The sequence below is a fragment of the Streptomyces sp. NPDC027962 genome (assembly GCF_055566095.1).
Window position 1 is genome coordinate 1 of the sequence record NZ_JBVHTA010000029.1, and the last position, 54266, is coordinate 54266.

The following is a 54266-nucleotide window of genomic DNA, read 5'->3' on the forward strand; positions in this document are numbered from 1 at the left end:
TACGAGGATGATCCTCCGCCTTGCGATTGCACGCACCAGACGCCGCGGGCCCCGCCCTGCGGGCGGACGACGCTACTTTCGAAACACGCCCTAGGACGTCGTCACTCGCTCCACTGGCGCAGCTCGTCCGCGATCCGTATGACGTCCGCTTTGCCTTCTTTGACCAGCCGGGCCAGGTCGCGCACCTGCTCGGGCGAGGTGACGACCTTGATGCCGCAGGCGACGAGATAGCCGTATGCGACGGCCGAGGCGTACATGGCGTTGGAGCGTTCGAGTGCGGGCACGTGCAGCAGCAGTTGGAGCAGGGCGGCGGCGCGGGCGTGCGGGTCGCTGTAGACGGGCACACCGAATATCTCCGCCTCGTGACGGCTGACGGCGGCGACGAGTGCGCCCCAGTCGGTGACCTGAGGGTCGCCGGGGGTCTTGTACTCGGCGACCATGAGCAGCCAGGCGAGGTCGATCCGCAGGTTCATGTGGCCATGTGACGGTGTCTCGGAGGGCTCGTCGTTGTCCATGTGGGAAGCGTCTCAAGGGTAGGGGGCGCTCATCGGTGGTGGTGCCCGGTGTTCGGCGCGCCGGCCGCGACGGGGATGAGCAGCGCGGTGATGTTGTCGTGTCCGCCGGCGTCCAGGGCATGCCCGACGAGTGATCTTGCCTCGTCCGCAAGGCTGTTGTCGACCGGCGTCGTGTGTCGCCGTCGGCCGAGGACGGCACGCAGCCCGTGGACGTCCGGGAAATGGCTCCACAGTCCGTCGGTGCACAGAAGGAGCCGGCCCGGGACCGGCGGCCGGTAGCTCCGGATGCGCGGCGCCGGTTCGTCCGCGTCGGCTCCGAGCCATGCGGAGAGGGCTTCGTGCTCGCCGGTGTCGTCCTCGGTGAGCAGCATGCCCGGTCCCTCGTCCGGCAGCCAGTAGGCACGGCTGTCGCCGATCCAGGCGCTCCAGATGCCCTCGTGGCCGGTGATGCCGGCGACGTATGTGCAGGCCGGTGCGGCGTCGGCCGATGTGGCGAGGGCGGTGACGGCGCGGCCCGCGCGGACCGCGGCGTCGCCGAGGGCGACTTCCGGCAGGACGCCCTCCGTGAGCCGGGTCACCAGGGTCGTCAGCCCGACCTCGGACGCGACCTGTGCGGCTCGCTCCCCTCGGGGCGACATGGACACGCCGTCGCAGACGACTCCGATCGTCCACGGGCCGGTCCGGGTCAGCGCCATGGCGTCCGCGTTGACGCCGCGGTGCTTGCCGCGGTCGGTGACTCCGGCCGAACCGTCGCGGGCCGTGATCTCGAGGTGGGAGCGGAAGGCGGGCTGGGCGGCGCCGCAGTGCCAGCAGTGGCCGTCGGGGGCGACGATCCCGCCGCACCGGACGCAGTTCGTGATGGTGGTCATCGGCCGTGCATCCTGCCGGCTGGTCGGATCCGGCGGGTCAGCGGTGCTTGTCGCCGAACTCCTCGGCGAAGACCGACTCGTACTGCTTCATGAAGTCGGCCGCCGCGTCCACGAAGGTGCGTCCCGCTTCGCCGGCGTCCTGTTTGACGAGCTCCTCGATGTAGCGGTTCACGCTCACGCCACGCTGCAGAGCCCGCCGGCGGGCGGTCTCCGCGGTGGTCTCGTCCACGCGTACGTTCAGCTGCGTCTTCGCCACATCATCAAGCTAGCGCGGGACTGCTAGCACCCGCAAGGGCGGCTGCCGCCCGTCTCGCACCGCGAAAGCCGGTGGCGGATCGAGCGGCGTGCGTGCTTGGCTCGCCGCCATGACCGACCTGCAACTGCGCACCGCCGTGCCCCAAGACGCCGAGGCGGTTCTCGCCTTCTGGAAGGAGGCGGCCGAGGGCACCGGCATCACGGACGACGTGGACGGCGTCACCCGGCTGGTCACCCGCGATCCCGAGGCGCTCATCCTGGCCGAGTCGGACGGCGTACTCGTGGGGTCGGTGATCGCCGGCTACGACGGCTGGCGCTGCTCCCTCTACCGGCTGGCCGTACTCCCTTCCCACCGACGGCGCGGCATCTCCACGGCGCTGCTGGACGCGGCGGAGAAGCGGTTCGCCGCGATCGGCGGCCGGCGCGGTGACGCGATGGTGCTCGAGGCCAACGAGCGGGCCCACCGGGCGTGGGCCTCCGCCGGCTACCGGCGCGAGGACCACTGGCGCCGCTGGGTCAAGCCCTTGACCTGAGCGCCACCGCCGCGCGTACTGCTTTGCCGCTCCTTTACCATGGAGGGACTGTCCACTTCCCGTACGAAAGGTGTGAGCGTCCGTCCATGGGCGAGCCTCCCAGTAGCCGACATCGCGCAATCCTCCTCCCCCTGCCCGATCCTGGGACGGAGGTGAACCGATGACCGAAGTGCTTCTGCTCCTCGTGGCGGTGCTGCTCTCCGTCGCCTGCGGAGCCTTCGTCGCGGCGGAGTTCTCCCTCACGACGGTCGAACGCAGCGAACTCGAACGGGCCGCCGAACGCGGCGAACGAGGCGCCGCCGGCGCGCTCAAGGCCGTACGCAGCCTCACCTTCCAGCTCTCCGGCGCACAGCTCGGCATCACCGTCACCAACCTGATCGTCGGCATGCTCGCCGAGCCCTCGATCGCCAAGCTGATCCGCGGACCGATCGAGGCCCTCGGCCTCTCCGCCACCGTGGCGTCGTCCGCCGCGCTGGTCATCGGCACAGCCCTGTCGACCGTCGTGCTGATGGTCGTCGGCGAACTGGTGCCGAAGAACTGGGCCATCTCCTCGCCCCTGACCGTCGCCAAGGTCGTGGCCACCCCCCAGCGGTTCTTCACCGCCGCGTTCCGCCCCCTGATCGCCCACCTCAACAACACGGCGAACCGCATCGTGACCCGCCTGGGCATGGAACCGACCGAGGAGCTCGCCTCCGCGCGCAGCCCCAAGGAACTCATCGCGCTGGCCCGCCACTCCGCCAAGGAAGGCGCGCTGGAGGCCGACACGGCCGAACTGTTCGTCCGCACGCTGGGCCTGGGCGAGCTCACCGCGGAGAACGTGATGACCCCGCGCGTGCAGGTCACGGCTCTCGAGGTGCAGGCCACCGCGGAGGACGTGGCGAACGCGACCCGCGCCACCGGCCTGTCCCGCTTCCCGGTCTACCGGGGCAGCCTGGACACCGTCGTCGGCGTCGCCCACATCAAGGACGTGCTGGCCGTGCCCGCCGGGCACCGCCCCCGCCTCCGTGTCAGCGAACTGCTGCGCGAGCCTGTGCTGGTCCCGGAGTCGCTGACCGTGGACCGGCTGCTCGACCGGCTGCAGGGCCGGTCCACGATGGCCGTCGTCATCGACGAGTACGGCGGCACCGCCGGGGTCGTGACGATGGAGGACATCGTCGAGGAGGTCGTCGGCGAGGTAAGGGACGAGCACGACCCGCACGAGACACCGGACCTGGCGCCCGCGGGCGAGGACGCCGACGGGCGGGCCCTGTGGTCCGCCGACGGCGCGGCGCGCACCGACCAGCTCGCGGCCATCGGCCTGCTGGTGCCCGACGGGCCCTACGAGACCCTCGCCGGTGTGGTCGCCACCGAACTCGGGCGCATTCCGGCCGAGGGTGACCGCATCGACATGGCCGGATGGCAGCTCGACGTACTCGACGCCTCCGGACGGCGCGCCGCGCGGGTCCTGATGCACGCACCAGCCACGGTCGCCGACCCGGCCGAAGACATCGAGGAGGCGGGACGATGATCGCGATCCAGTTGTTCATCGGCCTGCTGACGCTCGTCGTCAACGCCTTCTTCGTCGGCGCGGAATTCGCGCTGATCTCCGTGCGCCGCAGCCAGATCGAGCCGGAGGCGCAGGCCGGGAACCGCCGGGCACGCAGCGTCCTGTGGGGCCTCAAGCACGTCTCGGCACTGATGGCCGCCGCGCAGCTGGGCATCACACTGTGCACCCTGGTCCTCGGCATCGTCGCGGAACCGGCCATCGCTCATCTGCTGGAACCGGTCTTCGACGCGGTGGGCGTGCCACACGGGGCGGTCCACCCGATCTCGTTCGTCATCGCCCTGTCGCTCGCGACGTATCTGCACATGCTGCTCGGCGAGATGGTGCCGAAGAACATCGCGCTCGCGGAACCGCTCCGCAGCGCGCTACTCCTCGGCCCGCCGCTGGTGGCGATCGCGAAGGCGCTGAAGCCGGTGATCTTCATGATCAACGCCTTTGCCAACGGACTGCTGAAGCTGCTCCGGGTCGAGACGAAGGACGAGGTGTCCGCGACCTTCTCCGACGACGAACTGGCCGCCCTCGTCCAGGACTCCGGCGACGCCGGACTCCTCGACGACCGCTCCGCGGAGCGACTGCGGGACGCCCTCGAACTCGGCCGCCGGCCCGTGCGGGACGTGGTGATGCCCATCGAGCGCGTGGTGTACGCGCAGGCCGGGACGACGCCGGAGCAGCTGGAGAGGCTCTCCGCGGAGTCCGGTTTCTCCCGCTTCCCGGTCGTCGACCAGGGCCGGCGCATCCTGGGCTACCTCCATGTGAAGGACGCACTGGACGCTGCGCCCCGGGACATGGCGTTCCCCGTCTCGGCCATGCGCCCGATCGCACGCGTGCGGGCGACGACACCGCTCGACGACGTGCTGACAGCCATGCGCCGCAGCCGCACCCACCTGGCAGCGGTCCTCGACGAGAACGGCAACCCGGAGGGCCTGGTCACGATGGAGGACATCCTCCGGGAACTGGTGGGCAAGCCGGGGTAACGCGTGGACGGGAGGGGCTGTGCCCGGGGCGCTGTGCCCCGGGCCCTTTCGCCGGGCTGACAAGCCCTGCGATCCCGGGCGCGGCGGGGCCGCGTTCCGGCGTCGCCCGCGGTCGCGGCGGGAGCGCGGCGGGACCCGGCTCCAAGGGGCAGCCCTCGGGCCGTGCTGATACCGCCACAGGCGCGGGTGTGACAGGCCCTGTCCCGGGGGACATCCGAAGGCGCGGCGCGGTCGTGGCCTGGTGGCGCTGCCCCGGACTTCAAAGCCGGGCCAACAACGCGGCGGGCGCGGGCGCAGCCGGGCCGATGCCCGGCGGCGCTGCCCCCGGCCCCCGCGGGCTGGGGCAGCGCAGCCGGGCACCCGCGTCTCGGGCGCCGGTGGCTGGACCGGGCCAGCTTGCCGGGGCTCCGACCCCGGCCCCGCGCCTCAAGCGCCGGCGTGACAGGAGATGCCTGGCAACTTCGGCCCCGCCCTGCGATGGAGGCACCGCAAGCCACCGGGCCCCGGCAGAACTCGAACGGGTGCCCGAACGAAGCCCGTCAGGAAGGATCCGGGAGGAGCCCGAAAGGGTCCGGGCGAGGTCCGCAAGGAAGGCCCGGGCGCCCAAAGCCCGCCAGGAAGTCCGGGCGGAGCCCGGTAGGAAGTCCGGGCGGAGCCCGGTAGGAAGTCCGGGCGGAGCCCGGTACGAGGGGGGAACGACCCCGGCTACATGGCCATCGCGGTCAGCCAGCCTTCCAGCACCGCGCCCCTCCCCCTCACCGTGAAGCAGTCCGCGTCCGCCCGTCGGCGGCCGTAGACGAGCAGCAGCAGGTTCGCCGCATCAGCCGAGACCGTCACGTCGGCGTCGCCTTCCGCCCCACCCCGTTTCGTCCACGAGAACCCGGCGTCACCGAAGGTCACCGACCAGGCGGCGCCCGTGTCCCGTGCGAGCAGGCGGATCGAACCGTGCCCGAGGGGTGTGAACCGTTCGGTGATCCACGTGTAGTGCGGCACGTTCTCGAGCAACTCCTCGATGCCGTCCGCCGCCGTCCCCGGCGCGATGCGCGGCTCGCGCCCGAGGGCCAGCAGCGCGTCCGCGTAATGGATGACCGCCTCGAAGAGCAGCCGCCTTGGATAGAAGGCGACCCGCTGGTCCGCGCCGTGAGCCCACATCGGCAGATCGGGGTCGACCTTGCGCAGTGTGCGCAGGGAGGCCTCGGCGCTGCGGGCCATCCACTGCGGGTAAGCCGACGGGGCGACAGGCAGGTCGAGGGTGACGTCCCGCGCCCAGACCCGCTCGGTGGCCCGTGTCCGCACGACGTGCTCCGTCCAGCGGTGGGTCGTGCCGTGGTGCTTGATCAGGTCGCCCATGGTCCAGCCGGGGCAGGTCGGTACCGGCGTGGCCGGGTCCACCTTTCGTACGGCCACGGTGAACTCCGCGACGACATGCTCGATGGCGTCGCAGTACAGCTCGTGCTGGTCGTCGTCGAGCCCGAACCCGTCGGGCACCCGCAGCAGGTCGTCGCGCCAAGGGCCCTCGGGGTGGCGGGCTGCCGCCCTGCGGACCATTCTCGCGAGTTCGTGCCGGTCGGCCGGCGGCAGTCTGTCCAGCAGGAAGCCGGTGGACTCCAGCCACTTCACACCGGTGTCCGGGTCGAGCACGTCGTCGTCGCAGGTGTCGACCAGGGTCACCACTTCGGCCAGCGCTTCGGCCAGCGCGTTCAGCAGCGCGTCACTCACGAAAGCTCCCCTCCGGGTAAGGAACCGACGGACTTTACCGCGCGGTAGGATCGCTGCGCCATGGAGATGAATGCCAGTTACACCAGTTTTGTCGCGGTTGGCGACTCCTTCACCGAGGGCATGTCCGATCTGCTGCCCGACGGCTCCTACCGAGGCTGGGCGGATGTACTCGCCGGCCGGCTGGCGGCCCGTACGCCCGGCTTCCGCTACGCCAACCTCGCGGTGCGCGGCAAGCTGATCGGCCAGATCGTCGACGAGCAGGTCGGCCTCGCCTCCGCGATGCAGGCCGATCTCATCACCCTCGTCGGCGGACTGAACGACACGCTGCGGCCCAAGTGCGACATGGCTCGGGTGTGCGGGCTCCTCGAGGAGGCGGTGGAGAAGCTCGCACCGTCGTGCAGGCAACTGGTGCTGATGCGCAGCCCCGGCCGTCAGGGCCCTGTGCTGAAACGCTTCCGTCCGCGCATGGAGGAGCTGTTCGCCCACATCGACTCGCTCGCCTCCCGGCACGGCGCACTCGTGGTCGACCTGTACGGCTCCCAGGCTCTGGGGGACCGGCGCATGTGGGACGTGGACCGGCTGCATCTGACCGCCGAAGGGCACCGCAGGGTCGCGGAGGCGGTCTGGCAGGAGCTCGGCATGGACGCGGAGGACGACTGGCAGGCGCTGCTGCCGCCCGCCCTGCGCACGGGCTGGGCGGCGCGGCGGGTTGCCGACGTGCAGTTCGCCCGCCGGCATCTGGGACCGTGGATCGGGCGGCGGGTGACGGGCCGGTCCTCCGGCGACGGCCGTCCGGCGAAGCGTCCCGATCTGCTGCCCTTCGAGCCGCCGTCCGCCGAGGCCTAGGCAGCCGAGACGCAGCCGCCGCGGCGCTTCGTAACAAGGTACAACCGAGGGCGCGGCGCCGACCTGCAGAAACCGCCAGTAGAATCAGGACACGTGACTGCCGTGTCTGCGAAGCCTCGCATCCCCAATGTCCTTGCCGGCCGCTACGCCTCCGTGGAGCTCGCCGTCCTCTGGTCCCCCGAGCACAAGGTGAAGCTGGAGCGCCGGCTCTGGCTCGCGGTGCTGCGCGCGCAGAAGGACCTCGGGATCGAGGTGCCCGATGCGGCGCTCGCCGACTACGAGCGCGTGCTCGACCAGGTCGATCTGGCCTCGATCGCCGAGCGTGAGAAGGTCACGCGCCACGATGTGAAGGCCCGGATCGAGGAGTTCAACGCTCTCGCCGGTCACGAGCACGTCCACAAGGGCATGACCTCCCGGGACCTGACGGAGAACGTCGAGCAGCTGCAGATCCGGCTGTCGCTGGAGCTGGTGCGCAACCGTACGGTGGCCGTGCTGGCACGCCTCGGCAAGCTGTCGGGCGAGTACGCGGAGCTGGTCATGGCCGGCCGCTCCCACAATGTCGCCGCCCAGGCCACCACGCTCGGCAAGCGGTTCGCGACCGCCGCCGACGAGCTGCTGGTCGCCTACGGCCGCCTCGAGGACCTGCTGGGCCGCTACCCGCTGCGCGGCATCAAGGGCCCGGTCGGCACCGCGCAGGACATGCTCGACCTGCTCGGCGGTGACGCCTCGAAGCTCGCGGACCTGGAGCAGCGCATCGCCGCGCACCTGGGCTTCGGCACCGCGTTCACGTCGGTCGGACAGGTGTATCCCCGTTCGCTCGACTACGACGTCGTCTCCGCGCTGGTGCAGCTCGCCGCCGCCCCGTCGTCGGTGGCGAAGACCATCCGCCTGATGGCCGGGCACGAGCTGGTCACCGAGGGCTTCAAGCCGGGCCAGGTCGGCTCGTCCGCAATGCCGCACAAGATGAACACCCGCTCCTGCGAGCGCGTCAACGGCCTGATGGTCATCCTGCGCGGGTACGCGTCGATGACCGGCGAGCTGGCCGGCGACCAGTGGAACGAGGGCGACGTGTCCTGCTCCGTGGTCCGCCGGGTGGCGCTGCCGGACGCGTTCTTCGCGCTCGACGGTCTGCTGGAGACGTTCCTGACGGTGCTCGACGAGTTCGGCGCGTTCCCCGCCGTCGTCGCCCGTGAACTCGACCGCTACCTGCCGTTCCTCGCCACCACCAAGGTCCTCATGGGCGCGGTCCGCGCCGGTGTCGGCCGCGAGGTGGCGCACGAGGCGATCAAGGAGAACGCGGTCGCCTCCGCCCTCGCCATGCGGGAGCAGGGCGCGGAGCGCAACGAGCTGCTGGACAAGCTGGCCGCCGACGAGCGGATCCCGCTGGACCGGGCCCAGCTGGACGAACTGATGGCGGACAAGCTGTCGTTCACCGGCGCCGCCGGCGACCAGGTGGCCGCGGTCGTCTCCCGTATCGAGGAGATCACCAAGCAGCACCCGGAGGCCGCCGGCTACATCCCGGGCGCGATCCTCTGACCCGCCCCACGCCCGCCGAGCTGGAGGCCGCCCGCGACCGCGTCATCGAGGATGTGGTCGCGGACGGTCTCTCCGTGCTGTTCTGCGGCATCAACCCTGGCCTGATGTCGGGCGCCACGGGACACCACTTCGCCCGGCCGGGCAACAGGTTCTGGCCGGTCCTGCACCTGTCGGGCTTCACCCCGCGCCGGCTCCTGCCGTCCGAGCAGCGCGAACTGCTCCCGTACGGACTCGGTATCACCAACGTCGTGGCACGGACGACCGCCCGGGCCGACGAGCTGAGCGACGAGGAACTCCGCGAGGGCGGGCGGCTGTTGGCGGCGAAGGTCGAGCGGCTGAGGCCGCGCCGGCTGGCCGTGGTCGGTGTGACCGCGTACCGCACGGCATTCGGGGAGCGCACCGCTCGGATCGGACCGCAGGAGCGGACGATCGGCGACACCCGCGTGTGGGTGCTGCCCAACCCGAGTGGCCTCAACGCCCATTGGACGCTGCAGACCATGGCCGAGGAGTACGGCAGACTGCGCGAAGCGTCGCTGTGAGCGTGCGCTTCAGGGCGGGTCGACGTCGGTGACGACGGCGATCAGCCGGTAGGCGCCCTCACCCTCCGCGCGCGCGACGGCGACTGCAATCCAGTGGCCTTCAGCACGCCAGATCTGCACGTCGTCGACGCACTGGCTCAGCTGGTCCCACGGCTGCGGAATCCCCTCCCCCTCGATGCTTCTCACGGACGCCGACCACAGGCTGAACCGCTGTCCCTCCCCCCAGCGAGTGCTCAACGCGAACGCGAGCGCCTCGCACTCGGCCTCGTACGACTCGACCGCCGCGTCGGCAGGGAGGCAGGCCGCGTGCGTCCCGTCCGCCTCCGTGCGCAGCTCCGCGAGGTGGTAGCCGGGCCCACTGTCGCCGAGCTCCGACCTGTCGCGCTGTGCCGGGAAGGCCCGGCCGCGCAGCAGGTCGATCGCAGCGAGATGCTGTGCCGTGGTCATACCTCCATTGAAGCGGCTGCCACTGACACTTGGCACACCGTCACCCACCCAGTGGCACCACGGCTCCGGGCCCGTCGCGCGGCACGGGACCGGCAGCGAGTACGATCCGGCCAACACGGGCACGAGCGGGGAGGACACACGTGGGGCGGCTGACCGGCGGAGATCCGTCGCTGCTGCGGCGGATCAACTCCGCGGTGGTACTCCATTCCTTGCGCGGCACGGCTTCCTCCACGCTGACCGGCCTCACGCGGATCACGGGCCTGTCGCGGCCGACGGTCGAGGGTGTCGTCGAGGGTCTGATCGAGGCGGGGCTCGTCGTCGAGAGCCTTCCCGAGGAGGGCGAGGCGCGCCGGCAGGGGCGGCCGGCACGACGGTTCAGGTTCCGTGCGGAGGCCGGTCATCTGCTGGGCGTCGAGATCGGGGCGCACCGGGTGGCGGCACTGCTGTCGGGGCTCGACGGGCGGATCATCGGCGCCGGATCGCGGGAAGTGTCGGAGACGGCGGGTGCCGACGACCGGCTCGAGCGGGTACGGGCGGTCGTCGCCGATGTGCTGCGGCGGGCCGGTGTGCCGCGGAGCAGTCTGCGCGCGGTGGGCGTCGGCTCGCCGGGGATCGTGGAGGCCGACGGGACGGTCCGGCTGTCCACGGCGCTGCCCGGCTGGACGGGGCTGGCGCTCGGCGAGCGCCTGCGCAGGTCGTTCCGGTGCCCGGTGCTCGTGGAGAACGACGCCAACGCCGCGGCCGTCGCCGAGCACTGGAAGGGCGCGGCGACGGACTCCGACGACATCGTGTTCGTGCTGGCGGGCCTGAGCCCGGGTGCGGGATCGCTGATCGGCGGCCGGCTGCACCGCGGTTACGGCGGGGCCGCCGGGGAGATCGGGGCGCTGCATCTGCTGGGCCGTGACGAGACGCCGGAGAAGCTGCTGTCGACGACGGGTGAGCCGCTGCATCCCCTCGACGAACAGGCGGTCGCGGATGTGTTCGCGCTCGCCAAGAGCGGCGACGAGGGAGCTCTCGCGGCGGTCGAACGGTTCAACAAACGGCTGGTGCACGATGTTGCGGCGCTCGTACTCGCTCTCGATCCGGAGCTGGTGGTGATCGGCGGCTGGGCGGCCGGGCTGGACGGGGTACTGCCGCCGCTGCGCGACGAGTTGTCCCGGTACTGCCTGCGGCCGCCGCGGGTGACGCTGTCCCTGCTGGGTGAGGCGGCCGTCGCGACCGGCGCGCTGCGGCTCGCGCTGGACCATGTGGAGGAGCAGCTCTTCGCCGTCGAGGGAACGGTGACGGCCCGCCGCTGAGTACGCGACGGGCCGACGGGATCGCCCGGTGCACCCGGGCCGCACGGGTCAGGACGCGCGGCGCTCCTGGCCGTGGTGGCTTATCTCGAGGTCGCCGGTGTCGTCGAAGGTGAGACGGCAGGTGTCGGCGCGATACGTCGCGACGGAGACGGCGGCGGTGCGCCCTTCGGCGAAGAACCGGGTCGTGACCACCAGGACCGGCGCGCCGGGCAGGCGGTCCAGTTCCTTCGCGTCGACGGCGCCGGCCGAGCCGAGTTCGACCGCGCGGTCCTGGCCCTCGAGGTCGAGGCGCTGCAGTTCGCGCAGGACGCTGCGGGCGAGCGCGGGGCCGGACGGTGCCTCGATGGCGGGCAGGTCGGGCACGGAGGAGGACGGCACGTACAGCAGCTCGGCCGCGACGGGCTGACGGTGGCTGACGCGGAGCCGACGCACCGTGTGCACCTCTTCGTCGGCCTCGGTGTCGAGCACACGGGCCACGGCTGCCGGGGGCACGGACACGGAGCACTCCGCGGCCTGCCAGGCGTCGTGGCCGGTGCCCGGCCAGTCGTGGCGGGAGGTGGTCACGTCGACGCCGACGCGCGGCGGGGCGACGGTCGTGCCGACGCCCCGGCGGCGCTGGAGGCGCCCTTCGAGCTCGAGCTGCTCGAGCGCCTGGCGCAGGGTGGCGCGGGCGACGCCGAAGCGCGCGGCGAGGTCGCGCTCGTTCGGCAGGATCTCGCCGACCGAGAAATCGGTGTCGAGTGCTTCGGCGAGCACGGTCTTGAGGTGCCAGTACTTGGGCTCCGGCACAGAATCCAGCTGCGTGGTCCCCACCCTGATCCTCCGCAATCGCCGTGTCGGCGGCGGCTTTTCCGCGCCCTTGTTTATTAAAGGTTCCTGCACTATCTCTGCGACCATAGGACGGGCCACCCCCTTGGTCAAGACCAATACTCTCGCGGTAACGCAGCGGAGCTGAACGGATTCGCTGAGCGTTCACGCGACCTTCGTACAGAGGCGCGCGGCTGCCGTACTGGGGCCGGGCAGCGCGCGGCAGACGCACCGGGGGCACGCGTGGGCAGCACAGGACCCCGCGGGCCGTGAAGCACCCACGGGGTCCGAGGTTGCGGAGGACGGGGAGGAATCAGGCCGCACCGAGGGAGGCGACGGCGAGCAGCTTGTCGGGGTTCCTGATGACGTAGACGCACTGGATGCGGCCGTCCAGCACCTCCATCTGCAGAACGCTGTCCGGCTTGCCGCCGGAGAGGACCAGCAGAGCCGGTGCGCCGTTGAGTTCGACGAAGCGGAAGTCCGCGTCCGGGATCGGCTCCTGCGAGACGGCGAAGAGGAAGCGGCCGACCTTGTCCGCGCTCTCGATGACCCGCAGTGGGGCCTTGGTCTTGCCGCCTCCGTCGCCGACGAGGCGCACATCCGGGGCGAGCAGGGACAGCAGCCCTTCCAGGTCGCCGCCCGACGCGGCGGCCAGGAACCGTTCGGTGAGATTGCGGCATTCGGCCGGGTCCACGTCGTAGCGGTGCTTGCGTTCGTCGACGTGCTTGCGTGCGCGTCCGGCGAGTTGACGCACGGCCGCCTCCGACTTCTCGAGCGTGGCGGCGATCTCCGCGTACGGGAAGCCGAATGCCTCGCGCAGCACGAACACGGCGCGTTCCAGGGGCGAGAGGGACTCGAGCACGACGAGGACGGCGAGCGAGACGGACTCGGCGAGCACGGCGCGTTCGGCGGTGTCGGGTGCCACGGGGCCGAACTCGGTGGCGATGGGCTCGGGCAGCCAGGGGCCGACGTACGACTCGCGCCGGGACTGGACGTGCCGCAGCCGGTCGATGGCGAGGCGCGTGGTGATCCGTACGAGGTAGCCGCGCGGCTCCCGCACGTCGGCACGCCCGTCGGCCGACCAGCGCAGCCACGCCTCCTGCACCACGTCCTCGGCGTCGGCGATCCGGCCGAGCATCCGGTAGGCCACTCCGGTCAGGACGGGCCGGTGTTCTTCGAAGAGATCGGTCACGGTGTCGGTTGCCACCCCTCAATCCCAACCGACGCGGCGTCGGCTGTCCAGCAGGCGCCGGTGCGGCGCGGCACAGTGACGGGTCCTGAGGCCCGGCCTCTTGAACTGGAAGCTACCGAAAGGTAATTGTTACTGACAGTGTGTCTATCTCAATCAAAGGGAGCGCGCAGCCATGGCCGCAGAGATCTCGTTCTCCATCGAGACCGCCCGGGGCAGCGGCACGCTGTCCGTCACCTACGAGCGCAGGGGCGCGGGCGAGCCATTGCTGTTGCTCCACGGCATCGGCCACCACTGGCAGGCTTGGGAGCCGGTGATGGACGTACTCGCCTCGGAACGGGATGTGGTCGCCGTCGATCTGCCCGGTTTCGGCACGTCCGCCGCGCTGCCCGACGGCGTCCCGTACGACCTGGCGACGGTGACGACGGCGCTCGGCGCGCTCTGCGGCGCGCTCGGCATCGAGCGCCCCCATGTCGCCGGCAACTCCCTCGGCGGGCTGCTCGCCCTCGAGTTGGGACGGGAGAGACTGGTCCGGTCGGTGACCGCGCTGTCCCCGGCCGGCTTCTGGACGGAGGCCGAGCGCCGCTACGCCTTCGCCACCCTGCGGGCCATGCGGGTGGGCGCACGCTCGATGCCCATGCCGTTGATCGAACGGCTGTCCCGGTCCACCGCGGGACGGATGGCGCTGGTGAGCACCATCTACGCCCGGCCCGGCCGCCGCTCACCCGAGGCGGCCGTCGCCGAGACATGTGCTCTGCGGGGGGCGACCGGCTTCCACCAGACGCTCGCGGCCGGCGGCGGCGTGCTGTTCACCGACGACGTCCGCGACGTGCCCGTCACCATCGGCTGGGGCACCCGGGACCGTCTGCTGCTGCGCCGCCAGGGCGTGCGCGCCAAGCACGTCATCCCCCGGGCGCGCCTGGTCAGGCTCCCCGGCTGCGGCCACGTCCCGATGAACGACGACCCGGCGCTCGTCGCACGCGTCCTGCTGGACGGCAGCCGCTGACCGTTGCCGAAGACACCCGAGCCCCGCACCACACGCGGCGCCGACCAGCGCACTGCCGACGCCGTGGGCCACGGCCGTAGCTGCCCGTTGCGGCAAAGGGTGCGGTCAGGGCGGCAGAGGCAGGGAAAGGCCGGGGAACGGGTCGCCTGCTCGGCGAACTTCGAAGCCGTGACGCAGGGCGATCCCGGCGCGCCGCTGGGCCGTGAACTGCAGATCGCCGACCTGCTGCGGCACATCAAGCACCGCCGGGTCACGGGCACGGTGTGCCTGACCGCCGATGTGCACTACACGTCGGCACAGCACTATGCGCCGGAGCGTGCGGCGTTCAAGGACTTCGCCCCGTTCTGGGAGTTCGTCTCCGGGCCGCTCGCTGCCGGCGGCTTTCCGGCCAACGCGCTCGACGGCACCTTCGGTCCGGACCGGGTTTCCGTCCGTGCGCCGCAGCGGGCGAACGTGTCGCCGATGGAGTCGCCGCAGCACTTCGGCGAGGTCGACATCGACGGCGGGAGCGGCGAGTTGACCGTCCGGCTGCGCGCGGAAGGCGGCACGGTTCTGCTCAGCAAGCCGCTGCAGCCGGGCCGAGTGGGCCAGTAGCGGCCCGTTCCCATGGCTGCAAGGGGCTGCCGGGCCTGCCGGGCGCAGGTGTCCGCGCTGCATCATGGAAGCGAACACTCCACGCCAGGAACGGCTAAAACCGGCCCATAGCGCTCCAGAACGGCGCTTAACCCGTCAGTCACAGAGCGTTCGTGATCACGCAACACGGGTCGGTCACAGTGAAGACATGACAGATGTGACTTCCGCGAAGAGTGCCCGCCGCCCGCACCACTGGCGGCGGGACCTCGTCGAACTGGCCGCCATGTTCACCGCCGTCGCGGTCGCCGACACCGTCGCCAAGCTGATCGGGCACACCCCCGACGGCCCGTTTCTGCTCATCGCCTCCGCCGTGACGCTGGCCGCGACCGCCGCGTTCCACACATGGTGGGCACGAAGCCATAGTCATGCGCCGCCGACCGCCGGGGCGGCAAAGGAGGCGGCAGGCGCGCCCGGCCAGGGCCCGGACTCGGGGGGCACGACCCAGGACGGGCCGCGCGAGACCGCCCTGTGGCGGATGCGCACCACCGTCAAGGACACTCCCGGCAGCCTTGCCGCCCTCTGCGCCGCCCTCGCCTCCCTCGACGTGGACATCCTGACGCTGCAGACCCACCCGCTCGCCGAGGGGACGGTCGACGAGTTCCTGCTGCGCGCGCCCGCGTCGCTCCAGGCCCCGCAGCTGGCCCGCGAGATCGCCCGGGCCGGCGGCAACGGCACCTGGACCGAGCGTGCCGACGCCCACGACCTCGTCGACACCCCGACCCGGGTGCTCCAGCTCGCCACCCGCACCGCTCTGGACGCGGCGGAACTGCCCCTGGCACTACGGCAGTTGCTGGGCCGCTGCACGATCCGGTCCCGTCCGGCCCTCTCCCCCACCGGCCGGCCCACCGGCGAGATGCCTCCGGTGGAGGGCGTCCTGGAGGAGACCGTCATGCATCTGCGCGACCCGAACGGCGGCGCGATCACCGTCGAGCGCGCCTATCTGCCCTTCACCCCCGCCGAGTTCGCCCGCGCCCGCGCCCTCGTCGACCTGGACGCGCGCCTCGGCCCCCGTGTCCCTCGCAGCCAGGACATCCTCACCCTCCCCGAGGGCAACGAGATCACCGTGCGCCGCGCCGACCAGGACGACCTCGAGGCAGCCGTCGCCATGCATCAGCGGTGCTCGGACCGCACCCTCGGCCTGCGCTACCACGGGCCGGTCCAGGACACGGACCGTTATCTCAACCATCTGCTGAGCCCGCGCTTCGGCCGCACCATCGCGGTCGAGACGGCCTCCGGGCGCATGGTCGCCCTCGGCCACCTGCTGTGGGACGGCGAGGAGACCGAGGTCGCGCTGCTGGTGGAGGACGATTGGCAGCGGCGCGGCATCGGCTCGCAGCTGCTCGGGCGCCTGGTGGACATGGCGGCCGAGGCGGACTGCGGCAGCGTCTATGCCGTCACCCAGGCGTCCAACACCGCGATGGTGGCGGCGATGCGCGGCCTGCGACTGCCGCTGGACTACCAGATCGAGGAGGGGACCCTGGTGGTCACAGCCCGACTGGATGCGGCTCCCGTCCGTCCGCGATCCCACCTCGAGCAGCCCCGGCAGACCGGACGGACTGAGCAGGCCGAGCGCTGAGCGCCTCGGTCAGATCGCGCCACAGGTCCTCGACGTCCTCGAGCCCGACCGACATCCTCAGCAGCCGGTCGCTGACGCCGGCCGATCGCCGGTCGTCCACGTCCACGATGCGGTGGCTGATGGAAGCCGGGTGCTGGATCAGGCTGTCGACGCTGCCGAGGCTGACCGCCGGCGTGATCAGCCGTACGCCGGCTATCACGTCGTGCGGGTTCCCGTACACCTCGAAGGAGACCATGGCCCCGCCGATGCTCGGGTAGTGGACCCGGGAGACCCGGGGGTCGGCGGCGAGCCTGCGGGCGAGGTCGGCGGCGGTGCTGGAGGCAGCCCGCACCCGCACCGGCAGCGTGGAGAGTCCGCGCAGCAGCAGGTATCCGGCCATCGGGTGGAGTACGCCGCCTGTCGCGAAGCGCACCTGACGCAGCTTGCGGGCGAACTCCTCGTCGCAGGCGACGATGCCGCCCATCACATCGCCGTGGCCGCCGAGGTACTTGGTCGCGCTGTGCAGCACCAGCCGGGCGCCGTGCTCGGCGGGCCGCTGGAGCACCGGGGTGGCGAAGGTGTTGTCGACAAGGAGGGGCACCGAGCCGCAGGCGTGCCCCACGGCACGCAGGTCGACCTCGGCGAGCGTCGGGTTGGCGGGCGTCTCCACCATGACCAGGCCGGTGTCGGGCCGCAGGGCTTCGCCGATTCCGGCCGGGTCGGTCCAGGTGACCTCGGTGCCGAGGAGGCCCGCGTTCAGCAGATGGTCGCTGCAGCCGTACAACGGCCGGACGGCGACGACGTGGCGCAGGCCCATGCTCGCGCGCACCAGCAGCACGGCGGTCAGGGCCGCCATGCCGCTGGCGAACGCGACGGCGCTCTCGGTTCCCTCGAGCTTGGCAAGCGCCGTCTCGAACCGGGCGGTGGTGGGGTTGTCCAGCCGCGCGTAGACGGGCGGCCCCTCCAGCCGGGCTCCGGTGGTGGCGAACGCGTCGATCCGCGCGGCCTCGCCGGCGGCGTCGTACGACGGGTAGGTGGTCGACATGTCGAGCGGCGGGGCGTGCAGTCCCAGGTCAGCGAGGTCCTCGCGTCCGGCGTGCACGGCATTGGTGGCCAGGGCCCGGGTTCCGGGCGCGGCCGAGGCTGCGTTCTCCATGCCCGCACTGTGAACAGTTACCGGGAGGTAGCGATTCTCCGCCGTGCTACGTTCGACAGATGGCCGATTCTGTCGCACTGGACCCGATAGATCTGCAGATTCTCCGCCTGCTGCAGAACGACGCCCGGACCACCTACCGTGAGCTCGCGGCGGAGGTCGGCGTCGCCCCCTCCACCTGTCTGGACCGGGTGACCAGGCTGCGCCGCTCCGGCGTGATCCTCGGCCACCGGCTGTCGCTCGACCCGGCGCGGCTGGGGCGGGCGCTGCAGGCGCTGCTCTCCGTACAGGTCCGGCCGCACCGGCGTGAACTGATCGGCCCGTTCGTCGAACGTATCCGCGCGCTTCCCGAGTCGCTGGCGCTGTTCCACCTCACCGGCCCCGACGACTACCTGGTGCACGTGGCGGTGAGGGACATGGCGGATCTGCAGCGCCTGGTGATCGACGAGTTCACCTCGCAGCGCGAAGTCGCCCGGGTGGAGACCCGGTTGATCTTCCAGCAGTGGGAGTGCGGACCGTTGATGCCGCCGGCGTCGGCCGGCGACGGATGACCGCTGCCGGTGGCCCGCGCGGGCCCCGATGATCCGCGTGCCACAGCCTCGCTCGATGTGCCGCACGCCCCGGCCGCCTCCGATGTCAGGCGTCCAAAGCCCGATGGTGGTGACGCGGAGGCCACGTTCGTACGAGGATGGGCCCATGCCAGAGACTTCCAGCAGCGCGCTGCCCCGCCAGGTCGCCGACAGCTACGTCGACGCACTCATCGAGCTCGATCCAACCCTTGGTACCTACCTGGGAATCAAGGAGAGTTCAGGGCGTCTCCCCGACTACTCACCCGCCGGTCAGAGCGCGCGTGCCGACCTCGCCCGCGAGACCCTGGCCCGGCTCGACGCGGCCGAGGCTCTGCCCGGCGCCGACAGCGACGAGGAGCGCCGCTGCGGCCGGCTGCTGCGGGAGCGTCTGACCGCCGAACTCGGCGTCCACGACGCCGAAGAGAGTTTGCGGACGGTCAGCAACATCCACTCCCCCGCACATTCGGTGCGTGAGGCGTTCACCGTGACGCCCACGCAGACCGAGGAGGACTGGGCGGCCGTCGCCGAGCGGCTACGCGCGGTGCCGGCGGCACTGGAGGGCTACCGGGAGTCACTCGCCCTCGGGCTCGACAAGAAGCTGTTCGGCGGCCCGCGTGCGACGGCGACGTTCATCGAGCAGCTGGCGAAGTGGGGCGGAGGCGCCGACGGCCGCGGCTGGTTCGAGAAGTTCGCGGCCGGCGGTCCCGCTTCCCTGCGCGCCGAGCTGGACCTCGCGGCCGGTACGGCGACCCGGGCGGTGAACGAGCTGCGCGACTGGATGCGGGACGTGTACGCACCCGCCGTGGCGGACGCGCCGGACACGGTCGGCCGCGAGCGTTACGCCCGCTGGTCGCGGTACTTCAACGGCACCGACCTCGACCTGGACGAGGCCTACGCCTACGGCTGGGCGGAATACCACCGGCTGATCGCCGAGATGCGGAAGGAAGCCGACAAGATCCTGCCCGGGTCGGGCCCTTGGGAGGCTCTCGCCCACCTCGACGAGCACGGGGAACACATCGAGGGCGAGGAGGAGGTGCGGGTCTGGCTCCAGAAGCTGATGGACGAGGCGATCGAGGCACTCGACGGCACGCATTTCGAACTCGCCGAACGGGTACGGCGGGTCGAGTCCCGCATCGCACCGCCCGGCGGCGCCGCCGCGCCGTACTACACCTCCCCGTCCGAGGACTTCTCCCGGCCGGGCCAGACGTGGCTGCCGACGATGGGGGCCACGCGCTTCCCCGTGTACGACCTGGTGTCGACCTGGTACCACGAGGGCGTGCCCGGCCACCACCTCCAGCTCGCCCAGTGGGCGCACGTGGCCGACCGGCTCTCGCGGTACCAGGCGTCGGTCGGGCTGGTGAGCGCGAACGCGGAGGGCTGGGCGCTGTACGCGGAGCGCCTGATGGACGAGCTGGGCTTCCTGAACGACGCGGAGCGGCGCCTCGGTTACCTGGACGCGCAGATGATGCGGGCCTGCCGGGTGATCGTCGACATCGGCATGCACCTGGAGCTGGAGATCCCGGCGGACTCGCCGTTCCACCCGGGCGAGCGGTGGACGCCGGCACTGGCGCAGGAGTTCTTCGGGTCGCACAGCGGGCGGCCCGCGGACTTCGTGGAGAGCGAACTGACCCGCTACCTGTCGATGCCGGCGCAGGCCATCGGCTACAAGCTGGGCGAACGGGCATGGCTGCTGGGCCGCGAGAACGCGCGCCGTGCGCACGGCGACGCGTTCGACGCGAAGGCGTGGCACATGGCGGCGCTCTCGCAGGGCTCGCTGGGCCTGGACGACCTGGTGGACGAGCTCTCGAAGCTGTGAGTGTGCGGCGGGGGCGGGGCGGGTCCGCTGCACGGGCCATGACCCCACCCCGCCCCTTCCCGCCGCACCGATGCGCGGCTCCGCCACGTGGCGGGCATGCCCGGACCCGATACCGCGCTCCGCGCTGTGTCCCCTACGGCCTGGCGGCCGTGGGTGGGGGTCCTCCCAGGCCGCCAGGCACAGGCGGAGTACCCCCGGACGGGCTTGAAGCTGCCCGGCAACTTCAGCCCCGCCGGCGATTGAGGCGCGGAGGTCCCGGGGCGGAGCCCCCGAAACACCGCGCGGAGCGCGGTACCGGGTCCGGGCCGATCCCGTGGGCGCGGCGCCGGGGTGACTCAGCAGCCGCAGTCCGCGGTGCCGACGGGGGCGGTGAGAGGGTCGGCGGCGCGGGTAACGCGGCCCTGCCACGTCTCGTACTCGAAGCCCTCCCTGGCCCAGTACTCGAAGCCCCCGAGCATCTCCTTCACCTGGAAGCCCAGTTCGGCGAGAGCGAGGGCCGCGCGGGTCGCTCCGTTGCAGCCGGGGCCCCAGCAGTAGGTGACCACCGGCACCGACGGGTCGAGGAGTTGTGCGGCCTGCTCGGGGATGAGCGCGGTCGGCAGGTGCACGGCGCCCGGAATGTGGCCCTGGTCCCAGGACCCGGTGGAGCGGGAGTCCAGGACGACGAATCCGGGGTCGCCCCCGGCCGCGAGCGCGCCGGCGATGTCGGAGACGTCGGCGTGGAAGGCCAGGGCGGCTCCGAAGTAGGCGGCAGCCGCGGCCGGGGTGGCGGGCGGCACCCGCAGGACGGCGTTGGCGGCGGGGGTCACGGTGGCACTGCTCTGCGTCGTGGTCATGCTCAAAAATCTATGAGCGGTGATCATTTCCGAGAAGTGGAAATCCCCGGCACTTGTCTTGATCGGCCGGGGATTCCCCTGTTGTCTGTCGGGCATGACCGGATATTCACCGGACGCCACGGACTGGCGCATTCTCGAAGTCCTCCAGACGCACGGGCGGGCCGGCTTCACCGAGCTGGCCCGGGCCGTGTCCATGTCGGCGAGCGCCGTGACCGAGCGGGTGCGGCGGCTGGAGGAGGCGGGTGTCATCAAGGGCTACTCGGCCGTGATCGACGAGGAGCGGCTCGGGCTGCCGATCCTCGCGTTCGTACGGCTGCGCTATCCGAACGGCAACTACAAGCCGTTCCACGACCTGTTGGACGCGACGCCCGAGATACTCGAGGCGCACCACGTCACGGGCGACGACTGCTTCGTGCTGAAGGTCGCGACCCGCTCGATGAGCCACCTCGAAGAGGTCTCGGGGAGGATCGGCGCTCTGGGGTCCGTGACGACGAGCGTCGTGTACTCCTCTCCCCTGCCGCGCCGCCCCGTCAGTCGCTGAGCGCCGCCCCCGCCCGCAGTCTCACCGCGGAGCCGGCCCGGTCCTTGACGACCTCCAGCTGGGCGGGGATACGGCGGCGCAGATCGCCGACGTGGCTGACGATGCCGACGCTGCGGTCCCGTTCGCGCAGCGAGTCGAGGACGTCGAGCACCTCGTCCAGCGTCTGGTCGTCGAGGCTGCCGAAGCCCTCGTCGATGAAGAGGGTGTCGAGCCGCATGCCGCCTGCCTCGTCGGTCACCACGTCGGCGAGTCCGAGTGCGAGGGCGAGCGAGGCGAAGAACGTCTCGCCGCCGGACAGGGTCGCCGTGTCGCGTTCCCTGCCGGTCCAGGCGTCGACCACGTGCAGTCCGAGGCCTGCGCGTTTCCCCCCGGTGCGGGCGTCGGAGTGGACGAGGGTGTACCGGCCGGAGGACATGCGCTGCAGCCGTACGGTGGCGGCGGCCGCGACCTGCTCGAGACGGGCCGCGAGGACGTACGACTCGAGCCGCATCTTGCGTTCGTTGTCGGCGGAGGTGCCCGCGGTGAGACCGGCGAGCCCGGCCACCTGGTCGTACTCCTCACGCAACGGGCCCAGGCGGAGCGTCTCCTGCTCGCCCTGCCGGGACAGCCGGTCGACTTCGGCGCACCGGACGCGTGCCGCGGCCAGCGCGGAGGCGGCGTCGCGCAGTGCCCGCTCGGTGGCCTCGTGGACGGCGTGTGCCGACTCGGGGTCTGCGGCCGGCCGTTCGGCCGCGGCGCGGGTGCCGTCCTCCGCGAGCCTGTCGGCGACGGCTGCCGCTTCCGCCTGCCAGGCGTCGATACGGTGCTGGATCTCGCGCAGTTCGGACTCGGTGACGAGAGCCGCGGCTGCCGCCGACGGCGTCTCGAAGCCCGCACGGAACGCCGCGTCGGCGAGCCGGTCGTCGGCCTCCGCCAGCCGCAGGGACGTGCTGTCGGCGGCACGTACGGCGTCCGCCGCGGCCGCGAACCGGCCGGCCCGGCTCTCCAGCAGGGCCGCGCGCTCCGCGACGCTGTCCGAACCACCCCGCGCCCTGGCCAACTCGGCTTGTAGTGCGACCAGTTCCTGGTCGAGCGCCTCCCGCCGGGAGGTGCGGGCCGCGGTGCGCCGCTCCGCCTCCTGCCGGGCCGCGACCCGCTCCTCGTACTCCCGCTCGGCGCGGGCGAGGGCTTCCTGGGCGCTGTGCATGCCGGCCGCTAGGCCGCGTGCGCCGGTGTACTCGCGCTCCAGCTCCTCGACGGCGGACCGCAGCGCGGCCACTGTGGGCTCCTCCCCGAGCCTCGGGGCGGGTACGGCGCCGGGACCCGGCTCCGGAAGGGCGGCAGCCCCGTCGGTGGCGAGGGCGCGGTGCGCGGTGCGACGAGCGGTGCCGTCGACGCCGTCGGCGACCACCGGCTGGTCGGCCGTGGCGCTGTGCATACCGGCCGCGAGGCCGCGTGCCCTCGATGCCGCTGACCCGCGGGCCTCGTCGAGAACGGCCAGGGCGCGCTCCGCCTCCGCCTTCGCCTGCTCCGCCGCGGCGTGGTCCTGGTAGGCGGCATCCTCCGCGGCACGGTCGACGTGCCCGGCGCCCGCGCGTGCCGGAGCCGGGTGCTCGGCCGATCCGCAGACCGCACAGGCCTCGCCCGGCACCAGCGCCGCCGCCAACTCCGCGGCGATGCCCTGCAGTCGGCGCTCCTTGAGGTCGAGCCAGGCGGCCTTGGTCTCGTTCGCCCGGTCGTGCAGCGTGCGCAGTCGCCGCTCAGCTACCTCGGCACGCTCGGTGAGCTCATCGCGTTCGCGGGCGGCGCGCAGCCGGTCACGGGCCGGGTCGAGCCGGCCCGCGAGGTGCTCGGCGCGGGTGGCTGCCTCCTGCGCGGCCGTGATCCGTTCCTGGTGGACGCGGCGGACGCCGTCCCATTCGGCCAGCCAGCCCGCCGTCTCGGCGAGGATGTCGTCGTCCGCACGGGCCTGCCGGTCCAGATCGGCCAGCTCGCGTGTGATGTCCGCGGCGCGCTTCTCCTCCCGGCGGGCGGCCTCCAGCCCGCCGACCTCCTGGCGCAGCGCCCGCTCCGCACCGGTGAGGCGCTCCGCCCCGGCGTCCGTGAGCTCGGCGGGGAGCCCGGCCCGGGTCCGCTCGCGCTCCGCCGCCGCAACGCGGTGTTCGCGCTCGGCGGCGTCGCGTACGCGCAGCGCCGGTTCCACGAGCGCGGCCTTGCGTGCTCGTTCGAGCCGGGTGCGCAGTGCCTCCTGCTCGTCCCTGCGCGCTTCCAGGGCTGCCGAGCGCGCCCGCGCGTCCGCGTGCCGGCGCTGGAGCCGGTCCAGTTCGCGCTCGGCGTCGAGTGCCAGCCGGGCCGCGGCCTGCCGGCTCTCCGCCGCGGCGAGGCCGGTCTCGGCGATGGCGAGGCTTTCACGGGCGCCGGCGCGGGCCACTGCCGCCCACTGCAGGACGGCCGCCGCGAGCCCGGGGTCGCCGGGCTGCTGCCGGGGCGCCGGCCATCCGTCCGCCGCCTGGCCGGCGGCCTGCTCGATGCGGTGGGCGATCGCGAGGAGCTGTTCGTCGCCGGCCCTCACCTGCTGCTCGACGGCGCGCCGCAGTTCGGCGAGACGGTCCTCGACGGCGGCGAAGCGGCGGGTGTCGAAGAGCCGTCCCAGCAGCCTGCCGCGGGCCTCCGCGTCGGCGCGCAGGAAGCGAGCGAAGTCGCCCTGCGGGAGCAGCACGACCTGGCAGAACTGCTCGCGGCTCATCCCGAGCAGCTGTGTGATCTCCTCACCGATCTCCTGGTGGGACTTGCTGAGCGCCTGCCATTCGCCGCCCGCAGGGTCGTACTCGCGCAGGATGCTCTGCGCGCGTTCGGTGACGAAGCCGGTGCCGCGTGCCTTGGGGCGGGGCTGCGCGGGACGGCGCGTGACCTCCAGCCGCCGCCCGCCGACGGTCAGTTCGAGGCGGACCTCGGTCGGTGTGCCGACCTGGGCGTGGTCGCTGCGCAGCGACGCGCCCGGACTCTGGCGGGCGCCGGGCACCGCCCCGTACAGCGCGAAGCACACGGCATCGAGGACGGACGTCTTGCCCGCTCCCGTCGGGCCGTGGAGCAGGAAGATCCCGGAGCTGGCCAGCGCGTCGAAGTCGACTTCCTGGGTGGCGCCGAACGGGCCGAAGGCGGTGACGGCCAGGGTGTGCAGCCTCACCCGGTCACCTCGCGCACTCCTGCGTCGATCCGCACGGCCTCGAAGGCGGCGCGCAGAACGGTGCGCTCGCCGTCGTCGGGGCCGTTGCCGCCGCGCACATGGGCCACGAAGTCCTCCGCGATCTCCTGGTCGCTGCGCCCGTGCAGGCGCTGGGCGTAGGACGCCGTGCCGTCCTGCGCCGTCCGCTCCGGCTCGAAGACGAGGTGCAGGGTGTGCGGGAAGCGCTCGGCGAGCCGCGCCATCGGGTCGGCGGGCCGCACGGCGTCGGTGAGGGTCGCCTCCACGAACGACTCCTCGAGGCGCTCCAGGGCGGGGTCGTCGAGGAGTTCCTCGAGCGGTCCCCGCAGCCGGGCGAGGGGGCGCGGCTGCGGGCAGTCGATGCGCTCCGCGCTCACGCCGCCGGCCGCGTCGAGGTCGACGAGCCACATCGTTTTGCGGTGGTCGGCCTCCGAGAAGGAGTACGCGAGGGGCGAGCCCGAGTACCGAACGCGCTCGGTGATGGTCTGGCAGCCGTGCAAATGCCCGAGCGCGACGTAGTCCACGCCCTGGAAGACCCCGGAGGGGACGGCCGCGACGCCGCCGACGGTGATGTCCCGTTCGCTGTCGCTCTCCTCGCCGCCCATGACGAAGGCGTGCGCGAGGACGACGGACCGGGTGCCGGCCTCGCGGGTCACGAGGTCGTCCCGCACCCGCTCCATCGCGGCGGCGAGCACGGTCTCGTGCGCGGTCTTCTCGGTCCTGAACTCGTTTCTGACCAGGGCTGGTTCGAGGTACGGCAGGCCGTAACAGGCGACCGGACCGTGCTCGTCGGCGAGCAGCACGGGGGTGCCGCAGTCTGCGGGGTCGGTACACAGGTGGACCCCTGCCCGCCGGATGAGACCCGCGCCGACGCCCAGCCGGCGCGCCGAGTCGTGGTTGCCGGAGATCATCACCGTCGGCACACCGGCGTCGGCGAGCCGGTGCAGGGCATCGTCGAACAGGGCAACGGCGGCAAGCGGCGGCACGGCCCGGTCGTATACGTCACCCGCGACCAGGACCGCGTCCACGTCCCGCTCGCGCACCGTCGCCACCAGGTGGTCGAGGAACGCGGCTTGGGCATCGAGCATGCTCACCCGGTGGAACGACCGTCCCAGGTGCCAGTCCGACGTGTGCAGGAGTCTCATGATCGGTGAGCGTATCGGTGGGGTCGGACAATGCGGGCGGCTTCACGCATCTCCGTACGCCTCGCCCCCGAGTTCCAGGCCGGCCGTGCCGGCGGTGGCGTCCGCCAGCCATGCCCGGAAGGCGTCGACGTCCGCTTCGGGCAGCCCGATCCCGATGGTCACCTCGTCCGCGTACGTGACCTCGCGCACGTGCCGGCCGGTGGCGCGCAGATCGTTCTCCAGCTTGCCCGCCCGCTGGTGGCCGACGGTGACGGTGGCCAGCCGGTACCGTTTGCGGACGACCGTGCCGAGTGCGTCGAGCGCTTCGCCGACCACCGATCCGTACGCTCTGATCAGACCGCCCGCGCCGAGCTTGACGCCTCCGTAGTACCGGGTGACGACGGCCACGACGTACCGGACCTCGCGGCGCAGCAGCATCTGCAGCATGGGCACCCCCGCGGTGCCGCCCGGCTCGCCGTCGTCGCTCGCCTTCTGCACGGCGGCGTCGGCGCCGATGACGTACGCGAAGCAGTTGTGCGTGGCGGTCGGGTGCTCCTTGCGGATCCGGGCGACGAAGGCCTGCGCCTCCTGCTCGGTCGCGGCGGGGGCAAGTGCGCAGATGAAGCGCGATCGGTTGTTCTCGGTCTCGTGGACACCTTCGCGGGCGACCGTCCGGTACTGCTCCTGCATCCCGCCACCCTATGCGCCGTGCGGAGGGCGGTACTCCACCGGGGAATGCCGCGCGGCACCCGCCCGTTCTCCCGGCATGTACGCAGACGAAGAGACGATCCGCAGAATCCTCACCTCCACGGGCGACACCTGGGCTGTGGTGGGCCTGTCCAGCAACGAGGCGCGGGCGGCGCACGGTGTCGCCGCCGTGCTGCAGCGCCACGGCAAGCGCATCGTCCCGGTGCATCCGAAGGCGGAGACGGTGCACGGAGAGAAGGGGTACGCCTCGCTGTCCGAGATCCCTTTCCAGGTCGACGTCGTCGACACTTTCGTCAATTCGGCGCTGGCGGGAGCTGTCGCGGACGAGGCCGTCGCCATCGGCGCGAAGGCGGTCTGGTTCCAGCTGGGCGTGATCGACGAGGCGGCGTACGAGCGCACCCGGGCGGCGGGGCTGGACATGGTCATGGACCGGTGCCCCGCGATCGAGATCCCCCTGCTGGGCTGAGCCTTCGGGGAGGCGCCGGCGTCAGATGCCGAGGCCTGGGAGATGTCGAGCCCCGTCAGATGCCGAGACCCTCGATGACCACCGCGCCGGGCAGGGCGGCGAAGGCCTTGCCCGGCACGATCAGCTTGCCGCGGCGGCGTCCGCTGCCGACGAGGACCCACTCGGTGTCGACGACCGCGGAGTCCACCAGCAGCGGCCAGCCGGCGGGCAGGCCGATGGGCGTGATACCGCCGTACTCCATGCCGCTCGCTCCGGTCGCGGCGTCCATCGAGGCGAACGAGGCCTTGCGTGCGCCCAGTTGCCTGCGCACGGCGCCGTTGACGTCGACGCGCGTGTGGGAGAGGACGAGGCATGCGGCGAGGGTCGATTCGCCGCCGCGCTTGCCGGCCACGACCACGCAGTTCGCGGACTGCTCGAGCAGTTCGCGCCCGTAGTGCTCGACGAACACGGCGGTGTCGGCGATGTCCGGATCGGTGTCGACGTAGACGAGCTGCTCCGGCGGGATGTCGCCGTGCCATGCGCGGACGGCCGCCGCGACCGGCGCGACGAGGAGGTCGAGGCAGTCGGGGGCGGCGGCGGCATGGCCGAAGTTGCCGATGGGTGCGCGCATGCCGGCACGCTAACAGCCGTGGCCCTGTGGCGTGTCGGGCGTCTCAGCGTACGGGCGGGACGGAGACGGCCATGATCAGTTCGACGGTGTCCTTCCCTTCGTTGCGGTAGGCGTGCGGCACGTTCGCCTCGAAGGTGGCCGAGGTACCGGCGGGCACGGCACGGGCCTGACCGTCGACGACGAGGGTGAGCTCACCGGCCGTGACGTGCAGCAGTTCGGTCGTGCCGTCCGGGTGCGGGTCGGAGGCGCTCTCGTCGCCGGGCATCAGCCGCCATGACCACAGCTCGAGGGGTCCGCCGCGCTCGTTGCCGACGAGGAGCGTGGTGGAGCTGCCGGTGGGGGTGGACCACATACGGACGGCCTGCTCCGGCGGGACCAGGCGGACCTGCGGGCCCTGCTCGTAGTCGAGGAGTGTGGTGATGCTGACGCCGAGGGCGTCGGCCAGTTTCACCGTGGTTCCCACGCTCGGGTTGGTGCGCGCCTGTTCGATCTGGATGATCATGCCGCGGCTGACCCCGGAGCGGGCGGCAAGTGCGTCCAGGGTGAAACCCCGCTCGCCCCGCCGGCGCTTGAGGTTCCGGGCGAGCGACTGGGTGAGCTGGTCGAGGTCCGACACATTCCGTCCAATATCCTAGATGACATAGGTCAATAGATTGCACTACCGTGTGGTGCACCGCATCGTTCACCACACTGTACTGCGAGGCCCGCATGACCGCACTCTTCGCCCTGGCCACCAGCCTGCTCTGGGGACTGGCCGACTTCGGTGGCGGGCTGCTCACGCGGCGCACTCCCGCGCTCACCGTGGTCGTCGTCTCCCAGTCCGTCGCCGTGGTGGTTCTCGGCGCGATCGTGGTCGCCACGGGCGGCTTCTCCGAGGCCGGACCGCAGCTCTGGTACGCGGTGGCAGCCGGCGTGGTGGGCCCGGTGGCGATGCTGTGCTTCTACAAGGCGCTCGCGCTCGGCCCGATGGGCGTGGTCTCGCCGCTCGGGTCGCTGGGCGTGGCCGTCCCGGTCTGTGTCGGCCTTGTCCTCGGTGAGCGCCCCGGTCTGCTGCAGTTCGCGGGCATCGCGGTGGCCGTCGGCGGCATCGTCCTGGCGGGCGGCCCGGAGCTGCGCGGTGCGCCGGTGCAGCGCCAGGCCGTCCTGATGACACTCGTCGCGGCCTTCGGGTTCGGAGCCGTACTGGCGCTGATCGCCGAAGCGTCGACCACGCTGACCGGACTGTTCCTCGCCCTGTTCGTCCAGCGCGTCACCAACGTCGTCGTCGGCGGAGCCGCCCTGTACGCGTCGGTGAGGCGCGGCGGCCGGGCCCTGCCCGAGGAAGGCGGCCTGCGGCTCGTGCTGCGTTCGCTGCCCGCACTCGCCTTCGTCGGCCTCGCCGACGTCGCGGCCAACGGCACGTACTCGATCGCCGCGCAGAACGGGCCGGTCACCGTCGCCGCGGTGCTCGCGAACCTCTACCCCGTGGTGACGGTGTTCGCCGCACTGCTGATCCTCAAGGAGCGACTGCGCACGGTCCAGGCTGCGGGGGCCGGGCTGGCGCTGGTGGGCACGGCGCTCCTCGCGAGCGGCTGATCAGCGCTCTTCCAGCTCCGCAACGGAGTCCAGCCGGTCCGTCGGGTGCACCCGGTCCCTCGGGTCCGCCGGCTCGGACAGCTCGCCCTCGAGCTCCGCGAGCGCGAGCAACTGCTCCGGCGTGACGCCCTGAGGGATCGGCACCGGCGCGGGCGTGCGCAGCGGCGGCTGCCAGCCCTCCGCCTCGCCCCATCGGCGGACGACGCGGGCCGGCGCGCCGGCCACCACCGCATGGTCGGGGACCTCGCCCCGTACGACCGCTCCCGCGGCGACCACCACATTGCGGCCCAGCCGGGCTCCGGGCAGGATCACCGCGCCCGTACCGAGCCAGCAGCCCGGGCCGATCTCGACGGGCTCCATCCGCGGCCACTGCTTGCCGACGGGTTCGTGCGGGTCGTCGTAACTGTGGTTGGTCGAGGTGATGTAGACGTACGGGCCGCAGTACGTGTCCGAGCCGATGGCCACGCGCGTGTCGGCGATCACATGGCTGCCCCGTCCGAGGACCACGCCGTCGCCGAGGGACAGGATCGGGTCGGGTCCGAGGTCGAGGCCGGGCATCATTCCGGCGGTGAGGGTCACCTGCTCGGCGATGATGCAGTGCGATCCGATTTCGATCCACGGCTCGCCGAAGACGGTGCCCTGCGGGAAGGCCAGCCGCGTGCCGGTTCCGAGCCGCCGGAAACGCAGCCTGCCGGGGTGTTCGGCCGTCACGGCACCCGCTTCCTGCACCCAGCGCCAGCCGCGGTGCACGGCGCACGCGAGGACGCGGCGCCCCCAGGCGGCAGGCGATGAGAACGTGTTTCTGTTCTTCGGCACCCGCTCACGGTAGTCGGCCCTGCCGCCCCGGTGAGCCTGACGTGCTGTGATGTTCCCCCCAAGCGGGCCCGGGTGCCGACGGCTCCCGGTGACTTTCGTTTCGGAAGCATCGCAACGATCAACGCCGGGACGGCTGTTGAGCTGCCGACGGCGGCAACGGCCGGCATCGGAGCCGCACCGGCGCACAGTGGCGTGCCCCCTGCCGCGTGCCGCAGGATCCGGTCGCTTACGGTGCAGGTAGGCGCGACGGACCGGTGACTTTCCAGGGAGACGGCATGACGGAGCGGGCTTTGGTTGCGGGCGTGGGCGGCAAGGAGCCGACGGTCCACCCGGAGGCGTTCACCGCGCCGACGTCGGTGGTGATGGGCGACGTCACCCTCGCCTCCGGGGCGAGCGTCTGGTACCAGACGGTGCTGCGCGCCGACTGCGGGCCGATCGTGATCGGCGTGGAGAGCAACATCCAGGACAACTGCACGGTCCATGTCGACCCCGGCTTCCCGGTCAGCGTCGGCGACCGCGTCTCTGTCGGCCACAACACGATCCTGCACGGCTGCACCGTCGAGGACGACGTGCTCGTGGGCATGGGCGCCACTGTCCTCAACGGTGCGCACATCGGCGCCGGCTCGCTGATCGCGGCGCAGGCGCTGGTACCGCAGGGGATGCGTGTGCCGCCGGGCTCGCTGGTCGCCGGGGTGCCGGCGAAGGTGCGGCGTGAACTCACACAGGAGGAGCAAGAGGGCATCAAGCTCAACGCGGCGGTTTACCTGGACCTCGCCGCGCAGCACCGCGAGGCGCACAAGGCCTGAGCCCGGCGCCGCGCGACGAGCGCGGTCCCCACCGGGCCGCGCGCACGCACCGCCGGGCGGGGTCGTCAGTCCGTGGCGGAGACGGGAACGGGCCCCGCCTTCGGCGCAGCCTTCGGGGCCGCCGCCGCTGCCTTCTTGGCGCGGCTCTTGAGCACCAGCATCGATGTGACGCCGATCAGCACCGCGAGCACGAGCCCCAGCCAGGAGAACCGCTTCAGCCACGCCTCGGCGACGATGCCGAGCGAGTAGACGACGGCCGTCGTGCCGCCCGCCCACAGGATCCCGCCGAAGACGTTGGCGATGAGGAACTTCCAGTACGGCATGCGCAGAACACCGGCGAGCGGTCCGGCGAAGATCCTCAGCAGGGCGACGAAGCGGCCGAAGAACACGGCCCACATGCCCCACTTCTCGAACGAGCGCTCCGCCATCGCGATCTGCGCCTCGCCGAAATGCCTGGGGAAGCGCGCGCCGAGCCAGGCCAGCAGTGGCCTGCCGCCCTTGCGGCCGATGGCGTAGCCGATCGAGTCGCCGATGATCGCGCCGGCCGTGGCACAGCCGCCCAGGATGTACGGATTGATGTCGCCGTGCTGCGATGCGAGCAGCGCCGAGCTGACGAGAACGATCTCTCCGGGCAGCGGGATACCGAGGCTCTCGAGCCCGATGACAACCCCCACCAGGAGGTAGATGCTGACCGCCGGGACGGTCTCGAGCCACTCCTGGACGTGCAACGCCGGTTCCTTCCGATCTCACTTGGGCCGTCGCCCGGCGTGCGGCCCCTGTCGGCGCACGCCGGGCAGCCTACCTGGTCGCCCGGGTGCCTTGCGGTGCGCGAAGGGCCGCCCCGTCACCTCGCGGGTGTCGGGGCGGCCCGGCGGGTCGTATCCGGTCTCAGCTGTTGGGGCGCAGCGTCCAGATGATCGTCATGTCGCCGGTCACGGCGCCGTCCGCGCGCTGGATGTCGACGGTCACCGGGAACTCGGGGCGCTCCCCCGCGTCCAGTTCCTTCACGACGTCGGCAATGGGACGGCCGAGCGTCGCAGTCGCGGTGAGGACACCCTTGGCGAGCTTCTTGTAGCTGGTCTCGGCCTTCACGGGCAGCGGCACCGCGCGGCCGAGCTGGTCACCGAACGCGGCGAGCACGACGGCGCCGCTCGCGGACTCGGCGAGGGTGAACATCGCGCCGGCGTGCGGGCCCCCGACGTGGTTGTGGTACTCAGGGTCGTCGGGCAGCCGGAGGACCGCTCGCTCGGCCGTGGTCTCGAGGTACTCCAGCTTGAGGGTCCGGACCATGGGCACGGTGGCGGCGAGCAACTCGCCGACGGACATCTGATCGTCGCTCATGGCGCGATGTTACCCATGAGTAGAACTCTTTGACCATCCCCTGACAGGGGCCGGACGTAGAGGTGCCGGACCCACCCCTCTATCGTTACTCGCCATGTGGCCAGGACAGCAGCCGCCCGGGGGCGAGCAGAACCCGCAGGACCAGAACCCGTACCAGCAGCCGGGTTACCAGCAGCCGAATCCGTACCAGCAGCCCGGGCACCAGCAACCGGGGTATCAGCAGCCCAATCCGTACCAGCAGCCGACTGCACCGCAGTACGCCGTTCCCGGCCAGATGCCGGGAGCCCCGCAGCCGTCCGGCGACGACAAGAAGAAGACGATGATCGTGGCCATCGTCGCCGCCACGGCCGTCGTGGCGACCGCGGTCGTCACCGGCGTCGTCGTACTGAAGGACGACGCCAAGACATCCGACAAGGGCGCCGACGTCTCCGCGTCGGAGTCGGCCGAGCCCGAGAAGTCCAAGGACACCGAGGACCCGGCACCCGCGCCGACCGAGAACCCGCGCGGCGGTGACGGCGCCAAGCCCACCATCGCCGGCTGGAAGGTCGTCACCAACCCCAAGCACGGCACACAGTTCGACGTGCCACCGGAGTGGGAGGTCGCGGGCTCCGGAGTCGCCACCGGCTTCGAGGACGAGAAGGCGGGCGACGGATCACCCGTCGTCGTCATGTCCGCCCCGGCCCACTACAAGAGCAAGTGGTGCCTCTTCGACTCCGACAAGAACGGCACCGAGGAGGACTACGGCCTGGCCAGCACCGGCACCAAGGGCGGCAAGGGCGCCAAGAGCACCGCCGAGGCGGCGTACAACGAGGCCGGCAACTGGGTCTGGGCCGCCTACGCCCAGACCGAGCCCAAGGGCACGGTGAAGATCACCAAGGCAGAGGACTACACGACGAAGTCGGGCCTCAAGGGCAGCGTCTCCACCGCCACGGCCAAGGGCGTCAAGAAGGAGAACAAGTGCGAGACCGACGGCAAGTCGATCGCGTTCAGCTTCAAGAACCCCAAGGGTGACTTCGCCAGCTGGGTGCTGTACTCCAACACCGGCGTGCCCGACGAGGTGCCCGACGGGACGATCCAGAAGATCCTCAGCACGGTACGGCTGGCCGGCGGCACGTCGACCGGCTGACCGGGGGCTCCGCCCCGGACCCCCGCACCTCCATCTCCCCCTACGGCCTGGCGGCCGTGGGAGGCGCCCCGAGCGCGGCTGACTTTGTCAGCCGTCCGGCGATTGAGGACACCGCTCGAAGCGCGGTACGGGGTCCGGGGCCTGCCCCGGTTTCGGGAAGTGGGGGTCCCCCACCTACCGCCGGGCCGTAGGGGAGGCAAGAGCCCCGGGCAGCGGCCCCCGTCACCCCACCGTGAACGCGCCCCCCGGCGGCTCCGGCGAGCCCACCGCCGACGTGTCGTCGACCGGTTCCGCGTCTCCCAGCAGCCGCGCCAGCCCACCCCCGTGCTCCACCCGCGCCGGAAACGTGTCCGACGCCGTCCGGCGCGCCAGCGACGCCGTGTCGATCGGGGACTGCGACGCCAGCAGAACCGCGTTGCCGAAGCGGCGGCCGCGCAGCACCGCCGGCTCCGCGATCAGTGCCAGTTCGGCGAACACATCGGCGAACGTGGCCAGTTGGGATCGGAGGAAGGCGAACGGCGCGCCGTCGGCGAGGTTCGCGGCATAGATGCCGCCGGGCCGGAGCACCCGCTCGGCGGCCCGCGCGTACGCGACCGTGGTGAGGTGCGCCGGGACCCGGGAGCCCCCGAAGACGTCCGCGATCAGCACGTCGACCGAGTTCGCGGGCGCGCCCTCCACCCAGGCCCGCGCGTCCGCTCCGCGCACAGTGACACCGGAGTGCGCCGGCATCGGCAGATGCTCCGCGACCAGGGCGAGCAGCCCGGCGTCGTACTCGACCACGTCCTGCCGGGAGCCCGGCCGGGTGGCGGCGACGTAGCGGGGCAGGGTGAGTGCGCCGCCCCCGAGGTGCAGCAGCGACAGCGGCTCGCCCTCGGCGGCGGCGCAGTCGACGACGTGGGCGAGCCTGCGTACGTACTCGAACTCGAGGTGCGTGGGGTCGTCGAGGTCGACATACGACTGGGGCGCGCCGTCGACGGTCAGCAGCCAGGCCCGGTCCCGGTCCACATCCGGCATGAGCTTGGCGGTGCCGCCGTCGACGGTGCGCAGGACGGGAATGGGCTCGTTCACCGATCCATTGTCCCGCCCCGCGCACTGCCCTGCGCCCCGCCCCCGAGCGCCGCCTCCCTCACAGCACGGTCGTCACCGTCCCCGCCCCCACCGTGCGGCCGCCCTCCCGGATGGCAAAACCGAGCCCCGGCTCCAGCGGTACGTCCCGCCCGAGATCGACGGTCACCGTGACCGTGTCGCCCGGCCGTGCCACACCCGCCTCGCCGAGGTCGATGTCGCCGACGACGTCCGCGGTGCGGATGTAGAACTGCGGCCGGTAACCGGTGGAGACCGGAGTGGTCCGGCCGCCTTCGCGGGCGGACAGGACGTAGACCTGCGCGGTGAAGCGCCGGCTGGGGACGACACTGCCCGGCGCCGCGACGACATGTCCGCGCCGCACCTGGTCGCGGTGCAGTCCGCGCAACAGCAGCGCGACGTTGTCCCCGGCCTCAGCGGACTCCATCGGCTTGCCGAAGGTCTCCAGACCGGTCACGACTGTCTCGGTGTCCGCACCGAGCACCTCGACACGGTCGCCGACGCGTACGGTGCCCCGCTCGACGGCGCCGGTGACGACGGTGCCGCGCCCGGTGATGGTGAGGACGTTCTCGACCGGGAGCAGGAACGGCGCGTCCGTGTACCTGACGGGCATCGGCACATAGGTGTCGACGGCGTCGAGCAGCGCTTCCACGGCAGCCGTCCAGCGCGGGTCGCCCTCCAGCGCACGCAGCCCGGACACCCGCACCACAGGCGCCGCGTCGCCGCCGTACCCGTGCGCGGTGAGCAGCTCGCGGATCTCGAGCTCGACGAGGTCGGTCAGCTCGTCGTCGCCGGCGTCCGCCTTGTTGACGGCGACGACGATGTGGTCGACGCCCACTTGGCGGGCGAGCAGTACGTGCTCCGCGGTCTGTGGCATGACGCCGTCGAGCGCGGAGACGACGAGGATCGCCCCGTCGAGCTGGGCGGCGCCGGTGACCATGTTCTTCACGTAGTCCGCGTGGCCCGGCATGTCGACGTGCGCGTAGTGGCGTGTGCCGGTCTCGTACTCGACGTGCGCGATGTTGATGGTGATGCCGCGCTTGGCCTCCTCGGGCGCCCGGTCGATGCGGTCGAACGGGACGAAGGTGCCGGTCCCCCGGTCGCTGAGGACCTTGGTGATGGCAGCGGTCAGCGTGGTCTTGCCGTGGTCGACGTGGCCCATGGTGCCGATGTTCAGGTGCGGCTTGGTCCGCACGTATGCCGTCTTGGGCATGGCGAGCTGGTTCCTTCCCGGAACTCGAAGTGTTGGGGGACCCCTGGGCCTGGCCGACCCTCCCCATGTGGGGTCCGCCGGAATGTCCGGGAAGGGTCAGCTTCGGGCGCCGTCGAAGGGCGCCGCTGCAGCACCGGCGAATGCCGCTGCGGCTGCAGCCGCGAGGAATGCGGCAGCCTTCGGCGCGTCCGCGACTGCGGACGGCGCTGCGAGGAAGGCGTACCGGAACATGCGTCGATGATCGCCCACGCCATGAACCGGGTCGAATGGTTTTCCGGCTCTCCGCAGGCTTCGGGAAAGGACGGGCGAGTTCGTCGACGGTCAGGCGCTCGCCCCGGAGGGGACGTTCGTCCGCTACGACGGAGAGGGGCGCCCGCCGGTCACCGACGGACCGTTCGCCGGGACCAAGGACCTCATCGCCGGCTGGATGGTGATCGACGTCGACAGCTACGAGCGCGCCGTCGAGCTGTCGGCCGCCCCGGGGCGGGCGGCAAGCCGATCCACGAGTGGCTCGAACTGCGCCCGTTCCTGGGCGTGCAGCGCACCATCACGGAGTGACCTCCGAAGCAGCCGGGCCGAGCGCACCGTCCCCGGCGTGCGGCTCGACCGGCCCGGCGACGTCGCCACCGTGCTGCGCGTCCTGTACCTGGTCTTCAACGAGGGCTGCTCCTGCGACGTCGACCTCCCCGCCGAGGCCGTCCGGCTCACCCGCCGGCTCGCGGCCGCGATCGACCACCCGGAGGTCGTGGGGCTGCTCGCCCTCATGCAGCAGGCAGGTCGGGATCGGCCGCACGACGCCCTGCCGACGGCGAAGAGCCGGCTTTCCGGCCGCCGGCGCCCGTCAGAGGTGCTTGGTCGCCTCGCGGACGGACAGCGGCGACAAGCAGTCGCGCGCTCCCGCGACGAAGTCCCGCACCGCGTCCGGGTCGGTCTTCGCGTACTCCCGCAGCGCCCAGCCGATCGCCTTGCGAATGAAGAAGTCGGGATGGTCGGCCCTGCGCAGGCAGTGCTGGAACAGCCGTTGGCTGTCGGTGGCCCGCCGGAAGCGCAGCTGGTGAAGGAGTGCCGTGCGGGCGACCCACAGGTTCTCGTCGTCGATCCACTCGTCCATGACGCACCGCAGAGACGGATCCGCGGCGACAAGTGGTCCGACGACATGGACGGCCAGTACGTCGACGGTGTCCCACCAGGGCACCGTGACGACGAGCCGGCGGGCCACGGGCAGGAAGCCGGAGGAACACCGGCCGGCATGGCGGCGCAGAAAGTCGGCGGCGAAGTAGTGGTATTCGCGCTCGGGCAGGGCCCAGCAGCGCAGCGCGATGGCCGTGCAGTCGGCCTCGGTCGGCCGCGGCATTCCGTCGAGGACCGTACGGGACAGTGCACGGCGCTCGGGAGTGGTGATGCCGAGGAAGGGAGCGACGCCCTTCATGTACGCGGCGGCCTGCGCCGCTCTGCCGGCGTCCGCCGCTTCCGGGTACACGCGCGTGAGCCGCTCCATGATGGTGTCGGCGAGTTCGCTGCGCGGTACGGCATGCGTCATACGGCACAGATTACGGCGATCACATGCGGCTGTCGGTTAGTCTCCCCGGATGCTCGACCCCGTCCCCAGGCCGGCATCCGGTCTCGCCATCCGTTGCACCAGGGCCCTGTTCTCGCCCTGGTCGCGGTTGTCCCTGCTCGCGGCGCTGCTGGCGTCCGCGGCGGTGACGGTCGTGCTGTACGAGCCGCAGAGGCTGCTCTCGGCAGGCTGGCCACCGCAGTTGAGCGGTGCGGCGGCCGTGGTGCTGTTCGGTGTCGGATACGGGGTGTGCACCGCCGCGTTCGTGCCGCGGCCGATTCTGAATCTGGCGGCGGGCGCGCTGTTCGGCTCTCAGGCAGGGCTCGTGGGGGCGATCGCGGGCACGGTGCTGGGGGCCGGAATCGCCTTCACACTGGGCCGGTTGCTCGGCCAGGAGGCGCTGCGGCCGCTCCTGCGGGGCCGCTGGCTGAAGGCGGCCGACGGACAGCTCAGCCGGCACGGTTTCCGTTCGATGCTGGCGATCCGGCTGTTCCCGGGTGTGCCGTTCGCCGCGGGCAACTACTGCGCGGCCGTGTCCCGTATGGGCTATCTGCCGTTCCTCCTGGCGACGGGTCTGGGATCGATTCCCAACACCGCGGCGTACGTGGTGGCCGGCAGCCGGGCCGGATCGCCGACGTCGCCTGCGTTCCTGATCGCGATGGGCTTCATCGTGGTGACGGGGGCGGCGGCGGCCGCGGTCGCCTGGACCAAGCGCCACCGGCTCCGCGGCGCCGATCGCTGACCTGCCGCGGACCGCTCCTCGGGCCGGTGCGGCGGGCCTCCCGCGGGGACCGTCGCAGAGCCTCCCGCAGGGCCTCCTGCGAGCCCGTCATTTTGGGACGCTACGCTGCCACCCGGCGCCGGCCCGATGACGTACGTGAGTCGTGTCTCACGGGTCATGTGCTTCGCGCGCGTCTGACAGACCGTGATCAGCTCTTGGGTGGCGTAGTTTTCATGTCTTGGTTCGAATCATTCATCCTCGGGCTGGTCCAGGGGCTGACGGAGTTCCTTCCCATCTCCTCCAGCGCGCATCTGCGGCTCACCGCCGCGTTCGCCGGCTGGCACGATCCCGGGGCCGCGTTCACCGCGATCACCCAGATCGGCACGGAGACGGCCGTGCTCATCTACTTCCGCAAGGACATCGCGAGGATCCTCTCGGCCTGGTTCCGCTCGCTCACCAACAAGGCGATGCGCAGCGACCACGACGCCCAGATGGGCTGGCTGGTGATCGTCGGCTCGATCCCGATCGGTGTGCTGGGCCTCACGCTCAAGGACCAGATCGAGGGCCCCTTCCGCGATCTGCGGCTCATCGCCACGACCCTGATCGTCATGGGCGTGGTCCTCGGCATCGCGGACCGGCTCGCCGCCCGTGACGAGGCGGGCGGCCGGCACCGGGTGGTCAAGGAGCGCAAGTCGCTCAAGGACCTGAGCGTGCGGGACGGTCTGATCTACGGCGTATGCCAGGCGATGGCCCTGATCCCCGGCGTCTCCCGCTCGGGTGCGACGATCAGCGGCGGCCTGCTGATGGGCTACACCCGTGAGGCGGCGGCCCGCTACTCGTTCCTGCTGGCGATCCCGGCCGTGCTGGCATCCGGGCTCTTCGAGCTCAAGGACGCGGGCGAGGGACATGTGGCATGGGGTCCGACCGTCTTCGCGACGATCGTCGCCTTCGGCGTGGGGTACGCGGTGATCGCTTGGTTCATGAAATTCATCACTACGAAGAGCTTCATGCCGTTCGTGATCTACCGGATCCTGCTCGGAATCCTGCTGTTCGTGCTGGTGGGAGCCGGTGTGCTCAGCCCGCACGCGGGCGAATCCGGCGGCTGAAACCGGGCCACACAGGTAGCGCTATCTAGCATTTCCTAGCGCCTGATTGCAGCACCACGCCATGATCGTCTCCCACTCGTCTCCCACCCAGGAGACCGGGAGACGATCAGCCAGAAGTGCGCACCTGCAAAGTCGGGAGCAGAAAGGAGGGCCCGCACAGCAGCAGCTGTGCGGGCCCTTCTGCGTGGCGGCCGGCCCGGGTCAGTCGAGGCTGAGGCGCGCCAGCAGGCCCTGGACACGGCCGGCGAGCGCCTTCTCCGGGTCCGGGCTGATGGTGGCAAGTGCCACTGCGGCCGTCACGATGACGTCGCTCAGCTCCTTCTCGACGAGCCGCCAGCGCGGGCGGTGAGGAAGTCGAGGGTGTAGCGGTCGGGGTTGCCGTAGCCGGCCAGGCCCATGAGCTTGCCGGAGCTGGTCCAGTTGCCGAGTCCGAGGTGTTCGGCGACGGTCTCGTAGAATCAGCCCAGCGACTGGCTGAACGGGAACTGGCGCAGGACCTTCAGTCCGTCGGCGGTGCCGTGGGCGAGGGTGGCAAAGACGCCGTCGCCGGAGCCGTCGACCACCAGGACGGCGGCCTCGTCGAAGCCGCTGGGGTGGAAGGCGGAGGCGGCGTGCGCGAGGTGGTGCTCGACCACGGTGACCTGCCGGGGCCGGTGGTGGCCGAACAGGGCGGGGTCGAGGAGTTCGGCGATCAGCTCGGCGTCCGTGCAGATGTTGCTCGGCGTAGGCCAGGCCGGGTTGAAGGCGATGGCGATCTCGTCAACGTCGGCCAGGGTGATGCCGGCCTCGGACAGGCAGTAGGCCGCGGCCACCGCGCAGGAGCGGGAGTCCTTGTGGTGCTTGCGGCGGGAGAAGCGCTCCTCCTCGGCGAAGGCGACCACCTTCCCGTCGATGCCCGCACCACCCCGCACCCGCGTCGAAGAACCTCTCGGGCGCGGACGCCGAGGACCTCGCGCTGTACCGGGAGAAGTTCCGGTGCCGTCTGCCGGAGTCGCTGGACGAGTTGCACGGCCCGACCCAGGGGGTCGTCGAGCTGCCGCTGCACATGGCCTGGTCCGGGATGACCTCGTACGACCTGGGCAAGCCACGCCAGCGTATGGGCCTGTACCGCACCGTCCTGCACGAGGGGCTGCGCGAGGACCTGCCCCGCTACCTCGACCGGGACCTGCTCCTCCAGCTGTGGCCGGTGCTGCGCACCCTCGTCGGCCGCACCGTGCGCACGGTATGGGAAGACGCCTTCCCCCAGCTCGCCTCCCGCACCCAGGCAGCCGCGTGACGGACATGCCGGAGCTGCACACACGGCTCCTGGCGGATGTGATCGCCCTCGGCTCCCCGTACCCCCTGGTCCTCACCGGCGGCTATGCCGTGCGGGCGCACCGCCTCGTGAACCGCCCCAGCCAGGACCTCGATGTCGCCACCGAGAACCCGGCGCCCATGGCCGACATCGCGGCTACGCTGCGCGCCGGCCTGGAAGCCCGCGGCTGGAAGGTGCACGCGCTGGAGACCGCCCCGCTCTCCGCCCGCTTCACCGTGACCGACCCGGCCACCGGGCAGGACTGCGAGGTCGACATCCTCAAGGAGATCTTCTGGCGGCCGGTCGCCCAGAGCCCGTACGGGCCCGTCCTCGCGGAGGAGGACGTGATCGGGACCAAGGTCCGCGCCCTCGCCGACCGTCGAGCGCCCCGTGACCTGATCGACGTGTTCGCAGCCTCCCGCCGCTGGAACACCGCCGATCTCGAAGAATTCGGCCGCCGTCACGCCCGCGGCCGCTTCGAGCGCGAAGACCTGCGGGCAACCTCGCCGGAGCCGAGTGGACCGATGACGAAGCCTTCGCCGCCTACGGCCTGGGCCAGGCCACCATCACCGCTCTTCGTAACTGGGCCGTGGAGTGGGCCGACGACCTCGCGACCCGACTCCTCGAAGAGTCCGATGATCCGGACATCGACTGATCGCGTCCGGCCGACCACCGGAAACGGGAGCCCGGGGAAGCCGAGCGAGGGGCAAGTACGGTGCCGTGGAAATATCCCCACGGCACTGGGCAAACTGGCCTCTCACGGGCGATACGGCCAACGTCCGACTCCTCCGGGCAGCCAGGCCACGCCTCGAAGGTAGAGCTCGGCAAGCACTTCGGGCGTCCACGCTCTGAGGAACTGACCTCCCTCGAGCCTGCAGTCTGACGACGTTCTATCAGCGCGGACGATCGCCGCTGAGGTGGCGAAAAGAAGAGCTCCTCGCTCGCCAACACTGCTCCAGTGGCCTGACCAGCCAGCCCGCCGACGCACCCGACACGCCATCAGAACGAGCGTCACGAGCGTCATTTCAGCGTCAAGATATCGCCTGTAACGCCCATACCGCACATAATGTGCAGGGGTAAAATCGCAGGCCAGGAGCCCTCTGCGGTCGGCTCCAAGATCGCCACCACTCCACATGATGCATCATCGCAAACATGTCAACAGAAAACAGGTCGAGGAAAACAGCAGGTCAGCGACGCGTGCGACGCAAATCGGATTCAAGATCATTGTGCATTGCGTGCGCTATGCGCGCTACGTGCACACTCTCGACGCACGCCAGGCCCCCCGCAGGGGGCCTCCGGGATCGACCGGCAAAGAGCTCGCCGTATAGCATTTGAAATGCTATATATGTCCCATGGCTGACGACGACACCGACTTTCCGCCCGGCGACGGCCCCACCAGCGGCATCTCCGTCTCCCTCACGGCCGGCACCCTGCAAGCGATCCGTGAGCGGGTCGGCAAGCGGGGTGTGTCCGCGTTCTTGGAGAAAGCCGCGCAGCGGCAGATCGAGCGGGACAACCTGGACGAGCTGATCGCCGACTTTGACAAGAACCTCGGCCCCGCCGACCCGGAGGCAGTAGCCGCCAAGCGGGCGAAGCTCACCGGCGGCACCTCCTCCGATGCCGGGGCGGCCGCGTGAGCGGCACTCTGATCCTGGACAGTGAGGGCCTGGCCAAGGCCGTGCAGCGCGACCGCGAAGTCCACGAGTGGCTCACCGCCGCCCGCGACGCCGACCTTCCGGTGATCACCTCGGCCGCGGTCCTCGTCGAGGTGATCCATCCCCGCATCAACGACGCCGCGCTGAAGTGGACGCTGTCCCGACTGCGAGTCGAGCCGGTCACCCAGGCCCTCGCCCAGTCCGCCGCCGGCCTGCTGCGCACGGCCGGGCTGCACGGCCACAAGTACGCCATCGACGCCATGCTCTGCGCCACCGCCCTCGCCCAGCCAGGCCGAGTCACCATCCTGACGTCCGACGTCGAGGACATCACCATGCTCACCACCGACCACATCCGTGTGACCGCCGAGAAGATCTGATCCCCGCCGCTGCACCCGCGTGGTTCGGCGGCGGGCCAGCAGCTCGCCGATCTCTGCCTTGAGCGCTTCTGCCTCGGGCTTCGTCCTGTGCACGAGCACGATGAAGTCGTCGGCTTATGCCGTGCGCCGGGTTATACCGACTGCGGCGGCGACAGCATGGTGATCTCTGCGCCAGCCTCGGAACGGTCGGCATAACCCGTGCTCTCGGCTCAGAGCGTCTGGAGGAACGCCAGCAGGTTGTCCGGGGCGGCGAAACGTCCGGGGGTGCTGCCGGGGGGAGCCGTGCGCGCGAGCTCTCGTTCTTTGATGCTCGTGTCGGCGTGCAGATAGATTTGTGTTGTTTCAGTTGATTCGTGGCCGAGCCAGAGGGCGATCACGGAGATGTCAACTCCCGCGTGCAGGAGTGCCATTGTGGTGCTGTGCCGCAGGGTGTGCGGGGTGACGTGCTTGTCGGCCAGGGACGGGCAGGTGACTGCGGCGGTCCGGGTGTGCTTGGCGACGAGGCGTTCGACGGCGTCCCGGCTGAGCGGGGTGCCGCGGCGGGTCGGGAACAGCGGATCGCTTCGCTCGCCGCCTCGTTCCTTGAGCCAGGTCTTGAGCACTTGGACGGTGCCGCTGGTCAGCGGGGTGCACCGGTCCTTGCGTCCCTTGCCGTGGCAGCGCAGGTGAGAGCCGGAGCCCAGATGGACGTCCGGCACGTAAGCGGGAGCTGACCACCCAGTCGTCATCGCGGTGGGCGGGGTCGGTGACGAAGACCACGCATGACCAATGGGCTCTCGCCCGGCGCGGCCAGCTGGCCCACGTCCAGTCCCTGGAAGCCGCGATCAGAACCATCCGGCATCGCCTGTCGCTGCCTATCGGGCAGAAGGGTACGAAGTGGGGGCCGGGCGGGTACCGGTCGAAGAGGCAGTGGCACGCCAAGTCCCGGCGTCTGGCTGCCCTGGAGACCCGCCTCGCCGCTGTGCGAGCCGACTACCAGGCCGGGCGGGTGCACGTGGTGCGCGGCGGCAAACGGCTGCTGAACACCCGCCACCACCTCACCACAGCCCAGCTCACCGAGGCCGAGTGGCGCGAGCTCTGGGAGGCGGAGCGCTGGTTCCTGTCGGCAGACGGCGAGTCGGGCAAGAGGTTCGGCAACGAGACTATCCGCGTCACCCCAAACGGCGAGGTCTCCCTCAAGCTCCCCACCCCGCTCACCGGGTTGGCCAACGCCGCGCACGGCCGCTACGTCCTGACGGCGAAGGTGCGCTTCCCGCACCGCGGCCAGGGGTGAGCCGACCGGGTGGCCGCGAACCGGGCGGTGGCCTACCGCATCCACTACGACATGGCACGCGGCCGCTGGTACCTGACCGCGTCGTGGACACTCCCCCTCACCCCGACCATCCCCATCGAGACCGCGCTCGCACACGGTGTGATCGGCATAGACACCAACGCCGACCATCTGGCCGCCTGGCGCCTCGACGAGCACGGCAACCCGACCGGGGCACCCCGCCGCTTCACCTACGACCTGTCCGGCTCGGCCACCACCGCGACGCCCAGGTCCGGCACGCCCTCACCAGGCTGCTGCGCTGGGCGAAGACCTGTGATGTCAAAGCCATCGCGGTAGAGGATCTGGACTTCTCAGCGGAGAAGACCCGCGAGAAGCACGGACGCCAACGCCGCTTTCGGCAGCTGATCTCCGGCATGCCCACCGGCAAGCTCCGCGCCCGCCTCACCTCCATGGCTGACGCCACGGGTATCGCGATCATCGCCGTCGATCCCGCCTACACGTCCAAGTGGGGTGCGCAGCACTGGCAAAAGCCCCTCACCTCCACCAAGCGCAAGACCAGCCGCCACGACGCCGCGAGCATCGCGATCGGCAGGCGTGCCCAAGGGCACCCGATCCGGCGACGGACGACACCGCCCCGTGCACACCAGAGCGATGTGCACGGGCATCGGACCGTCCAGGCCCGACCCCGGAGGCCCCTGGGCGCGAGGGTCCCCGCCCCCGCGTTCCCGGACCACGGACCCGATCCGTGCCGCCCGGACGCGGAGCGAACGCGGGGAATCAGAACGTCCAACACCGTTCGGGGCGTTCGGCTGAGCACGAGTCCTGGCAACCGGACCCGCTCCCGCTCAGCCTTTAGGAAAGGTACGCGTACGACGCGCTGCGCCGCCCTGGCCTGGGACGACACTGCCTCTGGCCGCGGCGACGGCGTTCGGGCACCGGCTGCGACACCGCTGGTGCTGCTGACGGCGGTGGGCGCAATTTGAACCCGGTCGGCGATTGAGGACATCTCTGAGCCGGGCCGGCGAGGCCGTTCGGGAAGGGGGCAGGGCGGGGGATCAATCTCTGACCGGGACCCGCCCATTCGCGGCCAAACACCCCCGCAGCACCCCGAGATCCACCTCCTCCAGGCTGAGGGCGAACACCCGCGCCTCGGACTCGGGCACCGGCAGCAGCGAGGGCACCACCAGCACCCCGCACCCCGCCGCCTCCGCCGACGCCGTCCCGTCCGGCGAGTCCTCGACCGCCACACACGCACCGGGCGCCGCCCCGAACCGCGCCGCCGCGGCGACATACGGATCGGGGTGCGGCTTGGTGCGTACGGTGTCGTCCGCGGACAGCGTGAAGGCGAACGGCACATCGGCCAGCGCGCCCCCGACCACCGAGTCGACCACCACCCGCGGCGAGGCGCTCACCAGCGCGAACGGCACACGATGCCGGTCCAGCGAGGCCAGCAGCCGCCGCGCGCCGGGCCGCAGCGGCGCCCCCGCCTCAACCCGCTTGAAGAACCCGGCGGTCAGCGCCTCGGCGACCGCCGCCGCGTCCCGCACCCCGGCGGCCCGCGCCAGATGCGCGGCGGTGTCCGAGACCGCCCGCCCGACCACGTCCCCCGCGTCCGCGTCGGACAGCGCGTACCCGAGGCCGGAGGCGACCTCCGCGGTCACCTCCCACCACAGGACCTCCGTGTCCACCAGTGTGCCGTCCATGTCGAAGAGGACGGCGGCGGGCAGCACCCGCGTACTCATGAACCGGCCGGGACGACCAGCACCGGCTGCTCGGCCAGCCCCACCGCGACACGCACACCGGGCGTCAACTCCCCCGCGTCCCGCGACGCCAGGTCCGCCTTGACCGAGACGCCGCCCGGCAGGTCGAGCAGCACCCGCGTCACCGAGCCGAGGAAGGACGCCGAGACCACGGTGGCGTCTCCGTCGGGGTCGGCGGTGGCGGTGACGTTCTCGGGGCGTACGAGGACCTCGACGTCCCCGGCACCCTGCGGGGGCTCTCCGTCCACCGGCATCTCGGTGCCCGCGACCGCGACCCGCCCGGAGTCCGTCATCCGTCCGGGCAGCCGGTTCATCGTGCCGACGAACTCGGCGACGAACGCCGTCGCGGGCCGCTCGTACAGCTCCGCCGGTGGAGCGCACTGCTCCAGCTTCCCGGCGTTGAGCACGGCGACCCGGTCCGCCATGGACAGGGCCTCCTCCTGGTCGTGCGTGACGAAGATCGTCGTGATGCCGAGCGAGAGCTGGAGCCGCCGGATCTCCTCGCGGAGCGTGAGACGCACCTTGGCGTCGAGCGCGGACAGCGGCTCGTCCAGGAGCAGCACGCGCGGCTGGAGGGCGAGCGCGCGGGCCAGGGCGACGCGCTGCTGCTGGCCGCCGGACATCTGGTGTGGGTAGCGGTCGCCGTGCTTGGGCAGGCCGACCAGTTCCAGGAGTTCGCTCGCGCGGGCGGCGCGCTCGGCGGCGGGCACCTTGCGGACGCGCATGCCGAAGGCGACGTTGTCGCGGGCGCTGAGGTTGGGGAAGAGACTGTACGACTGGAAGACCATGCCCGCGTCGCGCCGGTTGGCGGGCACCCGGGTGATGTCCTCGCCGTCGACCAGGACCTCGCCCGCGTCGGGCGTCTCGAAGCCCGCGATGACCCGCAGAGCGGTGGTCTTGCCGCAGCCGGACGGGCCGAGCAGGGCGAGGAGTTCGCCGGGTTCGACGGTGAGGTCGAGGCCGTCGAGGGCGACGACACCGGAGCCGAACTCCCGGCGCAGGCCGCGGAACTCGACGCGGGCACCGCCGTCGGTCCCGGCGCTCCCGGCGGCGTTGGCGGCCTTGGCGGCCCGCTCCTTCGCCTCTGTTGCTGTTGCCGACATGCGTTTACGACTCCTTGCTGGACACGGGCGCCGCGGAGGCGGACGGGGAGGGGGCTCCGGCCACCGCGTTCGCGGCCTTCGCGCCGGTCCCCGCGCGCGAGAGGACCAGCAGTAGCACCCAGGTGATCAAGAGGCTGAGGACGGACACGGCCACCGACATCCGCGCCTGGGCGCCGGAGATCGTCACGATCCACACCGCGAAGGGCTCGTAGCCGAGCAGCGCCGCGATGGTGAACTCACCGAGCACCAGGGCCAGGGTGAGGAACGCGGCCCCGGCGAGCGCGGCGCGCAGGTTGGGCAGGATGACCCGGACGACGACGTACGGCCAGCTGGCGCCGCAGTTGCGGGCGGCCTCCACGAGGGTGGGTACGTCGATGGCGCGCAGTCCGGCGTCCAGCGACCGGTAGACGAACGGCAGCGCGAGAACCGTGTAGGCGAAGACGAGAACGAGCGGGAAGCTCTCGTCCTGGACGGCGAGGAAGGTCTGGTAGAGGGGGGTACGGGACAGCCTCTCCGGCCCCCAGCGCAGCACCGTCGTGATGCCGGTGACCAGCGCGATCGGTGGCACGACCAGCGGCAGCATGCACATCACCTCGATGACCGGCCGCAGCCGGGGCGACCCGAGGCGCACCGCGACCAGCGCGGGCACCGCGAGCAGCAGGGCCAGCGCGATGGTGGCCGCCGCGAGGCCGAGCGAGAGCAGCAGGCTGTCCGTGAAGCCCTCCTCGCCCAGGATTCCGGTGTACGCCTCGAAGGAGACGCCCTGGCCGGGCACGTGCACGGTGAAGACGAAGGACGAGACCAGCGGCAGCAGGAAGTACAGCCCGGCCAGGCCCAGGACCGCCCCGCGCCAGACGCGCGGGCGGCGGGTCTTCCGTACCGCCGCCGCCTGAACAGGGGTCTGAACCGGGGCCGGGGCGGTGGGGGTGGTGGAGGCAGAGGTCAGTGCAGCCATCGGGCGCTCCGTCGCTGGAGGGGCAGATAGACGGCCATGACCAGTCCGGCGATGAGGATCATGTCGAGGCCGAGGGCGAGCGCCACGTTCTCCTGGCCGACCATGACGTTGCCGGACAGCGCGTCCGCGATCTTCAGGGTGACCAGGGGTACGGAGCCGCCGACCAGGGCGGCAGCCGTGGCGTGCGCGGCGAAGGCGCTGCCGAAGAGCAGCACGAAGCCGCCCATCAGCGAGGGCGCGAGCACCGGCAGCCCGACCATCCGCCAGAACTGCGGGCCGCTCGCCCCGTTGTTCTGCGCGGCCTCCCGCCACTGAGGCCGCAGCCCGTCGAGTGCCGGGATGATCACGAGCACCATGAGCGGCGTGAGGAAGTAGAGGTAGACCACGGCGAGGCCGGTGAAGGAGTACAGGTTCCAGCCGAGGTCACCGAGGTCGGCGAGCTCGGTGACCACACCGGAGATGCCGAGGGTCGCGATGAACGCGAACGCCAGCGGCACACCGCCGAAGTTGGCCAGCACACCGGACGCGGTGAGGGTCGCACTGCGCAGCCACTGGCGGCGCGAGGTGACGATGGCCTGGGCGATCAGGACTCCGGCGACCGAGCCGATGACGGCGACCAGCAGGGAAAGCTGCACGCTGCCGATCAGCGAGTTCAGGTAGGGCCCTTGGAGGGACCGTTCGACATGCTCACCGGTGAACGAGGTCGCACCGGTGTCCGGGTCGTCGCGGGTGAAGGCGCCGTACAGCAGGGCGGCGACCGGGAGTCCGAAGCAGAGGCCGGTGAAGGCGAGCAGCGGGACGGTGGCCAGCCAGGTGCGCGGGCCACGCCGCCGCCGACGGCTGGTGCTGGTGCCGTCGGCGGCGGACGTGCCCGACGTGGCGGTCGGGGCGGGAACTGACATCAGGAGAGGGCCTTGTCCCAGTTCTCGGCGAGGTCTTCCTGGGCCTTGTCGAGCTCGTCGGACGCGGGGAACTCGGGCGTGCCCTCGACCTCGGGGAGCTTGGTGGCGAAGTCCTTGTCGGCGGTGCCGTCCTCGGTCATGGCGGGCAGCAGCACGGGGCGGGCGTAGCCCTTGAGCCAGAGGTTCTGGCCCTCGGGGCTGTAGAGGAACTCCATCCACAGGCGGGCGGCCGCCGGGTTGGGGGCCTCCTTGTTGATGGCCTGCGAGTAGTACTGGGCGTACACGCCGTCGCTGGGGACGGCGACCTGCCAGTCGACGCCCTTGTCCTTGAACTGGTCGGCGTATCCGGCGTTGAGGTAGTCCCAGTCGATCGAGATCGGCGTCTCGCCCTTCTCGACGGTGGCCGGGGTCGACTCGACGGGGATGAAGTTTCCGCTCTTCTTCAGCTTGGCGAAGAAGTCGATACCCGGCTTGATGTCTCCGAAGGAGCCCTTGTTGGCGAGCGAGGCGGCGTAGACGCCGCCGAAGGCGGAGCCGGACTTGGTCGGGTTGCCGTTGAGCGCGACCTTGCCCTTGTACTCGGGCTTGAGCAGGTCGGCGAAGGTCTCGGGGCACTTCTTGATGCGCTTGGCGTCGCACCCGATGGAGACGTAGCCGCCGTAGTCGTTGTAGTACCGCCCGTCGGCGTCCTTCTGGCTCTCCGGGATGTCGTCCCAGGCCTCGACCTTGTACGGGGCGAACAGGCCCTCTTCGGCGGCGCTGCGGGCGAAGGCGATGCCGAGGTCCAGGACGTCCGGGGCGCGCTTCTGGCCCTTGCGGGACTTCACGGCGGCGATCTCGTCGGAGCTGGAGGCGTCCGGGTTCTCGCTGTTGACCTTGATCTTGGGGTACTTCTTCTCGAAGGCCTTGATGACCTCGCCGTAGTTCGCCCAGTCCGGGGGCAGGGCGATGACGTTGAGCTTGCCCTCCTTCTCGGCGGCCGCGACGAGTTCCTTCATGCCGCCGAAGTCGGACGCGGAGGCAGTGGAGCCGGCCTTCACCTTGCCGCCGGCGTCGGCCGAGTCTTCTTCGGGCGCCGCACCGCAGGCGGTGAGCGAGGTGAGTATGGCGGCACCGAGCAGCGCGGCCGCGCCACGGCCGGAGGGTCTGAACACGGTCTCTCCCAGAGACGAGGAAGCGGGGGACGCAACGCTTGCCAGCGAGCCCGCCGGAACGCTTCGGTGTCGGCGTCGGCGGAGCTTGTCTGAACAAGCTGGCATCAGTTCGCCCGGAGCAGTTGTCCGTGGGATTAACAGCTCATGACCTTCGGCACACCGCTGCCAGAAGTTCCCGCGCGGGTCCGAACGGCCCTCCGCTCCCCCTGGATTGGCTCCGTGAACCCGCCGCGTCGGCGAGGTTAAGGTGAACAGGGAGGCGGAACACTCCGCGACCCGACCGCACACAGCACGAAGCTGACAGAGCTGGCAGAGCTGAAGCTGTACAGAGCTAGGGAGCACCCGCGTGGGGGGCACGGCACGCTATCTGGAGATCGCGGACGCACTGCGCCGGTCGATCCTCAGCGGCGCCTATCAGGTGGGGGCCCAGCTGCCCACCGAGAGCGAGCTGGCCGCCGAGTGGTCGGCCTCGCGCGGCACGGTCCGCCAGGCCATCGCCGTAGTGGTCGCGGAGGGTCTGATCGGCTCCCGCCAGGGCGCGCGCCGGATCGTCCTGCGCCGCGAACGCCGCCACAGCTTCGCGGAGTTGAACAGCTTCGCGCAGTGGGCCCAGACCATGGGCTACGCGACGTCGAGCCGTTTCCTGTCCCGCACCCGCCGCCCCGCGACCCCCACCGAGTCCGAGCGCCTCACCGTCGCCCCCGGCTCCGAGATCCTCTACGCGCTACGGCTGCGGCTCCTGGAGGGCGAGCCCGCCATGCTGGAGCGCACCGCGTACGCGGGCTGGGTCGCACCGGCCGTGGAGGCGCTGCCCGAGGACTGCCCGTCGATCATGAACAGCATCGCCGACGAGCACGGCATCATCGCCCAGTACGGCGAACACCTGCTGGACGCCCTCGCGGCGAGCGGCGACGACGCCCGGCTGCTCCGCATACCCGACGGCACCCCGCTGCTCCGCCAGCGCCACCTCACCTGCACGGCCGCGGGTCGCCCCATCGAGTGGACCGACGACCGCTATGTGGCGGGCAGCGTGACCTTCAGCGTCAGCAACTCCGCAGACATCGCCCCGCTGTCGCGCCACGCGGGCCGCCTGGACGGCTGACGCCGGACGCGTCTCCCCCGAGGACCACGCCGTGAGGCCGGCCGACCGTCAGCCGCCGGACGTGTCCAGTTCCGCGTCCGCGCTGACGCCCGCGCAGTCATACGGGTCGTTCAGCCAGCCGTCCGGCAGCACCACACGGTTGTTGCCCGACGTCCGCCCGCGGGGCCCGTCGGCGCCCGCCGGCCAGCCCTGGTCGAGGTCCAGCTCACGCAGCCCGGCGTCGAGCTCGTCCAGCGAGGACGTGATCGCCAGCCGCTTACGCATCTCGGAGCCGACCGCGAAGCCCTTCAGATGCCAGGCGTCATGCTTACGGAAGTCGATGACACCCCGCGCGGCCATCCCCTATGGCATCTACGACCTGACCGCCGATACCGGCTGGGTCAACGTCGGCGTCGACCACGACACCTCCACCTTCGCGGTCGCCTCCATCCGTCGCTGGTGGCAGGCCCCCGGCCGCCATGACTACCCGCGCGCCACTCGTCTGCTGATCACCGCGGACGCGGGCGGCTCGAACAGCTACCGCTACCGGGTCTGGAAGTCCGAACTGGCCGCCTTCGCGGCCGAGATGGGACTGGCCGTCACGGTGTGTCACTTTCCGCCCGGTACATCAAAATGGGACAAGGTCGAGCACCGCTTGTTCTCCCATATCGCGATGAATTGGCGCGGCCGCCCGCTGACCAGCCACGAAGTGGTCGTCAAGACTATCGCCGCGACACGGACCCGCACCGGGCTACAGGTCGAGGCCGAACTCGCCCCGGGCTCTTAATCCACAGGCACCACGGTCAGCAAGACGTACCTGGACTCACTCCCGATCGAGCAGCACTCCGAGCGCGGAACCTGGAACTACACCATCCGCCCCGACGGCCCGGGACCCAGCGAGCACGCGGCGGTCCGCCGCCCCGGGGAAACGGCCCGCACACAGTTCCTGGAGATGCTGGCTGACCCGCTGCTGACCGGGATCACGCGGGAAGAGTTGGCTGCGCTGAGCGACCGGCTGGCTCCCGCGCAGGCCGCACAGCGGGAAGAACGCTGTTACCAGCACCGTGGCGGACGACGGCGCAAGGCGCCCGGCGACCATGGCCGCCCCCTGCTGACCTGCCCCGACAAGGTCCTGATCACCGTGCTCTACCTGCGGCAGGTCTGTTCCCAGAAGGTCTTGTACGACATGCTCGCGCTCAGCGATCGCACGATCAGTAAGGCCATCGGTGGCACGCGCCGGCTGCTGGAAGACACCGGCACCACTGTCGGGCTCTCTGCAGTCCGGTTCACCAAGCCGGACCACCTGGTGGCGTTCCTGCACACTGGAATGTCACCCACCGAAGTCCGGCCCCCGCTGCCGGAACAGCTCTCCGCCCCGGCGCTGACCGGCATGAGTCGCACCGACCTTCATGCCCTGATCGACCGACTCTCGAAACGGCAGGCCGCATTGGTCGAACGACGGCGCTTCGCACAGCGCGGCGGGCACCGTCAGCCCGGGACCCGCGCCGGGGTGTTCCGGCAGAAGATCACCGACGCCGAGCGCGTCCTGGCCACCGTCCTCATGGACCGCAAGGTCTGCACCGGAGAAGTCCTCACCGAGCTCTTCCAGATCAGCAGGGGCACCCTCACGAACGCCTTCCGCGACGTCCGCCCGCTGTTGGAAGAAGACGGAATCACTTTCCCTCCAGCACCTGTCACACACCGCACTGCCGAAGCCCTCCTCGCCAGCACCGCCACGAAGCCCAACACGCCGACAGAACCAGCACCTTAATTCCCTACAGGTTCACTTCCTGCGCAACGTGTTCAGCGTGATCAACAAGGAAGCGGCCGAGATGGCCGCCGCCACGATCCGCACGATCTTCGCCCAGCCCACCGCCGATGCGGTCCGCACCCAGCTCGACACCGTCGCCGACATGCTCGGCAAGCAGTTCCCCAAGGTCAAAGGCATGCTGCTGGAAGCGAAGGACGACCTGACCGCCTTCGCCGCGTTCCCCGAGCGACATTGGAAGAAGATCCAGTCCACCAACCCGCTGGAGCGGATCAACCGCGAGGTCAAACGCCGCACCGATGTCGTCCAGGTATTCCCCAACGACGACGCGCTCCTGCGGCTGGTCACAGCCGTGCTCTTCGAGCTGCACGACGAACGGATCGCCTTCCCCCGCCGCTACCTGCCCGAGGGAAGCATGGATCAGCTCTACCCCTCCGAGCGCCCCAAAAGCGCCCCCGCACTACCCAACACCACCAACACGACCGCCGGATGATCGGCTACACCACTCCACGGGACACCATCGAGTGGTGGGCGTTGACCTCGTCTCCTCCGCTGCCGGTCAACATGACGTCGCACCGTCGGGTGGTTGCCTGGGCTCGTACGACGTCGAAGGCTTCTTGGTAGAACGCCCCTGCCGGATCATGCGGCCGGGGCCGACCGTATCGCCGTCGACCGACCGTTCTACTCGGGCAAACACAAGCCCGCGGGCCGCACGGACGTCCTGGACGGACCGACAAGGGATACCAAGGAGCCGGGGGCACGGTCCGTGTTCCCTACCGCGGCCGGTGGGAGACGCTGTCCACAGGCCAGTAGGCCGTCAACCGGTCCCACGCGAAGATCCGGGCCCTGGTCGAGCAGGCCGTCGCCACCCTCAAGTCCTGGCGGCTTCTCCGCAAGCTCCGCTGCTCGACCACCCGCATCACGAGCCTTGTTCAGGCTGTCCTCACCCTGCATCTGGCCAGCTCAGGCTGAAGATTGAAAAGGCTCACGGCGCTCTTCGCCACCCATGACCACGAGTACCTGTTCCCGGCCATTGGCGGCGGGCTGCTGGCCAACGCAAACATCAGCTACTGGCAGCCGGTCTCGCGCGGTCGACCGGCCTCCGAGGAGTTCACGGGGGTTCGCCTGAACCAGCCCCAGCTGGTCACCTCCCGCCGTCCCCTTCCGGAGGTCCCCGCGACCGCGTACGCCGGGAAGCGGCTGTACCTGCTTCGTCACGGCGGCAAGGAGTGGCTGGACGAAGATCGACACAGTCGCATCGCCGTGGAGACCCGCATGGGCCACGAGGTCGCCGACGTGGAAGGTCTCTACTCGCACGTTCCCCTGACCATGGAGCAGGAGATCGCCGATTCGCTGCAAACCAGGTGGCTGCGCTTCGTGGCCAGCGAGGGAGAGCTCTGGAAGGTGCCATCTCCCACTGCTCTCTGTTTCGATCTTGAAGAGTGGTGGAAACAGCAGGTCAAAGCCGCTCAGGACCTCGACGCATGAACTGGTTCATGAAATTCATCACTACGAAGAGCTTCATGCCGTTCGTGATCTACCGGCTCCTGCTCGGAATCCTGCTGTTCATCCTGGTCGGAACGGATGTGCTGAGCCCGCACGCCGGCGAGTCGGCCGGCTGAGCCGCCGGTTCGAGGAGGCGACGGCTGTCAGAGCCAGGCCGTAGCCTGAAACCATGTCCCTCATTCCCAGCGAGTCTGAATCCGAAACCACGTCCGCCTCCGAGCTGAACGCGCGAATCCGAGAGCTGTGGGCCGACGGCGCACTGCCCGAGGACCGGCGTCCGGAGTACGAGGCGCTGGTTGTGGAGTGGGCCGCCGCTGCGCTCGAGGACGTACGCCCGGCCGCATAGGGCCGCCCCTCCCACACCGGTCCCCCGGAAGGCCCGGGCCCAGGCCGGGCTGCGATCTTCGCGGCGCCGGAGCACTCTGGTGGCATGGCCTGGCAGGCACCGATCGTCGTGCATCCGCCGTCCCCGGGAGGCGGGCGGCGCGTCACCGTGCGCGGTGAGATCGTCGGACTGGCCCGCAGTGACAGGGATCTCGTCGAGTTTCTGCGGCGGGCCGGGCTCGAGGACGCGGACATGCGGCTCGACGATCCGCATCTGGTCGAATGGCGCGGCGCCCGCGCACACCACGACTACGCGGCCTGAGGCGCGCCAAGCACGCGGCGCCCGCGCACACCACGACTACGCGGCCCGAGGCGCGCGGCGTCCCGCCCGGGCTCGGCTAGCCTGAGTGCACGATGAACCGTTTGACCACGCCATGGGGCACGTTCGAGTTCGCCCGTTTCCCTGAGGACCCCCGCGACACGCTCCGCGCCTGGGACGCA

Annotated in this window: 54 protein-coding genes and 9 pseudogenes (1 of these 63 running past the window's edge); 35 read left to right on the plus strand and 28 right to left on the minus strand. The window is 71.2% G+C overall.

Annotated features, from left to right (window positions below; genetic code table 11):
* Positions 1 to 101: 101 nt before the first annotated feature.
* The 3 genes from ACZ4SA_RS24580 to ACZ4SA_RS24590 all read right to left on the minus strand — a co-directional run bounded on the left by ACZ4SA_RS24580 (position 102) and on the right by ACZ4SA_RS24590 (position 1640).
* Entirely contained in the window at positions 102 to 473 is a 372-nt protein-coding gene (locus ACZ4SA_RS24580; protein ID WP_468278442.1) for a fic family toxin-antitoxin system, toxin component, read from the minus strand.
* A gap of 71 nt (positions 474 to 544) precedes the next feature.
* A complete protein-coding gene (locus ACZ4SA_RS24585) occupies positions 545 to 1384 on the minus strand; it encodes a PP2C family protein-serine/threonine phosphatase (RefSeq protein ID WP_468278229.1) in 840 nt (279 codons plus the stop codon).
* Between the two features lie 37 nt (positions 1385 to 1421).
* Entirely contained in the window at positions 1422 to 1640 is a 219-nt protein-coding gene (locus ACZ4SA_RS24590; protein WP_468278231.1) for an antitoxin, read from the minus strand.
* Positions 1641 to 1749: 109 nt separating this feature from the next.
* Here ACZ4SA_RS24590 and ACZ4SA_RS24595 point away from each other — a divergent pair, with 109 nt between their 5' ends.
* From ACZ4SA_RS24595 to ACZ4SA_RS24605, 3 genes are all read left to right on the plus strand, one after another.
* A complete protein-coding gene (locus ACZ4SA_RS24595) occupies positions 1750 to 2172 on the plus strand; it encodes a GNAT family N-acetyltransferase (protein WP_468278233.1) in 423 nt (140 codons plus the stop codon).
* A 160-nt stretch (positions 2173 to 2332) separates the two neighbouring features.
* Positions 2333 to 3679: a hemolysin family protein gene (locus ACZ4SA_RS24600; RefSeq protein WP_468278235.1), complete on the plus strand. Its 1347-nt coding sequence runs from the start codon at positions 2333 to 2335 to the stop codon at positions 3677 to 3679.
* A complete protein-coding gene (locus ACZ4SA_RS24605; protein WP_468278237.1) occupies positions 3676 to 4689 on the plus strand; it encodes a hemolysin family protein in 1014 nt (337 codons plus the stop codon). Before ACZ4SA_RS24600 ends, ACZ4SA_RS24605 begins: the two co-directional genes overlap by 4 nt.
* Before the next feature lie 705 nt (positions 4690 to 5394).
* On the opposite strand, the gene ACZ4SA_RS24610 is transcribed toward ACZ4SA_RS24605, so the two are convergent.
* Positions 5395 to 6408 (minus strand): maleylpyruvate isomerase family mycothiol-dependent enzyme, encoded by a 1014-nt coding sequence (locus tag ACZ4SA_RS24610; RefSeq protein WP_468278239.1) that lies wholly within the window; start codon positions 6406 to 6408, stop codon positions 5395 to 5397.
* Between the two features lie 60 nt (positions 6409 to 6468).
* On the opposite strand from ACZ4SA_RS24610, the gene ACZ4SA_RS24615 reads away from it, so the two are divergent.
* The 3 genes from ACZ4SA_RS24615 to mug all read left to right on the plus strand — a co-directional run bounded on the left by ACZ4SA_RS24615 (position 6469) and on the right by mug (position 9329).
* Complete coding sequence (locus ACZ4SA_RS24615) at positions 6469 to 7254, plus strand: SGNH/GDSL hydrolase family protein (protein WP_468278242.1); 786 nt, start codon at positions 6469 to 6471, stop codon at positions 7252 to 7254.
* A 93-nt stretch (positions 7255 to 7347) separates the two neighbouring features.
* Entirely contained in the window at positions 7348 to 8790 is a 1443-nt protein-coding gene (gene purB / locus ACZ4SA_RS24620; RefSeq protein ID WP_468278244.1) for an adenylosuccinate lyase, read from the plus strand.
* Positions 8787 to 9329, plus strand: coding sequence for a G/U mismatch-specific DNA glycosylase (gene mug, locus ACZ4SA_RS24625; RefSeq protein ID WP_468278444.1), 543 nt, complete (start codon positions 8787 to 8789; stop codon positions 9327 to 9329). The genes purB and mug overlap by 4 nt, the downstream gene beginning before the upstream one ends.
* A 9-nt stretch (positions 9330 to 9338) precedes the next feature.
* On the opposite strand, the gene ACZ4SA_RS24630 is transcribed toward mug, so the two are convergent.
* Positions 9339 to 9776: a hypothetical protein gene (locus ACZ4SA_RS24630; protein WP_468278247.1), complete on the minus strand. Its 438-nt coding sequence runs from the start codon at positions 9774 to 9776 to the stop codon at positions 9339 to 9341.
* A gap of 140 nt (positions 9777 to 9916) precedes the next feature.
* On the opposite strand from ACZ4SA_RS24630, the gene ACZ4SA_RS24635 reads away from it, so the two are divergent.
* A complete protein-coding gene (locus ACZ4SA_RS24635) occupies positions 9917 to 11074 on the plus strand; it encodes an ROK family protein (RefSeq protein WP_468278250.1) in 1158 nt (385 codons plus the stop codon).
* Between the two features lie 48 nt (positions 11075 to 11122).
* Here the strand turns inward: ACZ4SA_RS24635 and ACZ4SA_RS24640 are convergent, their stop codons facing one another.
* On the minus strand, positions 11123 to 11887 hold the full coding sequence (locus ACZ4SA_RS24640) for a GntR family transcriptional regulator (RefSeq protein WP_468278252.1): 765 nt from the start codon (positions 11885 to 11887) through the stop codon (positions 11123 to 11125).
* A 307-nt stretch (positions 11888 to 12194) separates the two neighbouring features.
* The gene (locus ACZ4SA_RS24645) at positions 12195 to 13088 is read right to left on the minus strand and encodes an RNA polymerase sigma-70 factor (RefSeq protein ID WP_468278255.1); all 894 of its coding nucleotides are present in this window, start codon (positions 13086 to 13088) and stop codon (positions 12195 to 12197) included.
* A 157-nt stretch (positions 13089 to 13245) separates the two neighbouring features.
* Here ACZ4SA_RS24645 and ACZ4SA_RS24650 point away from each other — a divergent pair, with 157 nt between their 5' ends.
* The 3 genes from ACZ4SA_RS24650 to ACZ4SA_RS24660 all read left to right on the plus strand — a co-directional run bounded on the left by ACZ4SA_RS24650 (position 13246) and on the right by ACZ4SA_RS24660 (position 16285).
* On the plus strand, positions 13246 to 14076 hold the full coding sequence (locus ACZ4SA_RS24650; protein ID WP_468278258.1) for an alpha/beta fold hydrolase: 831 nt from the start codon (positions 13246 to 13248) through the stop codon (positions 14074 to 14076).
* Between the two features lie 63 nt (positions 14077 to 14139).
* Entirely contained in the window at positions 14140 to 14670 is a 531-nt protein-coding gene (locus tag ACZ4SA_RS24655; protein WP_468278447.1) for an alkaline phosphatase D family protein, read from the plus strand.
* Positions 14671 to 14857: 187 nt separating this feature from the next.
* A complete protein-coding gene (locus ACZ4SA_RS24660; RefSeq protein ID WP_468278261.1) occupies positions 14858 to 16285 on the plus strand; it encodes a GNAT family N-acetyltransferase in 1428 nt (475 codons plus the stop codon).
* Here the strand turns inward: ACZ4SA_RS24660 and ACZ4SA_RS24665 are convergent.
* Entirely contained in the window at positions 16194 to 17420 is a 1227-nt protein-coding gene (locus ACZ4SA_RS24665) for a trans-sulfuration enzyme family protein (RefSeq protein WP_468278264.1), read from the minus strand. The two genes, ACZ4SA_RS24660 and ACZ4SA_RS24665, sit on opposite strands and share 92 nt — an antisense overlap.
* Before the next feature lie 59 nt (positions 17421 to 17479).
* Between ACZ4SA_RS24665 and ACZ4SA_RS24670 the strand changes: the two genes are divergently transcribed.
* Positions 17480 to 17968 carry an Lrp/AsnC family transcriptional regulator gene (locus ACZ4SA_RS24670; protein WP_468278267.1) on the plus strand — a complete coding sequence of 163 codons (489 nt, stop codon included), beginning with the start codon at positions 17480 to 17482 and terminating at the stop codon, positions 17966 to 17968.
* A 145-nt stretch (positions 17969 to 18113) separates the two neighbouring features.
* Positions 18114 to 19802, plus strand: a complete 1689-nt coding sequence (locus ACZ4SA_RS24675) for a DUF885 domain-containing protein (protein ID WP_468278270.1) — start codon at positions 18114 to 18116, stop codon at positions 19800 to 19802.
* A gap of 335 nt (positions 19803 to 20137) precedes the next feature.
* Here ACZ4SA_RS24675 and ACZ4SA_RS24680 read toward each other — a convergent pair whose 3' ends face one another.
* Positions 20138 to 20638 carry a rhodanese-like domain-containing protein gene (locus ACZ4SA_RS24680; RefSeq protein ID WP_468278272.1) on the minus strand — a complete coding sequence of 167 codons (501 nt, stop codon included), beginning with the start codon at positions 20636 to 20638 and terminating at the stop codon, positions 20138 to 20140.
* Between the two features lie 94 nt (positions 20639 to 20732).
* On the opposite strand from ACZ4SA_RS24680, the gene ACZ4SA_RS24685 reads away from it, so the two are divergent.
* Positions 20733 to 21179: an Lrp/AsnC family transcriptional regulator gene (locus tag ACZ4SA_RS24685; protein ID WP_468278274.1), complete on the plus strand. Its 447-nt coding sequence runs from the start codon at positions 20733 to 20735 to the stop codon at positions 21177 to 21179.
* Here ACZ4SA_RS24685 and ACZ4SA_RS24690 read toward each other — a convergent pair.
* From ACZ4SA_RS24690 to ACZ4SA_RS24700, 3 genes are read right to left on the minus strand one after another with little or no spacing between them, the layout of a single operon-like run.
* The gene (locus ACZ4SA_RS24690) at positions 21169 to 24345 is read right to left on the minus strand and encodes an AAA family ATPase (RefSeq protein ID WP_468278277.1); all 3177 of its coding nucleotides are present in this window, start codon (positions 24343 to 24345) and stop codon (positions 21169 to 21171) included. The genes ACZ4SA_RS24685 and ACZ4SA_RS24690 overlap by 11 nt on opposite strands.
* Entirely contained in the window at positions 24342 to 25508 is a 1167-nt protein-coding gene (locus ACZ4SA_RS24695; RefSeq protein ID WP_468278279.1) for an exonuclease SbcCD subunit D, read from the minus strand. The genes ACZ4SA_RS24690 and ACZ4SA_RS24695 overlap by 4 nt, the downstream gene beginning before the upstream one ends.
* 42 nt (positions 25509 to 25550) lie before the next feature.
* Positions 25551 to 26177, minus strand: a complete 627-nt coding sequence (locus tag ACZ4SA_RS24700; protein ID WP_468278282.1) for a YigZ family protein — start codon at positions 26175 to 26177, stop codon at positions 25551 to 25553.
* A 76-nt stretch (positions 26178 to 26253) separates the two neighbouring features.
* Here ACZ4SA_RS24700 and ACZ4SA_RS24705 point away from each other — a divergent pair, with 76 nt between their 5' ends.
* Positions 26254 to 26661, plus strand: coding sequence for a CoA-binding protein (locus tag ACZ4SA_RS24705; RefSeq protein WP_468278284.1), 408 nt, complete (start codon positions 26254 to 26256; stop codon positions 26659 to 26661).
* Between the two features lie 55 nt (positions 26662 to 26716).
* Here ACZ4SA_RS24705 and ACZ4SA_RS24710 read toward each other — a convergent pair whose 3' ends face one another.
* Both ACZ4SA_RS24710 and ACZ4SA_RS24715 read right to left on the minus strand, forming a co-directional pair.
* Positions 26717 to 27271, minus strand: a complete 555-nt coding sequence (locus ACZ4SA_RS24710; RefSeq protein ID WP_468278286.1) for a YbaK/EbsC family protein — start codon at positions 27269 to 27271, stop codon at positions 26717 to 26719.
* 43 nt (positions 27272 to 27314) lie between these two features.
* Positions 27315 to 27887, minus strand: coding sequence for a helix-turn-helix domain-containing protein (locus tag ACZ4SA_RS24715; protein WP_468278288.1), 573 nt, complete (start codon positions 27885 to 27887; stop codon positions 27315 to 27317).
* A gap of 92 nt (positions 27888 to 27979) precedes the next feature.
* Here ACZ4SA_RS24715 and ACZ4SA_RS24720 point away from each other — a divergent pair, with 92 nt between their 5' ends.
* Positions 27980 to 28846 (plus strand): EamA family transporter, encoded by an 867-nt coding sequence (locus tag ACZ4SA_RS24720; protein ID WP_468278291.1) that lies wholly within the window; start codon positions 27980 to 27982, stop codon positions 28844 to 28846.
* Here ACZ4SA_RS24720 and ACZ4SA_RS24725 read toward each other — a convergent pair whose 3' ends face one another.
* On the minus strand, positions 28847 to 29662 hold the full coding sequence (locus ACZ4SA_RS24725; RefSeq protein WP_468278294.1) for an acyltransferase: 816 nt from the start codon (positions 29660 to 29662) through the stop codon (positions 28847 to 28849).
* 275 nt (positions 29663 to 29937) lie between these two features.
* On the opposite strand from ACZ4SA_RS24725, the gene ACZ4SA_RS24730 reads away from it, so the two are divergent.
* Entirely contained in the window at positions 29938 to 30468 is a 531-nt protein-coding gene (locus ACZ4SA_RS24730) for a gamma carbonic anhydrase family protein (RefSeq protein WP_468278297.1), read from the plus strand.
* Positions 30469 to 30533: 65 nt separating this feature from the next.
* On the opposite strand, the gene ACZ4SA_RS24735 is transcribed toward ACZ4SA_RS24730, so the two are convergent.
* Positions 30534 to 31196, minus strand: a complete 663-nt coding sequence (locus ACZ4SA_RS24735) for a DedA family protein (protein ID WP_468278300.1) — start codon at positions 31194 to 31196, stop codon at positions 30534 to 30536.
* Positions 31197 to 31356: 160 nt separating this feature from the next.
* Positions 31357 to 31809, minus strand: coding sequence for a DUF4442 domain-containing protein (locus ACZ4SA_RS24740; RefSeq protein ID WP_468278303.1), 453 nt, complete (start codon positions 31807 to 31809; stop codon positions 31357 to 31359).
* A gap of 94 nt (positions 31810 to 31903) precedes the next feature.
* Here ACZ4SA_RS24740 and ACZ4SA_RS24745 point away from each other — a divergent pair, with 94 nt between their 5' ends.
* Positions 31904 to 32935 (plus strand): DUF8017 domain-containing protein, encoded by a 1032-nt coding sequence (locus tag ACZ4SA_RS24745; protein WP_468278305.1) that lies wholly within the window; start codon positions 31904 to 31906, stop codon positions 32933 to 32935.
* Positions 32936 to 33157: 222 nt separating this feature from the next.
* Here ACZ4SA_RS24745 and ACZ4SA_RS24750 read toward each other — a convergent pair whose 3' ends face one another.
* Both ACZ4SA_RS24750 and tuf read right to left on the minus strand, forming a co-directional pair.
* Positions 33158 to 34003: a spermidine synthase gene (locus tag ACZ4SA_RS24750; protein ID WP_468278308.1), complete on the minus strand. Its 846-nt coding sequence runs from the start codon at positions 34001 to 34003 to the stop codon at positions 33158 to 33160.
* Between the two features lie 58 nt (positions 34004 to 34061).
* Positions 34062 to 35231, minus strand: coding sequence for an elongation factor Tu (gene tuf / locus ACZ4SA_RS24755; protein WP_468278311.1), 1170 nt, complete (start codon positions 35229 to 35231; stop codon positions 34062 to 34064).
* Positions 35232 to 35526: 295 nt separating this feature from the next.
* Here tuf and ACZ4SA_RS24760 point away from each other — a divergent pair.
* A pseudogene (locus tag ACZ4SA_RS24760) lies at positions 35527 to 35789 on the plus strand (YciI family protein); the annotation flags it as partial.
* A gap of 70 nt (positions 35790 to 35859) precedes the next feature.
* Positions 35860 to 35940, plus strand: a pseudogene (locus tag ACZ4SA_RS24765) (RNA polymerase subunit sigma); the annotation flags it as partial.
* Positions 35941 to 36072: 132 nt separating this feature from the next.
* Here ACZ4SA_RS24765 and ACZ4SA_RS24770 read toward each other — a convergent pair.
* Positions 36073 to 36771 carry a DNA alkylation repair protein gene (locus ACZ4SA_RS24770; RefSeq protein WP_468278314.1) on the minus strand — a complete coding sequence of 233 codons (699 nt, stop codon included), beginning with the start codon at positions 36769 to 36771 and terminating at the stop codon, positions 36073 to 36075.
* Positions 36772 to 36820: 49 nt separating this feature from the next.
* On the opposite strand from ACZ4SA_RS24770, the gene ACZ4SA_RS24775 reads away from it, so the two are divergent.
* Together ACZ4SA_RS24775 and ACZ4SA_RS24780 are read left to right on the plus strand one after the other, a co-directional pair.
* Positions 36821 to 37531 (plus strand): TVP38/TMEM64 family protein, encoded by a 711-nt coding sequence (locus ACZ4SA_RS24775; protein ID WP_468278317.1) that lies wholly within the window; start codon positions 36821 to 36823, stop codon positions 37529 to 37531.
* Between the two features lie 212 nt (positions 37532 to 37743).
* Entirely contained in the window at positions 37744 to 38616 is an 873-nt protein-coding gene (locus ACZ4SA_RS24780; RefSeq protein WP_468278449.1) for an undecaprenyl-diphosphate phosphatase, read from the plus strand.
* A gap of 458 nt (positions 38617 to 39074) precedes the next feature.
* Here ACZ4SA_RS24780 and ACZ4SA_RS24785 read toward each other — a convergent pair whose 3' ends face one another.
* Positions 39075 to 39527 carry a carbamoyltransferase N-terminal domain-containing protein gene (locus ACZ4SA_RS24785; RefSeq protein ID WP_468278320.1) on the minus strand — a complete coding sequence of 151 codons (453 nt, stop codon included), beginning with the start codon at positions 39525 to 39527 and terminating at the stop codon, positions 39075 to 39077.
* A gap of 44 nt (positions 39528 to 39571) precedes the next feature.
* Between ACZ4SA_RS24785 and ACZ4SA_RS24790 the strand changes: the two genes are divergently transcribed.
* The 4 genes and pseudogenes from ACZ4SA_RS24790 to ACZ4SA_RS24805 all read left to right on the plus strand — a co-directional run bounded on the left by ACZ4SA_RS24790 (position 39572) and on the right by ACZ4SA_RS24805 (position 41942).
* Positions 39572 to 39892, plus strand: a complete 321-nt coding sequence (locus ACZ4SA_RS24790) for a hypothetical protein (RefSeq protein ID WP_468278451.1) — start codon at positions 39572 to 39574, stop codon at positions 39890 to 39892.
* 5 nt (positions 39893 to 39897) lie between these two features.
* Positions 39898 to 40565: pseudogene (locus ACZ4SA_RS24795) on the plus strand (nucleotidyl transferase AbiEii/AbiGii toxin family protein).
* Between the two features lie 697 nt (positions 40566 to 41262).
* On the plus strand, positions 41263 to 41547 hold the full coding sequence (locus ACZ4SA_RS24800; RefSeq protein ID WP_027732784.1) for a hypothetical protein: 285 nt from the start codon (positions 41263 to 41265) through the stop codon (positions 41545 to 41547).
* A complete protein-coding gene (locus ACZ4SA_RS24805) occupies positions 41544 to 41942 on the plus strand; it encodes a PIN domain-containing protein (RefSeq protein ID WP_468278323.1) in 399 nt (132 codons plus the stop codon). The genes ACZ4SA_RS24800 and ACZ4SA_RS24805 overlap by 4 nt, the downstream gene beginning before the upstream one ends.
* A 209-nt stretch (positions 41943 to 42151) precedes the next feature.
* On the opposite strand, the gene ACZ4SA_RS24810 is transcribed toward ACZ4SA_RS24805, so the two are convergent.
* Positions 42152 to 42670, minus strand: coding sequence for a tyrosine-type recombinase/integrase (locus tag ACZ4SA_RS24810; RefSeq protein WP_468278325.1), 519 nt, complete (start codon positions 42668 to 42670; stop codon positions 42152 to 42154).
* On the opposite strand from ACZ4SA_RS24810, the pseudogene ACZ4SA_RS24815 reads away from it, so the two are divergent.
* Positions 42637 to 44068 (plus strand): annotated as a pseudogene (locus ACZ4SA_RS24815) (nuclease/transposase family protein); the annotation flags it as partial. The gene ACZ4SA_RS24810 and the pseudogene ACZ4SA_RS24815 overlap by 34 nt on opposite strands.
* Before the next feature lie 199 nt (positions 44069 to 44267).
* Here ACZ4SA_RS24815 and ACZ4SA_RS24820 read toward each other — a convergent pair.
* Genes ACZ4SA_RS24820 through ACZ4SA_RS24840 form a run of 5 tightly spaced genes read right to left on the minus strand, consistent with a single transcriptional unit; the run spans position 44268 to position 49086 of the window.
* A complete protein-coding gene (locus ACZ4SA_RS24820) occupies positions 44268 to 44954 on the minus strand; it encodes an HAD family hydrolase (RefSeq protein ID WP_468278327.1) in 687 nt (228 codons plus the stop codon).
* The gene (locus ACZ4SA_RS24825) at positions 44951 to 46075 is read right to left on the minus strand and encodes an ABC transporter ATP-binding protein (RefSeq protein ID WP_468278329.1); all 1125 of its coding nucleotides are present in this window, start codon (positions 46073 to 46075) and stop codon (positions 44951 to 44953) included. The genes ACZ4SA_RS24820 and ACZ4SA_RS24825 overlap by 4 nt, the downstream gene beginning before the upstream one ends.
* 4 nt (positions 46076 to 46079) lie before the next feature.
* On the minus strand, positions 46080 to 47030 hold the full coding sequence (locus ACZ4SA_RS24830) for an ABC transporter permease (RefSeq protein ID WP_468278332.1): 951 nt from the start codon (positions 47028 to 47030) through the stop codon (positions 46080 to 46082).
* Positions 47018 to 47932 carry an ABC transporter permease gene (locus ACZ4SA_RS24835; RefSeq protein ID WP_468278335.1) on the minus strand — a complete coding sequence of 305 codons (915 nt, stop codon included), beginning with the start codon at positions 47930 to 47932 and terminating at the stop codon, positions 47018 to 47020. Before ACZ4SA_RS24835 ends, ACZ4SA_RS24830 begins: the two co-directional genes overlap by 13 nt.
* Entirely contained in the window at positions 47932 to 49086 is a 1155-nt protein-coding gene (locus tag ACZ4SA_RS24840) for an ABC transporter substrate-binding protein (protein WP_468278337.1), read from the minus strand. Before ACZ4SA_RS24840 ends, ACZ4SA_RS24835 begins: the two co-directional genes overlap by 1 nt.
* A gap of 346 nt (positions 49087 to 49432) precedes the next feature.
* Between ACZ4SA_RS24840 and ACZ4SA_RS24845 the strand changes: the two genes are divergently transcribed.
* Complete coding sequence (locus tag ACZ4SA_RS24845; RefSeq protein WP_468278339.1) at positions 49433 to 50188, plus strand: GntR family transcriptional regulator; 756 nt, start codon at positions 49433 to 49435, stop codon at positions 50186 to 50188.
* A gap of 48 nt (positions 50189 to 50236) precedes the next feature.
* Here the strand turns inward: ACZ4SA_RS24845 and ACZ4SA_RS24850 are convergent.
* Positions 50237 to 50530, minus strand: a pseudogene (locus tag ACZ4SA_RS24850) (tRNA dihydrouridine synthase DusB); the annotation flags it as partial.
* On the opposite strand from ACZ4SA_RS24850, the pseudogene ACZ4SA_RS24855 reads away from it, so the two are divergent.
* The 8 genes and pseudogenes from ACZ4SA_RS24855 to ACZ4SA_RS24890 form a co-directional block, all read left to right on the plus strand.
* Positions 50520 to 51938: pseudogene (locus ACZ4SA_RS24855) on the plus strand (ISAzo13 family transposase); the annotation flags it as partial. The pseudogenes ACZ4SA_RS24850 and ACZ4SA_RS24855 sit on opposite strands and share 11 nt — an antisense overlap.
* Before the next feature lie 7 nt (positions 51939 to 51945).
* Positions 51946 to 52428, plus strand: a pseudogene (locus ACZ4SA_RS24860) (transposase); the annotation flags it as partial.
* Positions 52429 to 52590: 162 nt separating this feature from the next.
* Positions 52591 to 52907, plus strand: a pseudogene (locus tag ACZ4SA_RS24865) (transposase family protein); the annotation flags it as partial.
* A gap of 3 nt (positions 52908 to 52910) precedes the next feature.
* Positions 52911 to 53423, plus strand: a complete 513-nt coding sequence (locus ACZ4SA_RS24870) for a hypothetical protein (protein ID WP_468278342.1) — start codon at positions 52911 to 52913, stop codon at positions 53421 to 53423.
* Between the two features lie 2 nt (positions 53424 to 53425).
* Positions 53426 to 53557 (plus strand): annotated as a pseudogene (locus ACZ4SA_RS24875) (undecaprenyl-diphosphatase); the annotation flags it as partial.
* Between the two features lie 53 nt (positions 53558 to 53610).
* Positions 53611 to 53787 (plus strand): hypothetical protein, encoded by a 177-nt coding sequence (locus ACZ4SA_RS24880; RefSeq protein ID WP_468278344.1) that lies wholly within the window; start codon positions 53611 to 53613, stop codon positions 53785 to 53787.
* Between the two features lie 84 nt (positions 53788 to 53871).
* A complete protein-coding gene (locus tag ACZ4SA_RS24885) occupies positions 53872 to 54087 on the plus strand; it encodes a hypothetical protein (RefSeq protein WP_468278347.1) in 216 nt (71 codons plus the stop codon).
* A 92-nt stretch (positions 54088 to 54179) separates the two neighbouring features.
* Positions 54180 to 54266 carry the start of a methyltransferase gene (locus tag ACZ4SA_RS24890; RefSeq protein ID WP_468278349.1) on the plus strand. The gene runs 1068 nt beyond the window's last position, so the window shows 87 of its 1155 coding nt (coding positions 1–87); the start codon lies at positions 54180 to 54182; its stop codon lies beyond the right edge, outside the window.

Coding starts and splice junctions, on each gene's coding strand:
- ACZ4SA_RS24580 (WP_468278442.1), bottom strand. CDS start 473: ATGAACCTGCGGATCGACCTCGCCTGGCTGCTCATGGTCGCCGAGTAC.
- ACZ4SA_RS24585 (WP_468278229.1), bottom strand. CDS start 1,384: ATGACCACCATCACGAACTGCGTCCGGTGCGGCGGGATCGTCGCCCCC.
- ACZ4SA_RS24595 (WP_468278233.1), top strand. CDS start 1,750: ATGACCGACCTGCAACTGCGCACCGCCGTGCCCCAAGACGCCGAGGCG.
- ACZ4SA_RS24600 (WP_468278235.1), top strand. CDS start 2,333: ATGACCGAAGTGCTTCTGCTCCTCGTGGCGGTGCTGCTCTCCGTCGCC.
- ACZ4SA_RS24605 (WP_468278237.1), top strand. CDS start 3,676: ATGATCGCGATCCAGTTGTTCATCGGCCTGCTGACGCTCGTCGTCAAC.
- ACZ4SA_RS24615 (WP_468278242.1), top strand. CDS start 6,469: ATGGAGATGAATGCCAGTTACACCAGTTTTGTCGCGGTTGGCGACTCC.
- ACZ4SA_RS24630 (WP_468278247.1), bottom strand. CDS start 9,776: ATGACCACGGCACAGCATCTCGCTGCGATCGACCTGCTGCGCGGCCGG.
- ACZ4SA_RS24650 (WP_468278258.1), top strand. CDS start 13,246: ATGGCCGCAGAGATCTCGTTCTCCATCGAGACCGCCCGGGGCAGCGGC.
- ACZ4SA_RS24660 (WP_468278261.1), top strand. CDS start 14,858: ATGACAGATGTGACTTCCGCGAAGAGTGCCCGCCGCCCGCACCACTGG.
- ACZ4SA_RS24665 (WP_468278264.1), bottom strand. CDS start 17,420: ATGGAGAACGCAGCCTCGGCCGCGCCCGGAACCCGGGCCCTGGCCACC.
- ACZ4SA_RS24670 (WP_468278267.1), top strand. CDS start 17,480: ATGGCCGATTCTGTCGCACTGGACCCGATAGATCTGCAGATTCTCCGC.
- ACZ4SA_RS24675 (WP_468278270.1), top strand. CDS start 18,114: ATGCCAGAGACTTCCAGCAGCGCGCTGCCCCGCCAGGTCGCCGACAGC.
- ACZ4SA_RS24680 (WP_468278272.1), bottom strand. CDS start 20,638: ATGACCACGACGCAGAGCAGTGCCACCGTGACCCCCGCCGCCAACGCC.
- ACZ4SA_RS24685 (WP_468278274.1), top strand. CDS start 20,733: ATGACCGGATATTCACCGGACGCCACGGACTGGCGCATTCTCGAAGTC.
- ACZ4SA_RS24695 (WP_468278279.1), bottom strand. CDS start 25,508: ATGAGACTCCTGCACACGTCGGACTGGCACCTGGGACGGTCGTTCCAC.
- ACZ4SA_RS24700 (WP_468278282.1), bottom strand. CDS start 26,177: ATGCAGGAGCAGTACCGGACGGTCGCCCGCGAAGGTGTCCACGAGACC.
- ACZ4SA_RS24705 (WP_468278284.1), top strand. CDS start 26,254: ATGTACGCAGACGAAGAGACGATCCGCAGAATCCTCACCTCCACGGGC.
- ACZ4SA_RS24710 (WP_468278286.1), bottom strand. CDS start 27,271: ATGCGCGCACCCATCGGCAACTTCGGCCATGCCGCCGCCGCCCCCGAC.
- ACZ4SA_RS24720 (WP_468278291.1), top strand. CDS start 27,980: ATGACCGCACTCTTCGCCCTGGCCACCAGCCTGCTCTGGGGACTGGCC.
- ACZ4SA_RS24730 (WP_468278297.1), top strand. CDS start 29,938: ATGACGGAGCGGGCTTTGGTTGCGGGCGTGGGCGGCAAGGAGCCGACG.
- ACZ4SA_RS24740 (WP_468278303.1), bottom strand. CDS start 31,809: ATGAGCGACGATCAGATGTCCGTCGGCGAGTTGCTCGCCGCCACCGTG.
- ACZ4SA_RS24745 (WP_468278305.1), top strand. CDS start 31,904: ATGTGGCCAGGACAGCAGCCGCCCGGGGGCGAGCAGAACCCGCAGGAC.
- tuf (WP_468278311.1), bottom strand. CDS start 35,231: ATGCCCAAGACGGCATACGTGCGGACCAAGCCGCACCTGAACATCGGC.
- ACZ4SA_RS24770 (WP_468278314.1), bottom strand. CDS start 36,771: ATGACGCATGCCGTACCGCGCAGCGAACTCGCCGACACCATCATGGAG.
- ACZ4SA_RS24775 (WP_468278317.1), top strand. CDS start 36,821: ATGCTCGACCCCGTCCCCAGGCCGGCATCCGGTCTCGCCATCCGTTGC.
- ACZ4SA_RS24780 (WP_468278449.1), top strand. CDS start 37,744: ATGTCTTGGTTCGAATCATTCATCCTCGGGCTGGTCCAGGGGCTGACG.
- ACZ4SA_RS24800 (WP_027732784.1), top strand. CDS start 41,263: ATGGCTGACGACGACACCGACTTTCCGCCCGGCGACGGCCCCACCAGC.
- ACZ4SA_RS24810 (WP_468278325.1), bottom strand. CDS start 42,670: ATGACGACTGGGTGGTCAGCTCCCGCTTACGTGCCGGACGTCCATCTG.
- ACZ4SA_RS24820 (WP_468278327.1), bottom strand. CDS start 44,954: ATGAGTACGCGGGTGCTGCCCGCCGCCGTCCTCTTCGACATGGACGGC.
- ACZ4SA_RS24825 (WP_468278329.1), bottom strand. CDS start 46,075: ATGTCGGCAACAGCAACAGAGGCGAAGGAGCGGGCCGCCAAGGCCGCC.
- ACZ4SA_RS24830 (WP_468278332.1), bottom strand. CDS start 47,030: ATGGCTGCACTGACCTCTGCCTCCACCACCCCCACCGCCCCGGCCCCG.
- ACZ4SA_RS24835 (WP_468278335.1), bottom strand. CDS start 47,932: ATGTCAGTTCCCGCCCCGACCGCCACGTCGGGCACGTCCGCCGCCGAC.
- ACZ4SA_RS24880 (WP_468278344.1), top strand. CDS start 53,611: ATGTCCCTCATTCCCAGCGAGTCTGAATCCGAAACCACGTCCGCCTCC.
- ACZ4SA_RS24885 (WP_468278347.1), top strand. CDS start 53,872: ATGGCCTGGCAGGCACCGATCGTCGTGCATCCGCCGTCCCCGGGAGGC.